Origin of the sequence: Prescottella subtropica (assembly GCF_005434945.1) — a bacterium.
Classification (GTDB): Bacteria; Actinomycetota; Actinomycetes; order Mycobacteriales; family Mycobacteriaceae; genus Prescottella; species Prescottella subtropica.
Genome location: NZ_SKCH01000011.1, coordinates 56,432 through 112,722, shown reverse-complemented (window position 1 = coordinate 112,722; position 56,291 = coordinate 56,432). Strand labels below are relative to the sequence as shown.

At 69.1% G+C, this 56,291-nt stretch carries 47 protein-coding genes, 2 tRNA genes and 3 pseudogenes (1 of these 52 cut by a window edge); 33 read left to right on the top strand and 19 right to left on the bottom strand.

Features of this window, described 5'->3' with window-relative positions; genetic code table 11:
- Window positions 1-379 (top strand): annotated as a pseudogene (locus tag E0497_RS20430) (HNH endonuclease signature motif containing protein); the annotation flags it as partial.
- 14 nt (window positions 380-393) lie between these two features.
- Here the strand turns inward: E0497_RS20430 and E0497_RS12260 are convergent.
- The 3 genes and pseudogenes from E0497_RS12260 to E0497_RS12250 form a co-directional block, all read right to left on the bottom strand.
- Window positions 394-735 carry a hypothetical protein gene (locus E0497_RS12260; protein ID WP_137725070.1) on the bottom strand — a complete coding sequence of 114 codons (342 nt, stop codon included), beginning with the start codon at window positions 733-735 and terminating at the stop codon, window positions 394-396.
- Window positions 736-869: 134 nt separating this feature from the next.
- Window positions 870-1,513 (bottom strand): annotated as a pseudogene (locus tag E0497_RS12255) (DUF4352 domain-containing protein).
- A 36-nt stretch (window positions 1,514-1,549) separates the two neighbouring features.
- On the bottom strand, window positions 1,550-1,999 hold the full coding sequence (locus E0497_RS12250) for a hypothetical protein (RefSeq protein WP_137725069.1): 450 nt from the start codon (window positions 1,997-1,999) through the stop codon (window positions 1,550-1,552).
- A gap of 175 nt (window positions 2,000-2,174) precedes the next feature.
- Between E0497_RS12250 and E0497_RS12245 the strand changes: the two genes are divergently transcribed.
- Window positions 2,175-5,363 (top strand): type I restriction endonuclease subunit R, encoded by a 3,189-nt coding sequence (locus E0497_RS12245; protein WP_479681067.1) that lies wholly within the window; start codon window positions 2,175-2,177, stop codon window positions 5,361-5,363.
- A gap of 18 nt (window positions 5,364-5,381) precedes the next feature.
- Here the strand turns inward: E0497_RS12245 and pth are convergent, their stop codons facing one another.
- From pth to E0497_RS12225, 4 genes are all read right to left on the bottom strand, one after another.
- Complete coding sequence (gene pth / locus E0497_RS12240) at window positions 5,382-5,960, bottom strand: aminoacyl-tRNA hydrolase (protein WP_137725067.1); 579 nt, start codon at window positions 5,958-5,960, stop codon at window positions 5,382-5,384.
- A gap of 96 nt (window positions 5,961-6,056) precedes the next feature.
- Window positions 6,057-6,638, bottom strand: a complete 582-nt coding sequence (locus E0497_RS12235; protein ID WP_137725066.1) for a 50S ribosomal protein L25/general stress protein Ctc — start codon at window positions 6,636-6,638, stop codon at window positions 6,057-6,059.
- A 225-nt stretch (window positions 6,639-6,863) separates the two neighbouring features.
- Window positions 6,864-8,339, bottom strand: a complete 1,476-nt coding sequence (locus tag E0497_RS12230; protein WP_137725065.1) for an FAD-dependent oxidoreductase — start codon at window positions 8,337-8,339, stop codon at window positions 6,864-6,866.
- 101 nt (window positions 8,340-8,440) lie between these two features.
- On the bottom strand, window positions 8,441-9,613 hold the full coding sequence (locus tag E0497_RS12225) for an aminotransferase class V-fold PLP-dependent enzyme (protein WP_137725064.1): 1,173 nt from the start codon (window positions 9,611-9,613) through the stop codon (window positions 8,441-8,443).
- Window positions 9,614-9,701: 88 nt separating this feature from the next.
- Between E0497_RS12225 and egtA the strand changes: the two genes are divergently transcribed.
- From egtA to egtD, 4 genes are read left to right on the top strand one after another with little or no spacing between them, the layout of a single operon-like run.
- Window positions 9,702-10,916: an ergothioneine biosynthesis glutamate--cysteine ligase EgtA gene (gene egtA, locus E0497_RS12220; protein ID WP_137725063.1), complete on the top strand. Its 1,215-nt coding sequence runs from the start codon at window positions 9,702-9,704 to the stop codon at window positions 10,914-10,916.
- Window positions 10,916-12,151 carry an ergothioneine biosynthesis protein EgtB gene (gene egtB / locus E0497_RS12215; RefSeq protein ID WP_137725062.1) on the top strand — a complete coding sequence of 412 codons (1,236 nt, stop codon included), beginning with the start codon at window positions 10,916-10,918 and terminating at the stop codon, window positions 12,149-12,151. Before egtA ends, egtB begins: the two co-directional genes overlap by 1 nt.
- Entirely contained in the window at window positions 12,152-12,886 is a 735-nt protein-coding gene (gene egtC / locus E0497_RS12210; protein ID WP_137725061.1) for an ergothioneine biosynthesis protein EgtC, read from the top strand.
- 10 nt (window positions 12,887-12,896) lie between these two features.
- Window positions 12,897-13,865, top strand: coding sequence for an L-histidine N(alpha)-methyltransferase (gene egtD / locus E0497_RS12205; RefSeq protein ID WP_137725060.1), 969 nt, complete (start codon window positions 12,897-12,899; stop codon window positions 13,863-13,865).
- 4 nt (window positions 13,866-13,869) lie between these two features.
- Here egtD and E0497_RS12200 read toward each other — a convergent pair whose 3' ends face one another.
- From E0497_RS12200 to E0497_RS12175, 6 genes and pseudogenes are all read right to left on the bottom strand, one after another.
- Window positions 13,870-14,358: a GNAT family N-acetyltransferase gene (locus E0497_RS12200; RefSeq protein ID WP_137725059.1), complete on the bottom strand. Its 489-nt coding sequence runs from the start codon at window positions 14,356-14,358 to the stop codon at window positions 13,870-13,872.
- 10 nt (window positions 14,359-14,368) lie between these two features.
- A complete protein-coding gene (locus tag E0497_RS12195; RefSeq protein WP_137725058.1) occupies window positions 14,369-15,049 on the bottom strand; it encodes a hypothetical protein in 681 nt (226 codons plus the stop codon).
- 172 nt (window positions 15,050-15,221) lie between these two features.
- Window positions 15,222-15,761, bottom strand: a pseudogene (locus E0497_RS12190) (DUF2461 domain-containing protein); the annotation flags it as partial.
- 60 nt (window positions 15,762-15,821) lie between these two features.
- Window positions 15,822-16,802 (bottom strand): ribose-phosphate diphosphokinase, encoded by a 981-nt coding sequence (locus E0497_RS12185; RefSeq protein WP_137725056.1) that lies wholly within the window; start codon window positions 16,800-16,802, stop codon window positions 15,822-15,824.
- Window positions 16,799-18,277, bottom strand: a complete 1,479-nt coding sequence (gene glmU, locus E0497_RS12180; RefSeq protein ID WP_137725055.1) for a bifunctional UDP-N-acetylglucosamine diphosphorylase/glucosamine-1-phosphate N-acetyltransferase GlmU — start codon at window positions 18,275-18,277, stop codon at window positions 16,799-16,801. Before glmU ends, E0497_RS12185 begins: the two co-directional genes overlap by 4 nt.
- A 170-nt stretch (window positions 18,278-18,447) precedes the next feature.
- A tRNA-Gln gene (locus tag E0497_RS12175) sits at window positions 18,448-18,518 on the bottom strand.
- A gap of 171 nt (window positions 18,519-18,689) precedes the next feature.
- On the opposite strand from E0497_RS12175, the gene E0497_RS12170 reads away from it, so the two are divergent.
- From E0497_RS12170 to E0497_RS12115, 12 genes are all read left to right on the top strand, one after another.
- Window positions 18,690-19,280, top strand: coding sequence for a TetR/AcrR family transcriptional regulator (locus tag E0497_RS12170; protein ID WP_137725054.1), 591 nt, complete (start codon window positions 18,690-18,692; stop codon window positions 19,278-19,280).
- Window positions 19,281-19,395: 115 nt separating this feature from the next.
- Window positions 19,396-20,028 (top strand): ScbR family autoregulator-binding transcription factor, encoded by a 633-nt coding sequence (locus E0497_RS12165; RefSeq protein WP_137725053.1) that lies wholly within the window; start codon window positions 19,396-19,398, stop codon window positions 20,026-20,028.
- A 157-nt stretch (window positions 20,029-20,185) separates the two neighbouring features.
- A complete protein-coding gene (locus E0497_RS12160) occupies window positions 20,186-21,325 on the top strand; it encodes an acyl-CoA dehydrogenase family protein (RefSeq protein WP_137725052.1) in 1,140 nt (379 codons plus the stop codon).
- Window positions 21,326-21,432: 107 nt separating this feature from the next.
- Window positions 21,433-25,071, top strand: coding sequence for a transcription-repair coupling factor (gene mfd, locus E0497_RS12155; RefSeq protein WP_241665848.1), 3,639 nt, complete (start codon window positions 21,433-21,435; stop codon window positions 25,069-25,071).
- Window positions 25,064-25,729, top strand: a complete 666-nt coding sequence (locus tag E0497_RS12150; protein WP_421958338.1) for a nucleoside triphosphate pyrophosphohydrolase — start codon at window positions 25,064-25,066, stop codon at window positions 25,727-25,729. Before mfd ends, E0497_RS12150 begins: the two co-directional genes overlap by 8 nt.
- A gap of 160 nt (window positions 25,730-25,889) precedes the next feature.
- Window positions 25,890-26,708, top strand: a complete 819-nt coding sequence (locus tag E0497_RS12145) for a glycosyltransferase family 2 protein (protein WP_137725050.1) — start codon at window positions 25,890-25,892, stop codon at window positions 26,706-26,708.
- A 314-nt stretch (window positions 26,709-27,022) separates the two neighbouring features.
- Complete coding sequence (locus E0497_RS12140; RefSeq protein WP_161987414.1) at window positions 27,023-27,946, top strand: glycosyltransferase; 924 nt, start codon at window positions 27,023-27,025, stop codon at window positions 27,944-27,946.
- A complete protein-coding gene (locus E0497_RS12135) occupies window positions 27,943-29,238 on the top strand; it encodes a lipopolysaccharide biosynthesis protein (RefSeq protein ID WP_137725048.1) in 1,296 nt (431 codons plus the stop codon). The genes E0497_RS12140 and E0497_RS12135 overlap by 4 nt, the downstream gene beginning before the upstream one ends.
- Window positions 29,228-30,847, top strand: coding sequence for a glycosyltransferase family 2 protein (locus E0497_RS12130; RefSeq protein ID WP_137725047.1), 1,620 nt, complete (start codon window positions 29,228-29,230; stop codon window positions 30,845-30,847). The genes E0497_RS12135 and E0497_RS12130 overlap by 11 nt, the downstream gene beginning before the upstream one ends.
- Window positions 30,844-32,592 (top strand): hypothetical protein, encoded by a 1,749-nt coding sequence (locus tag E0497_RS12125; protein WP_137725046.1) that lies wholly within the window; start codon window positions 30,844-30,846, stop codon window positions 32,590-32,592. The genes E0497_RS12130 and E0497_RS12125 overlap by 4 nt, the downstream gene beginning before the upstream one ends.
- Window positions 32,589-33,755, top strand: a complete 1,167-nt coding sequence (locus E0497_RS12120) for a glycosyltransferase family 4 protein (protein WP_161987413.1) — start codon at window positions 32,589-32,591, stop codon at window positions 33,753-33,755. The genes E0497_RS12125 and E0497_RS12120 overlap by 4 nt, the downstream gene beginning before the upstream one ends.
- 41 nt (window positions 33,756-33,796) lie before the next feature.
- Entirely contained in the window at window positions 33,797-35,059 is a 1,263-nt protein-coding gene (locus E0497_RS12115) for a hypothetical protein (RefSeq protein ID WP_137725044.1), read from the top strand.
- 35 nt (window positions 35,060-35,094) lie between these two features.
- Here the strand turns inward: E0497_RS12115 and E0497_RS12110 are convergent, their stop codons facing one another.
- The 4 genes from E0497_RS12110 to efeU form a co-directional block, all read right to left on the bottom strand.
- Window positions 35,095-35,970, bottom strand: coding sequence for a glycoside hydrolase family 16 protein (locus E0497_RS12110; RefSeq protein ID WP_137725043.1), 876 nt, complete (start codon window positions 35,968-35,970; stop codon window positions 35,095-35,097).
- A 171-nt stretch (window positions 35,971-36,141) separates the two neighbouring features.
- Window positions 36,142-37,413 (bottom strand): iron uptake transporter deferrochelatase/peroxidase subunit, encoded by a 1,272-nt coding sequence (gene efeB / locus E0497_RS12105; protein ID WP_137725042.1) that lies wholly within the window; start codon window positions 37,411-37,413, stop codon window positions 36,142-36,144.
- The gene (efeO, locus tag E0497_RS12100) at window positions 37,397-38,527 is read right to left on the bottom strand and encodes an iron uptake system protein EfeO (RefSeq protein WP_137725041.1); all 1,131 of its coding nucleotides are present in this window, start codon (window positions 38,525-38,527) and stop codon (window positions 37,397-37,399) included. Before efeO ends, efeB begins: the two co-directional genes overlap by 17 nt.
- A gap of 26 nt (window positions 38,528-38,553) precedes the next feature.
- Entirely contained in the window at window positions 38,554-39,435 is an 882-nt protein-coding gene (gene efeU, locus E0497_RS12095) for an iron uptake transporter permease EfeU (RefSeq protein WP_137725040.1), read from the bottom strand.
- 173 nt (window positions 39,436-39,608) lie between these two features.
- Between efeU and E0497_RS12090 the strand changes: the two genes are divergently transcribed.
- From E0497_RS12090 to E0497_RS12055, 8 genes are all read left to right on the top strand, one after another.
- Entirely contained in the window at window positions 39,609-40,433 is an 825-nt protein-coding gene (locus tag E0497_RS12090) for a lytic transglycosylase domain-containing protein (RefSeq protein ID WP_421958339.1), read from the top strand.
- 134 nt (window positions 40,434-40,567) lie between these two features.
- Complete coding sequence (eno, locus tag E0497_RS12085; protein ID WP_137725039.1) at window positions 40,568-41,863, top strand: phosphopyruvate hydratase; 1,296 nt, start codon at window positions 40,568-40,570, stop codon at window positions 41,861-41,863.
- Window positions 41,863-42,477, top strand: a complete 615-nt coding sequence (locus E0497_RS12080; RefSeq protein ID WP_137725038.1) for an FtsB family cell division protein — start codon at window positions 41,863-41,865, stop codon at window positions 42,475-42,477. The genes eno and E0497_RS12080 overlap by 1 nt, the downstream gene beginning before the upstream one ends.
- Entirely contained in the window at window positions 42,474-43,007 is a 534-nt protein-coding gene (locus tag E0497_RS12075; RefSeq protein WP_137725037.1) for a DUF501 domain-containing protein, read from the top strand. The genes E0497_RS12080 and E0497_RS12075 overlap by 4 nt, the downstream gene beginning before the upstream one ends.
- Window positions 43,004-43,972: a Ppx/GppA phosphatase family protein gene (locus E0497_RS12070; protein ID WP_277751684.1), complete on the top strand. Its 969-nt coding sequence runs from the start codon at window positions 43,004-43,006 to the stop codon at window positions 43,970-43,972. Before E0497_RS12075 ends, E0497_RS12070 begins: the two co-directional genes overlap by 4 nt.
- Before the next feature lie 36 nt (window positions 43,973-44,008).
- Window positions 44,009-44,085: transfer RNA gene (locus E0497_RS12065), tRNA-Leu, on the top strand.
- Between the two features lie 58 nt (window positions 44,086-44,143).
- Window positions 44,144-45,187, top strand: coding sequence for an alpha/beta fold hydrolase (locus tag E0497_RS12060; protein WP_137725077.1), 1,044 nt, complete (start codon window positions 44,144-44,146; stop codon window positions 45,185-45,187).
- A gap of 62 nt (window positions 45,188-45,249) precedes the next feature.
- Window positions 45,250-46,380, top strand: a complete 1,131-nt coding sequence (locus tag E0497_RS12055; protein WP_137725036.1) for a class I SAM-dependent methyltransferase — start codon at window positions 45,250-45,252, stop codon at window positions 46,378-46,380.
- Between the two features lie 3 nt (window positions 46,381-46,383).
- Here the strand turns inward: E0497_RS12055 and E0497_RS12050 are convergent, their stop codons facing one another.
- Window positions 46,384-46,692 (bottom strand): hypothetical protein, encoded by a 309-nt coding sequence (locus E0497_RS12050; protein ID WP_137725035.1) that lies wholly within the window; start codon window positions 46,690-46,692, stop codon window positions 46,384-46,386.
- Between the two features lie 203 nt (window positions 46,693-46,895).
- Between E0497_RS12050 and E0497_RS12045 the strand changes: the two genes are divergently transcribed.
- Window positions 46,896-47,732: a Bax inhibitor-1/YccA family protein gene (locus E0497_RS12045; protein ID WP_194150316.1), complete on the top strand. Its 837-nt coding sequence runs from the start codon at window positions 46,896-46,898 to the stop codon at window positions 47,730-47,732.
- 143 nt (window positions 47,733-47,875) lie between these two features.
- Entirely contained in the window at window positions 47,876-48,736 is an 861-nt protein-coding gene (locus E0497_RS12040; RefSeq protein ID WP_137725033.1) for a DUF559 domain-containing protein, read from the top strand.
- A gap of 70 nt (window positions 48,737-48,806) precedes the next feature.
- On the opposite strand, the gene E0497_RS12035 is transcribed toward E0497_RS12040, so the two are convergent.
- Window positions 48,807-50,024 (bottom strand): acetyl-CoA C-acetyltransferase, encoded by a 1,218-nt coding sequence (locus E0497_RS12035; RefSeq protein ID WP_137725032.1) that lies wholly within the window; start codon window positions 50,022-50,024, stop codon window positions 48,807-48,809.
- Window positions 50,025-50,303: 279 nt separating this feature from the next.
- Here E0497_RS12035 and E0497_RS12030 point away from each other — a divergent pair, with 279 nt between their 5' ends.
- From E0497_RS12030 to E0497_RS12010, 5 genes are all read left to right on the top strand, one after another.
- On the top strand, window positions 50,304-51,686 hold the full coding sequence (locus E0497_RS12030) for a cystathionine beta-synthase (protein ID WP_137725031.1): 1,383 nt from the start codon (window positions 50,304-50,306) through the stop codon (window positions 51,684-51,686).
- A gap of 178 nt (window positions 51,687-51,864) precedes the next feature.
- Entirely contained in the window at window positions 51,865-52,287 is a 423-nt protein-coding gene (locus E0497_RS12025; RefSeq protein ID WP_137725030.1) for a hypothetical protein, read from the top strand.
- A 37-nt stretch (window positions 52,288-52,324) separates the two neighbouring features.
- Window positions 52,325-53,467, top strand: coding sequence for a cystathionine gamma-synthase (locus tag E0497_RS12020; protein ID WP_137725029.1), 1,143 nt, complete (start codon window positions 52,325-52,327; stop codon window positions 53,465-53,467).
- A 161-nt stretch (window positions 53,468-53,628) separates the two neighbouring features.
- Window positions 53,629-54,981 (top strand): C40 family peptidase, encoded by a 1,353-nt coding sequence (locus E0497_RS12015; protein ID WP_137725028.1) that lies wholly within the window; start codon window positions 53,629-53,631, stop codon window positions 54,979-54,981.
- Between the two features lie 10 nt (window positions 54,982-54,991).
- Window positions 54,992-56,291, top strand: partial view of an SEC-C domain-containing protein gene (locus E0497_RS12010; protein ID WP_137725027.1) — the 5' portion only. It continues 572 nt past the right edge of the window; 1,300 of the gene's 1,872 nt are visible here — the first part of the coding sequence; it begins with the start codon at window positions 54,992-54,994; the stop codon falls past the right edge of the window.

Genomic DNA, 56,291 nt, shown 5'->3' with positions numbered 1-56,291 from the left:
CCTGTGCCGGAAACATCACCGTCTCAAAACCATCGGCTACTGGACCGTCACCCACACCGCCGGTGGCCGACTCGACTGGACCGACCCGGCCGGCCACACCACCACCACACATCCGGACGGCCCGTTCCATACCGACGACCTGTATGCCGGTGTCCCCGAACAGATGCGGGCCCGGCTCACCGACCCCCGCACCCTCACGACACTGCGGCCGTCCCCCGCCGAACTAGAACTCGACTACCTGATCGACCTGCTCACCACCCCACGACAACGCGCCGACTACCACCAGCGTCGCCGCCGCGGCCACTCACCGCGACACACCCGCGAACGGCAGGAAACGGTGCTCGTCGTCGACTTCCTCGACGACGAGCCACCGTTCTGACGGACCTCTCGGTGCTATGCGGCGCGGGAACTGCAACCGCACGTGCAGTCGTGCATGTGGGCGTTGCCCGTGTGCCTCCACTCCAGTGCCACCTCGGGGATACGATCTCCGATCGACAACGGTGCCGCAAGACCCCGGTCGATCGCTTCCTGCCACGCATCGCGATACTTCACGACGAACCGCCTGGACAGTCCCTTGATACCGAGATCCGCGAACTGCCGGACGGTCATACCGCCACGCGCTTCGTCGGTGTACACCCAGACGATCGCCGCCCGCTGCCAGTCCTCCACCACGGCAAGCACTCCGAGCGCATTACGCGGATGCGGGATCCGATCGGTGTTCGGTGCTGTCAACATGAAACCTCCCCGTTCATGGTGTCGTTCGATCCGGACTCCCCGGAACGATCGTGGTGGCCCCGTCGCCGGCACCACCGAAAACACCCCGGCGTCCGCGTGCACTCCCCAGCGCTCGCGGACGTCGGGGCGGTCCGTCACTGCAGGGCGACGGTGACGCCGCCGGAGAACACCGAGTCGTGCAGTTCGATCTCGGCGGGAACGGCGTCGGCGGGCATGTCGTAGACGACCTTCATGGTGACCTTGTTGCCAGGGTTGATGTCGTCCCACACGGCGACGTCGGAGTCGAGGGCGATCGCGGCCATCGTGTCGGGCGTGAACTTGCGGCCCTCGGCGTCGAACAGGTTCTGGTTGCCGGCGCTCAGGCCCTTCGGCTTGTCCGACGTGTTCTGCACCGTCATGGTGACGACCACGAACTGGCCCTGAGCCTTCTTCTCGAGAAACGGATTGTCGCCGACGGAGGCGAGCCCGGATTCGACGTCGGTGACGACGAACTCGAACTTGCCGTCCCGCACCGGGGTTCCCACACCCGGAGCAGCCGCCTTCGGTGCCGGAGCCGCTGCGGCCACAGGGGCACCGGCTGCAGCGGGGGCACCGGCTGCAGCGGGGCCCCCGCCGAGGGGGTGGTGTCCGTGTCCTTCTCCCCGCCACCGGAGACGGCGGCGATCACGATGACGGCGGCGAGCGCGCCGACGATCCACGGCCACTTCTTCGACTTCTTCTTCGGAGGCTGGGCCGGCGGAACGGGCTGGCTCGGGTAGGGCTGCTGAGGGGTGGTCATGGCGGAAACCTTTCGGATGGAAGGAGCCGGGAGCGATCAGCTGCCGATGGACAGCGACAGACCTTGCTCGGCTTCGGATTCGGTGTACGACAGGCCGCCGCGGTGGGCGATCTCGACCTCGTAGAACTTGTGGCCGCGGGGGACGTCGGTGATCGTGAAATCGAACGTGCAGGTGCGGCCGCTGCGGGTGCTGCCGGTCATACGACCTTTGGAGAGCAGCGTCTTCGACTCGTCCGACACCGTCACCGCGGCCGCCGGGGACAGGTCGTCGTAGCCCTTGGCGCCGGCACACGCGAACCCGGTCGGCAGGCCGAGGGTCGTGGTGCTGCCGGTGATGTCGAACGTGCCGGTGATCTCGAACATCTTCGGGGTGCTCGCGGCGTCGACCGCGACGACCACGCCGACACCGATGGCGACGACGGCGCCGGTGGCTGCCGCGCCGGCGCCCATGCCGAGCCAGAACTGATGGCGTCCGGTCGATTTCATGGGCGGGCTCCTGGTTCGTCGAAGTGGTGACCACATCCTGAAGACACCCGCCGAAAACAGCCAACAAAACCGTTGATAAACAGGGTTATCGAGCTGCCTGACCGAACAGATCAAGGTGCTTGCGTCTGCCCGGTACTGTTTGCCCTGTTGCGTTGGTGTGAGGGAGGGCATGGTCGTGATCGAGAGCCGAGGACTGACCGAGAACGATTGGGAGCAGATGGCTCTCGACGACCTCGGGGAACTCGGCTGGCGGCACGTGTCCGGCACCGAGATCGCCCCCGGCACGGGGGAGCGGGCGTCGTGGGACGAACTGCTCGTCACGCCGCGACTGCGGCAGGCGATCGCCCGATTCAACCCGGCGCTGCCCGACCCGGTCGTGGACCGAGCCGTCGCCGAGATCGCGACCGCACGCTCGACCGACGCGATCGCCGAGAACGAGGTGATCCACGGCTACCTCACCGACGGGATGCGCTCGGTGTCGTACATTGACGACGCCGGCCGGGAGATCACCCCCACCATCCGGCTGCTGTCCCCGGATCCGGACGAGAACGATTGGCTCGCCGTCGATCAGGTGACGATCGTCAAGGGCGACCACCGCCGCCGATTCGACCTCGTGCTCTACATGAACGGGATGCCGGTCTCCGTCGTCGAACTCAAGAAGGCCGGTGCCGAACACGCCGGACTCGTGCAGGCGCACGCACAGCTGCGCACCTACGTGCGGGAATTTCCGCTCGCGTTCCGGTTCGCCGTCTTCACCGTCATCTCCGACGGCATCACCGCCCGCTACGGGACCCCGTTCACACCGTTCAACCATTTCTCGCCGTGGAACGTCGACGACTACGGCGTGCCCGTGACCACCGAGAACCCGGACGGCGCAACCCCGTTGGGCACCGCACTGTACGGGCTGTTCAACCAGGAACGGTTCCTGCAACTGCTCCGCAACTACACCGCGTTCGACCACGACGAGAACGGCCTGCTCAAGCGGATCGCCAAACCGCACCAGTACTTTGCCGTCACCAAGGCGATCGGCAAGACGGTGCAGGCCGTCGGCACCAGCGGCAAGGCCGGCGTCGTGTGGCACACCCAGGGCTCGGGCAAGTCCATGGAGATGGAGCTGTACGCCAACCAGGTGATCCGGCATCCGCAGCTGGCCAACCCGACGGTCGTGGTCATCACCGACCGCACCGAACTCGACGGGCAGCTGTACGAGACGTTCCTGCGGTCGAGGCTGCTGCCCGAACGCCCCAAACAGATCCGTAAACGCGAAGAACTGCGACAGGAACTGTCCGGGCGCACCACCGGCGGCATCTACTTCACGACCCTGCAGAAGTTCGGGCGCACCACCGACGAACGCCGGTCCGGTGCCGGCCATCCGCTGCTCACCGAACGACGCAACATCGTCGTCATCGTCGACGAGGCGCACCGCAGCCACTACGACAACCTCGACGGGTACGCCCGGCACCTGCGGGATGCGCTCCCGTACGCGACGCTGATCGCCTTCACCGGCACCCCCGTCTCGGAGACCGACCGCGACACCCGCGCCGTGTTCGGCGACGACATCGACGTCTACGACCTCACCCGGGCGGTCGAGGACGGGGCCACCGTCCCGATCTACTTCGAGAGCCGGCTGGTGAAGGTGTCGTTCGCCGAGGACGTGTCGGAAGACGACGTGGACGCCTCCGCCGACGAGGTGACCTTCGGGCTCGACGACACCGAACGCGACCGCATCGAGAAGAGTGTCGCGGTCATCAACGCGGTCTACGGGGCACCGACCCGGCTGCGGAAGCTGGCCGCCGACCTCGTCGACCACTGGGAGGCGCGGCGGGCGGCGATGCGGCCGTTCGTCGGCTCCGACGAGAATCCGGCCGCGGCGGGCAAGGCGATGATCGTCGGCGCGACCCGGGAGATCTGCGCCGACCTGTACCGCGAGATCGTGACGCTGCGACCCGACTGGCATTCCGACGACCTGACCGCCGGCCGCATCAAGGTCGTCTACTCCGGCAGCCCCGCCGACGTGCCCCCCATCGTCGACCACGTGCGCCGCGACTCCGAGAACGCCGCGATCAAGAAGCGGCTCAAGGACATCGACGACGAACTCGAACTGGTCATCGTCAAGGACATGATGCTCACCGGGTTCGACGCGCCCCCGCTGCACACCATGTACCTCGACCGGCCGCTGCGGGGTGCGCTGCTCATGCAGGCCCTCGCCCGCGTCAACCGCACCTTCCGCGGCAAGCAGGACGGGCTCCTCGTCGCGTACGCGCCCGTCGCCGACAACCTCGCGAAGGCGCTCGCCGAGTACACCGAAACCGATCAGCGGCAGAAACCGATCGGCAAGGACATCGGTGACGCCGTCGACGCCGCCAAGAACCTCGGCCGCATCCTCGAGAACATCCTGCACGGCTTCGACTGGCGGGCCCAGCTGCGCAAGCCCGGTCCGCGAGCCTATTTCGACGCCGCGAACGCGACCGTCAACTTTCTGCGCGACCCCCGCAACCCCGAGAACCAGGTCGAGGAGGGACAGGAGACACTCGCCGCGCGCTACCGGAAGTTCGCGTCGCAACTGTCCCGAGTGTGGGCGATCTGCGGCAGCCACGACGGACTGCGAGAGTTCGCGCCGACCGCGATGTTCTTCGAAGAGGTCCGCGTCTACATGGCCAAGTGGGACGCCGAGGAACGCTACGCGCGCGGCCAGGCCGTCCCCGAGGACGTGCAGCGGGCGCTGCGCCAGCTGATGGCGGCGTCCGTCGAATCCGGGGAAGTCCTCGACATCTACGACGCGGCCGGCATGCCGAAACCGTCCCTGAAGGACATCAACGTCGATTTCATCCGACGGACCCAGGAAGCGAAGAACCCGAACCTGGCGATCGAGGCGCTACGGAAGCTGATCACCGACGAATCCCGCAACGCCGCGAAACACAACCTGATCCGGCAGCGGGCGTTCTCGGAGCGGTTGCAGGCGCTCATGGTGAAGTACACCAACAGCCAGCTCACCTCCGCCGAGGTGATCGCGGCACTCGTCGAGATGGCGAAAGAAGTTGCCGCCGAATCCGATCGGGGCAGTCGTTTCAGCCCGCCCCTCGACGAGAACGAACTCGCGTTCTACGACGCCGTCGCGCAGAACGAGTCGGCTGTCGAGGAACAGGGGGAGGGCAAGCTCGCCGACATCGCCCGCGACCTCGTCGCGGTGATGCGCCGGGACGCCTCCACCGACTGGACCGTCCGCGAGGACGTCAAGGCGCGGCTGCGGTCACAGATCAAACGACTGCTCACCCGGCACGGCTACCCGCCGGACCGGCAGCCCGCGGCCATCAAACTCGTCATCGAACAGATGGAGGTCATCGCCCCGGTCTTCGCGGCGTGAGCGGGGGAGGGTCGGCGCTCAGTGCAGCCGATTCTGTGCCGCTTCCAGCCCCAGCTGCAGGACGAGTTCGACGGCGTCGGCGGCTTCCTCGCAGACGAGGTCGAGTTCCTTGCGTTCGACGGTGCCGAACGGTTTGAGGACGTAGTCGGCGGGGTCCTGGCGGCCGGGGGGCCGGCCGATGCCGACACGGGTGCGCAGATAGTCCTTGGTGGTCAACGACTTCGAGATGGAACGCAGACCGTTGTGGCCGCCTTCACCGCCGCCCTGTTTCAGCCGGACGGTGCCGAAGTCGAGGTCGAGTTCGTCGTGGACGACGACGATGTTGTCGGGCGCCACGGAGAAGAAGCGGGCGAGTCCGGCGACGGCACCACCGGAGAGGTTCATGTAGGAGCGTGGCTTGGCGAGGATCACCTGCCGGCCGGCGATCCGGGTCTGCACGATGTCGGCGCCGCTGCGCTTGTGGGCGCTGAACTTGCCCGCTACGCGTCCGGCGAGGACGTCGGCGACCATGAAACCGATGTTGTGCCGGGTCTTCTCGTACTGGGGTCCCGGGTTGCCCAGTCCGACGACGATGGCGGTTCCGGTCTCGTCACTCACAGCTCGTGTGTTCCTTCCAAGGGTCGTGCATACGAGAGCGGCGCGCCGAACCCGGACGGGGTCGGCGCGCCGCTGTTCGCGTCAGTGCGAGACGACTCAGGCCTCGGCCTCGGCCTCGCCGGCCGGCTCGGCAGCCTGAGCGGCGACGACGTTCACGAGCAGCAGCTCGGCGTCGTCGGCCAGGGTCGCACCCTGGGGCAGCGCGACGGCGCCGGCCAGGAACTGGGTGCCGACCTCGGCGCCCTCGACCGAGATCTCGACGGACTCGGGGATGTGCAGGGCCTCGACCTCGAGCTTGATCGTGGTGGCACCTTCGGTGACCAGCGCGCCCGGAGCAGCGATACCGGTGACGATGATCGGAACCTCGACCGCGACCTTCTCGCCCTTCTTGACGATGAGCAGGTCGGAGTGCTCGATGTGGCGGCGGATCGGGTGGACGACGACCGACTTGGTCAGTGCCAGCTGCTCCGTGCCGTCGATGTCCAGGGTGATGACGGCGTTGGTGCCGTTCGCACGCAGGATCGCCGCGAAATCGCGGGACGGGAGGTTCAGGTGCTGCGGGTCGGTGCCGTGGCCGTACAGCACGGCGGGAACCTGACCGTCACGGCGGGCGCGACGGGCGGCACCCTTGCCGAACTCGGTGCGGACGGACGCTACGAGACGATTCTCGTCAGACATGAAAACGGCTCCTACAACTCGCGTGAGATATTCGTTGAACAGTCGTTCGTCGCGGCAGAGGCGGACAGACACGAGCGACCGGAGCGCAAGCTCTACGAAGCCGTGGCCGCGTCGATCACGGTGACTTCGCGGTGTGCGAAGCTCCCTCGCCGAGACAACTTGAACCACCTTACCGGACGACGCGGCCCCTGTCAGCTTCGGCCCCTGTCAGCTGGGGGGATACCGTCAGCTGCGGGCTGCGCTGATCCCGGCCCGTCGCCCGAAGAAGCTGCCGTCGCCGAGGGACGCGCCGGACACGTAGCCGCCGGCGGAGACGCCTGCGGTGCAGCGGCCGGCCGCGAACAGGCCGGGGATCGGCTCGCCGGAGACGTGCAGCACCTCCGAGTCGACGCTGGTCCGCAGGCCGCCGAGGGTGAAGCCGCCGGTCATGCCGCGCAGGTCGAGGGCGGCGACGGGGGAGCCGATCGGCGTGACCCATTCCGGCTTCTTGCCGAGCAGCGGATCGGAGCCGTTCGCGGCGTGCCGGTTGTACACCTCGACGGTGGCCTGCAGGGTGCCCTCGGGCAGCCCCATCTCCTCCTCGAGTTCCACGACGGTTTCGGCGACCCACTTCGGGGCGTGCCGCAACTGCGGTGTCGCGGTCTGTGTCGCCATGCCCTCCTCGTAGGAGGCCTCGTCGATGATCAGGAACGACTGGTTGTCGTTGCGTAGGAGCGTTGCCTGTCCGACATGGCCGGGGTAGGTGTCCTCGGGGATGTACCGCTGGCCGCGGCCGTTGACGAGGATGCCGCGCACGAACAGCTGCGGATCGCAGAAGAACGCGACCTCGGTGGCGTCCATGTGCGCGAGGTCGGCGCCGAGGGCCTGCGCCATCCGGATCGCGCGACCGTCGTGTTCCTCGATGGACGCGGCCGGGCGGCCCGCGATGCGCGGCGCGAACGACTCGACCATCTGCTCGTTGTAGGCGAAGCTGCCCGTCGCCAGCACCACACCCTTCCGGGCCCGGACGGTGACGTCCTTGCCGTACTGCTTGGCGGTGACACCGACGACGCGGCCGTCGACGTCGACGATCAGGGTCTGTACGCGCATGTCGTACGCGGTGCGGACACCGAGCGCGGTAGCGGTGTCGGTGAGGGGCTTCATCAGCATGTAGCCGCCGCCCTTCTCGCTGCTGCTGTGCTTGTCGTCCATCTGCGGGACGTGGCCGCGCGGGGCCGGGGTGGCGATCGCGTTGAACGGTGCCGCGTTCTCGCCGCCCGAGTACATGAGGCCGTCGTCGAACGGCGGCTCCCAGCCGGGCTCGCCCCAGAACGTCTGCTTGAACGGGACACCGCACTCGTCGGCGAGCCAGTGGTAGTGGTCGACGCTGCCCTCGCAGTAGGCGTCGATCTTCGCCTCGTCGGTGCCCGGACCGAGTGCGGCCTTCATGAATGCCTTCATGTTCTCGACGGTGTCGTCGAAGCCGCACGCCTTCTGCAGCGGCGTGCCGCCGCCCAGGTAGATGAACCCGCCCGCCATCGCCGCCGCGCCGCCCCAGCCGCCGGTGCGTTCGAGCACCAGGACGTCCGCGCCGGCCTGGGCGGAGCCCACGGCGGCCGACGCGCCGGCCACCCCGAATCCGGCGACGACGACGTCGGCCTCGTAGGTCCATTCGGTGATCTGATCTGCGGCAACGGGGGAAATGGGGGTGGCGGCGGCCATGTGCGCGGTCCTCTCCTGACTGAATCGAACAAACGTGTGACACAGATCATGGACGTGGATCGGTGAGGGGCGGCGCACAGTTCCCGGACAGCGGGAACGGTTCAGCGGATCCCGGCGACGGCGGCCAGGAACCGGTCGATGTCGTCGTCGGAGACGAAGTAGTGCGGTGACGCCCGCACGACGGCGTCGAGGCCGCGGGCGCTCATGTCGAGCAGGGTCGACGACCGTCCGCTGACGGTCACCGTGATCCGCTGCTGCGCAAGCCGATCCCGTACCCGCACCGATTCGACGCCGTCGACGGTGAAGGTGACGATGCCGGAGCGGTCGGTGCCGAGGTCGCGGACGGTGACACCGCCGACGGCGTCCAGTCCGCGGCGGAGCTTCCCGGCCCGGTCGGCGATCGCTGTTGCGGCAGCACCGATTCCGATGTCGAGCAGATAGTCGACGGCGGTGCCGAGGCCGAGCCGGGCGGCGACGTCGCACTCCCACAGTTCGAACCGGGTCGCGTCCGCGGCGGGACGGTACGTGCCGGGGCCGGTCCATTCGGCGCTGTGCAGGTCGAGCGACATCGGCTCGAGCCGCTCCACGAGTGCGTCACGGACGTACAGGAACCCGGTGCCGCGCGGGCCGCGCAACCATTTGCGGCCGGTCGCGGACAGGGCGTCTACACCGAGCGCGGCGGCGTCGACCGGCACCTGGCCGACGGACTGGCAGGCGTCGAGCACCACGAGCGCGCCGTACCGGTGGGCGAGGTCGACGACCTCACGGACCGGGTTCAGCAGGCCCCCGTTGGTGGGGGCGTGCACCAGCGACACCAGCCGGACCCGCTCGTCGAGCAGCGTGTCGAGGGCCGCGAGATCGATCCGCCCGTCCGGGGTGCTCGGCACCGCCTCGACGGTCGCGCCCGCGGCGCGGGCCACCCGCAGTGCGGTGATCGCGTTGCTCGCGTACTCCACCTGGGAGACGAGGATGCGGTCGCCCGGCGCGAGCGGCACTGCCCCGACGACGGTGTTCCAGGCGCGGGTCGCGCTGTCGACGAGGGCGATCTCGGCGGGCGTCGCACCGATCAACCGGGCGATCGACGCCCGCGCCGCCGCGAGGTCGTCGGCCCGTTCGGTGGCCGCGACGTACCCGCCGACCCGGGCCTCCCGGCGCAGGTGGCCGATCACGGTCTCCAGGACGGGCTGCGGGGGCAGCGACGAGCCGGCGCTGTCGAGGAACACCGTGTCGTGGCAGCCGGGGGTGTCCCGGCGCAGCTGCGCGAGATCGAGCATCGGACATTCCTCCTCACCGGTGGCGGCACTTCCGGGGGCGTCCTACTGTCGAGGAGAACACCCGGCCCACTCCCGAGGGGAGGATCGCATGGTTGTCGCAGCACCGTCCACCGGTCTCACCTCGCGACCGGCGGCCGAGTCCTACATCGGCGGGGTGTGTTTCGAGCTGGGACCCCCGCGGCTGATCGGTGCCGAGGTGGAATGGCTCACGGCGCGTGACGGTCCCGCGTCCGACCGGCCGGACCTCGACGCGATCGCCGCAGCTCTCGGCCCGCACGCCCCCCGCTCCCTCACTCCCGATTCCCCGGCCCGGCCCCTACCGTCGGGCAGTCTCGTCACCGTCGAACCCGGTGGTCAGATCGAACTGTCCAGTGCACCCCACTCCGGTGCCGAGGTGCTGTGCGACGCACTGGAATCGGACGAACGAATACTGCGGAATCTGCTCGCGACCCGCTCGATCACCATGGTTGCGGCTGCCGCCGATACGGGACGACGCGCCCGCCGGCTGCTCCGGTTGCCCCGCTACCGGGCCATGGAGGACCGTTTCGCGCGGATCGGTCCGTTCGGCAAGCTCATGATGTGCAACACCGCGGCGATCCAGGTCAGCGTCGACGCGGGACAGGACCGCGCCGCCGTCGCCCACCGGTGGGAACTGCTGCACGCGGTCGGCCCCGCACTGATCGCAGCGTTCGCGTGCTCGCCACGGCTGCAGGGGATTCCGTCCGGGAACTGGGTGTCGCAGCGGATGCGGACGTGGCTCGAACTGGACCCGTCGCGCACCGTGGGGCCGGGGGACGCGCCCGCCGACCCGATCGCCGACTATGCGCGCTGGGTGCTCGACGTGCCCCTGCTGTGCGTCCGGCGGGACGGGCCGTGCTGGGACGCGCCGCCCGGTGCGACGTTCGCCGACTGGATCGACGGCCGCCTCGACGACACGATCGGCCGCCGACCCACCCGCGCCGACCTCGACTACCACCTGACCACCGTGTTCCCTCCGGTGCGGGCGGTCGGGCATCTCGAGGTGCGCTACCTCGACACCCAACCCGGTGGCCGGTGGCGGCTGCCGATCGCGGCGCTCGCGGCGCTGCTGACGGCCCCGGACACCCTTGCCGTCGCTGCGCCCACCCGGGGCCGGTGGCGTGATGCCGCCCGGGACGGACTGCGGGACCGTGACCTGCGGGCCGCGGCCGTGGCGATGCTCGAACTCGCGGCCGACTGCACCGCGGAACCACGGTCGGCGGCGGGGTTGGCGTCCGAGGCGAGGCGGTGCCGGCGCGGCGCGTCGGCGGGGGAGGAGCGGTGATGGCCGGGATGCGGGAACAGTTGGAGACGGCGCTGGCGCGGGCCCGGCAGCGCAGCACCGTCCTCACGATCAGCGTCGACGACGACGATCTCGTCGCCCAGCACTCGCCGCTGATGAGTCCGCTCGTGTGGGATCTCGCGCACATCGGCAACCAGGAGGAGTTGTGGCTGGTGCGGGACGTCGGTGGCCGTGACCCGGTCCGCCGGGACATCGACGACGTGTACGACGCGTTCGCGCACGCCCGCGCGGACCGGCCCGCGCTGCCGATGCTGCGTCCCGACGAGGCCCGCCGCTACGTCGACGAGGTCCGGTCCCGGACGTGGGACATCCTGGACGCCAGCACGTTCCGGGGAAACCGATTGGTCGAGGACGGTTTCGCGTTCGCGATGATCGCGCAGCACGAGCAGCAGCACGACGAGACGATGCTCGCGACACACCAGTTGCGGCTGGGACACCCGGTACTGACGGCCGCACCCGTTCCGGCCACGACGATTCCGATACCGAACCGGGAAACCGTCGTTCCCGCAGGAGAATTCGACATGGGAACGTCCGACGACCCGTGGGCCCTCGACAACGAGCGGCCCGCGCACCGCGTGTCCGTCGACGCGTTCGCGATCGACACGGTCCCCGTGACCAACGGCGACTACGCGGCGTTCGTGGACGACACCGGTGCCGCGACACCGCAGTTCTGGATCGACGACGGCTGCGGCAACTGGTGGCGCCGCCGCTTCGGGATGCTCGAGCCGGTGCCGCCGGACGAACCGGTGCTGCACGTGTCCTGGTTCGAGGCGCAGGCCTACGCGCGGTGGGCCGGTAAACGGTTGCCCACCGAGGTCGAATGGGAGAAGGCGGCGCGCTGGGATCCGGTGACCGGCCGGTCCCGCCGCTACCCGTGGGGGGACGAACCCCCGGGCGCCGAGCACGCGAATCTCGGGCAGCAGCATCTCGGTCCCGCCCCGGTCGGCGCCTATCCGGCGGGGGCGTCGCCGCTGGGGGTGCAGCAGTTGATCGGCGACGTGTGGGAGTGGACGTCGACCCGGTTCACCGGCTATCCCGGCTTCGAGGCGTTCCCGTACCGCGAATACTCGGAGGTGTTCTTCGACGGCGACTACCGGGTGCTGCGCGGCGGCTCGTTCGGGACCGACCCGATCGCGTGCCGGGGCACCTTCCGCAACTGGGACCGTCCGTCCCGGCGGCAGATCTTCGCCGGTTTCCGCTGCGCGAGGAGCCTGTAGATGTGCCGACACCTGGGATACATCGGGCCGAGTCGGTCGGTGCGGGAGATCGTCACCGCAGGCGAGTTCTCGCTGCTACGCCAAGCGTGGGACCCGCGGGACATGCGCGGCGGCGGCAGCCTCAACGCCGACGGATTCGGTGCCGCCTGGTGGGGATCCGGTTCGACACTGTCGCGGTACCGAAGCGCCCAGCCGATCTGGTCGGATCCGGTCCTGCCGGAGATGCTGTCGAAGACCCGGTCGCACGCGATCGTCGCCGCGATCCGGTCGGCGACCGTCGGGATGCCCGTCGAACGCAGTGCGTGCGCCCCGTTCGTGTCGGGGCACTGGGCGTTCAGCCTCAACGGCCGGGTCGCCGGGTGGCCGGAGACGATGGCCGAACCGGCGGGCACCCTGCCGGCGGTGGACCTGCTCGGTCTCGAGGCGCCCACCGATGCGGCGTTCGTGTGGTTGCTGGTGCGGGACGCGCTGCGGGAGAACAACCCGGAGGTGGCGTTGATGCAGGTGATCGCGCTCGTCGACCGGGCCGCGCCCGGATCCCGGCTCAACATGCTCCTCGGTGACGGCCGGCAGTTGTGGGCCACCACGTGGGACCACTCGCTGTCCGCGCTCGTCGACGACGACCGGGCCGTCGTCAGTTCCGAACCCTACGACCGCAACCACGAATGGAAACCGATCCCCGACGGGCATCTCGTCACGGCACGGCCGGGACATCTCATCTCGACACCGCTGTGAAGGAGGCCCGGTGAGCGCACCGACCCTGGAGATCCACATCACCCCCGAAGAATTGGCCGAGGCGCTGCGGGACGACGTGACACGCGGGCTGACGGCGTCCCCGAAGTGGCTGCCGCCCAAATGGTTCTACGACGCCCGCGGCAGCGAACTGTTCGACCGCATCACCCGGCTGCCCGAGTACTACCCGACGCGGACCGAGCGGTCGCTGCTCGAGCGGCATGCGGGGGAGATCGCCGCGGTCACCGCGCCGCGGACACTCGTCGAACTCGGATCCGGTTCGTCGGAGAAGACGCGGCTGCTGCTGCGGGCGATGACGGAACACGGGACGCTCGAACGGTACGTCCCGCAGGACGTGTCCGAGACGGCGCTGCGGGAGGCCGCCCGCCGGATCGCCGACGAGTTCCCGGACCTCACCGTGCACGGGGTGGTCGGCGACTTCACCGCGTCCCTGCACCATCTGCCGCGCGGGGGCCGGCGCACGATCGCGTTCCTCGGCGGCACCCTCGGCAACCTGGTGCCCGGGGATCGCCGCGAGTTCCTGTCGGGGATCGCCGGCGTCCTCGATCCGGGGGACCACCTGCTGCTCGGGGTGGGGCTGGTGACGGATCCGGCGGTGCTGGTCCCGGCGTACGACGACGCGGCCGGGGTCACCGCCGAGTTCGACCGCAACGTGCTGTCGGTGTTGAACAAACAATTGGGTGCGGACTTCGACCCGGACCGATTCCGGCACATCGCGGTGTGGGATCCGGCCACCGAATGGATCGAGATGCGGCTCGAGGCGGACGACGAGATGACCGTCCACATCGCGGATCTGGGGCTCGAGGTGCCGTTCGCCGCCGGGGAGCAGTTGCGCACCGAGATCTCCGCGAAGTTCCGGATTCCCGGACTCCGCAGCGAGTTGCGGGCAGTGGGATTCGACGAGGTCCGTAACTGGACCGACCCCGACGAACGGTTCGCGCTGGTGTGCGCCCGCCGCTGACCGGTCAGAGCATCAACTGCAGGTAGGTCATGTCGAGCCAGCGGTCGAACTTGCGGCCGACCTCCGACATGCGGGCCACCGTCTCGAACCCGAACCGCTCGTGCAGGGTGATCGAGCCGGTGTTCGACGATTCGACGCTCGCGACCATCACGTGCAGCCCGGCGGCGCGGGCCCGGTCGATCAGCGCCGCCATCAGGGCGGTGGCGACACCGCGCCGGTGATGGTCGACGTGCACGTACACCGAGTTCTCGACGGTGTACCGGTAGGCGCTGCGGGCCCGCCACACCCCGTACGACGCGTATCCGACGACACGACCGTCGACGTCCGCGACGAGGACCGGGAAGCCCGCGGCGCGACGGTCGTCGAACCAGCGGCGCCGATCCCCGAGGTCGGCCGGACTCTCGTCCCAGATCGCCGTCGACGTGGCGATCGCCTCGTTGTGGATCTCGAGGATCCCGGGGAGATCGCCTTCGACGGCGTCGCGGACGAGCATGCGGTGTCTCTCAGGCGCCCGCGCTGCGGCGGGCCTTCTCCAGCGCCGCGAGGGTACGCAGAACGGTCGCCTTCTGGCCGTTGAGGTCGTTCAGACGCGCCCGCGCGGCCAGACCCTGGGAGGCCTCGGCGAGCTGGATCTGCGCGTCGACCTTGGTGAGCTGGTCGAGCAGGCCGGTCACCCGCTCCTCGAGCGCCGCGACGTCGAGCTTCTTCGCCGGTGCGACGGCCGCGGTCGGGGTCGGAGCCGGCGCCGACGACGTGGTGCGCGGCCGGGCCGGCGCCTTGCGGGCCGGGGCGGACTCCGCCTCGATCGCCGTCACGATACGAGCAGCCTTGGGGCGCAACGACTTGCGGACCAGCGCCGGGTCCGGCGGCTCGGCCAGACGGATCTGGTTCAGGGCCGCGCGGGCGTCACGGGCGGACACCCGCCACTCGCGCTCTTCCTCGTCGTCGGACTGCAACGTGCCGCCGATCGGGCGCAGACCGTACATGCCCATGAACTTGCGGGCCTCGTCGATGACCGTCTCGTGCTCGCGGCACGTGCCGCACCGCGGCTCGTTGCGCAACGTTTCGATCGCATCATCGCTTCCGCACCACACACACGACCCGGGGGTCCATCGGCGAGCCGATTGAGTGTTCGAAAAACGGGGGGTGGTGGCGGGGCTTTCCACGGTTTGCGCGTCGATCACGACGAGCCACATTAGGGCAAGCGTTCGGCCGCGGCTACATCGAGGTCCGATTTTCTCGCCGGTCGTGACCAAACTCATGGTCGGGCCGAGACCTGAACGTGAGTAAGCGGGCAAAGTCTTGTGCCACACGCGTTCTCCGTGTCCGGCCCGGATCGCAGCGCGCGGCCGGGTGTTACACGAACACGCCCGCGAACCAGTCGACGAGCGGACGCATCGCCCGCCACCCGTCCCGGACACGGTCGGCCGCCTCGTCTGAATCGAGCCAGTCCGGGCATCCGAGATGCGCACCCGCCGTCAACGTCCGGTGCCGCAGCAGATCCAGCCGAGGATGCGCGGGATCCGCGCCCCGCGGACGGGTACGCAGCCGATCCCCGCCGATGTCGTAGCCGGCCTTCCCGAGTGTGCGGACGACGCGCTGCAGGGCACGCCCGCGGCGGTCGTCGTCGTCGACGGCGGCGCGGTAGCGCACGAGCTGCTCGGGGGTGTGTGAATAGTAGCCGCCGGCCACGAACAGTCCGGACGCGTCGATCTGCACATAGAAGCCCACCCCGGGGCACGCCTCGACGAACCCGCCCTGATGGGTCTTGTCCTTCGAGAAACGGACATCACGGTACGGCCGGAACACCTTGCCGGAACCGAACTCCGGCTCGAGCTCGTCGAGCAGCGCCACCATCGGTGCGCGGACGTCAGCGTCGTAGACGGGCTTGTGGGCTACGCTTGTGCGCCTTTTCGGTAGCTGGAGCTACCAAAAAGGCGCACAAGCGCGGAGCGCCTAGGCGATGCCGTTGAACAGCGAGGTCACCGAGCCGTTCTCGAAGACTTCCTGGATGGTGCGGGCCAGCAGCGGCGCGATCGACAGGACGGTGAGCGTCGGGAAACGCTTCTCCTCGGGGATCGGCAGCGTGTTGGTCGCGATGACCTCCTTGGCGCCGCAGTTCGCGAGCCGCTCGGCGGCCGGGTCGGAGAACACGCCGTGCGTGGTGGCGATGATGACGTCACCGGCACCGGCGTTCTTGAGGACCTCGACGGCGCCGGCGATGGTGCCGCCGGTGTCGATCATGTCGTCGATCAGGACGCAGGTGCGGCCCGAGACGTCACCGACGACACGGTTCGACTTGACCTGGTTGGGGACCAGCGGGTCGCGGGTCTTGTGGACGAACGCGAGCGGCGCGCCGTCGAGGGCGTCGGCCCACTTCTCGGCGACCTTGACGCGGCCCGCGTCGGGGGAGACGACACAGATGTTCTCGGTGCCGTAGTTGTCGCGCACGTAGTCGGCCAGCTGGCCCTGCGCGTGCATGTGGTCGACGGGGCCGTCGAAGAAGCCCTGGATCTGGTCGGTGTGCAGGTCGACCGTGATGATGCGGTCGGCGCCGGCGGTCTTGAGCAGATCGGCGATGAGGCGGGCGGAGATGGGCTCGCGGCCGCGGTGCTTCTTGTCCTGACGCGCGTACGGGTAGAACGGCAGGATCGCGGTGATCCGCTTGGCCGAGCCGCGCTTGAGGGCGTCGATCATGATGAGCTGCTCGACGAGCCACTGGTTCAGCGGTGCCGGGAAGCTCTGCAGCACGAAGGCGTCGCTGCCGCGCACCGACTCCTCGAAGCGGACGAAGATCTCGCCGTTCGCGAAGTCACGCGCCGTCTGCGGCGTGATCTTGATGTCGAGTTCCTTGGCGACCTGCTCCGCCAACTCGGGGTGTGCGCGGCCCGAGAAGAGCATCAGGTTCTTCTGCACGTCGCTGGATATCGCGCTCACTGGTCTTCGCCATCCTTTTGTTCTTGCCGATCGGTTTCTTGCGGTACTGCTCGCTGTGCTGCCTCGGCAGCGGGAGTGCCGGGACGATTGCGCTGCACCCAGCCCTCGATGTTGCGCTGCTTGCCGCCGGAGACGGCGAGCGCCCCCGCCGGCACGTCGTCGCGCAGCACGGTGCCGGCGCCCGTGTAGGCGCCGTCACCGACCCGGACCGGGGCGACGAACATGGTGTCGGACCCGGTACGCACATGGGATCCGACGACGGTGCGGCTCTTGCTGACGCCGTCGTAGTTGACGAACACGCTCGACGCTCCGATGTTGCTGTGCTCGCCGATCGTCGCGTCCCCGACGTACGTCAGGTGCGGGACCTTCGAGTGTGCACCGATATCGGCGTTCTTGGTCTCGACGAACGCGCCGAGCTTGCCGGACGCGCCGAGCACGGTACCCGGTCGAAGGTACGTGAACGGGCCGACGGTGACACCGGCGCCGAGCACCGCGTCGTCGCCGTGCACGCGGATCACCGACGCGCCCGCGCCGACGGTGACGTTCGTGAGGGTGGAGTCGGGGCCGATCACGGCGTCCTCGCCGACCGCGGTGGTGCCGCGCAACTGCACACCCGGACGCAGTGTGACGTCCCGGTCGAGGGTGACGTCGACATCGATCCACGTGCTCGACGGGTCCTCGACGGTGACCCCGGCCCGCATGTGGCGGTCGAGGATCCGGCGGTTGAGTTCGCCGGCGAGTGCGGCCAGCTGGACGCGGTCGTTGGCGCCCGCCAGTAGAACGTTGTCCGAGATGTGCTGTGCTCGAACGATTTTCCCGGACCGACGCGCGATCGCGACGACATCGGTGAGGTACAGCTCGCCCTGCGCGTTGTCGGAGCTCAGCGACGTGAGCGCGTCGCGGAGGGTGGCTGCGTCGAACGCGTACACCCCGGAGTTGACCTCGGTGATCGCGCGCTGCGCCTCGGTGGCGTCGGCCTGCTCGACGATCGCGGCGACCTCGCCGTCGGTGGTCCTCAGGATCCGGCCGTAGCCCGTCGGGTCCGGGGCCGTCGAGGTGAGCACGGTCACCGCAGCGGCGGGGGCCGACGTGTGGGTGTCGATCAGGGTGCGCAGCGTGCCGGCGTCGAGCAGTGGGACGTCGGCCGCGGTCACCAGCACGGTGCCATCGAAGTCGTCGGGCAGACCCGTCAACCCGCAGCCGACGGCGTGACCGGTGCCGTTCTGCTCCTCTTGGACGGCGGTGGCGACCGAGCGGCCCAGCGCCTTCGCGACGTCGTCGACCGCGGCACCGACCGCATCCCGGTCGTGTCCGATGACGGTGACCAGTTCGGTGGGATCGATCGCGGCAGCCGCGTGCAGTGCGTGGGAGAGCATCGAACGCCCCGCGAGGGTGTGCAGCACCTTCGGGGTCTTCGACCGCATTCGCGTCCCGGCACCGGCGGCAAGGACGATGACAGCGGTCTGCTGTGGCATGAAGCTCCCTCGAAGTCGATCTACGGTGAGCCGCTCTCGCGGCCGGAGTCGTCGCGCGTTCCGGGAAAGAATATCGCGAGGGGATACTGTCACGGCAACGCGGCCGAGACCAGCGACGTCGGGCATCCGTGCGGGGAATCACAACCGGGACGACGAGTCGGAAAAAGGTGCTCCGCCGCCAGGACTCGAACCTGAACTATCTGAACCAAAATCAGAGGTGCTGCCATTACACTACGGCGGATCGCCGCGCCGGCGTGGATACCGTCGGCGGCGCGGCACCGATCCTCGCATGCCGACGCGCCGCACGTCGAACTGCTCGAACATTTTCGTCGCGGCGTGTCGGAAAGGACGGTCGGCTGCAGTGTCGCGACCAGCACGGGACAACGGGAGCGAACGCGCACCGCGCACCCGGATGACGGGAACCCAACGCCGGGAACAGCTGATCGAGATCGGCCGGACCCTGTTCGCCGAACGCGGCTACGAGGCCGCGTCGATAGAGGAGATCGCGGCCCGAGCCCAGGTGTCCAAGCCCGTCGTCTACGAACACTTCGGCGGCAAGGAAGGCCTCTACGCAGTCGTCGTCGACCGGGAGATGTCGAAGCTCCTCGAGATGATCACGTCGTCGCTGACCCAGAACCGGTCCCGCATCCGCGTCGAACGGGTCGCACTCGCACTGCTCACCTATGTCGAGGAACGCTCCGACGGCTTCCGGATCCTGGTGCGGGACTCGCCGGTGTCGGCGCCGGAAGGCACCTACTCGAGCCTGCTCAACGAGGCGGTCCGGCAGGTCGGCCACCTCCTCGGCGGCGACTTCGCGCGCCGCGGCTTCGACCCCGACCTCGCCCCGCTGTACGCGCAGGCCCTCGTCGGCATGGTCGCCACCACCGCCACGTGGTGGCTCGACGAGCGGACCCCGTCGAAGGAGGTCGTGGCCGCGCACCTGGTCAATCTGTGCTGGAACGGGCTGACGAATCTCGAGGCGGACCCCGAACTCGGCGGGTAGTCGCCGCCGGAGGCGGCCGGGCACGATACGAAACCTGCGATGTTACGATCCCGCAGTCGTTCACCTGACCAAGTCTGTTTGCTGGTGTCGGCGCCGGATACGGAGGGGCACACGCATGGCAAGGCAGGAGCGGGCCGAGGCGACCCGCGACTCCGTAATCCGGGGAGCCGCACACGTGTTCGTCCGTCACGGGTACGCACTCGCAAGTCTCAGCGAGGTCATCGTAGAGGCGAAGGTGACCAAGGGCGCCCTGTACTTCCATTTCGCGTCCAAGGAAGAACTCGCGCGTTCCGTCATCGACACGGGCGCGGCACGACTCGACGCCGCGATGCTCCCGTGGTACGACAGCCGCACCCCGGCACTCGAGGCGCTGATCGGCCTGTCCGGGGTCGTCGCCGACGCAGTGTCCGCAGATGTTCTGGTGTCGGCCATGTTCCGGTTGTCGAACGAGATCGGTGACTATCGGGGGGCGGACACCGCGGTTTTCGACCTGTGGCTGCGGCGACACGTCGAGTTGATCCGGAGGTCCGCGGAGGAGGGAGATCTGCGTCCCGACGCGGACCCGGACAGCGTCGGGCGACTGTTGCTCGAACTGCTCAGCGGTGTCCGGTTGCTCGCCGACGCAACGCGGGACCTCGACAGGCTCGGTGCGCGACTCGGCGCAGTGTGGCACACGATTCTCCCCGTCGTCGTCCCGGACGCCAAGGTCGAGTACTTTCGGCAGTTCGTGTCCCGACGACTCGTCTGATCCACCCCGAAGTTCATCCTTTCTCCGGTTGTGGCCGAGTGTGCGCGCTCATAAGCTCATCGGTTGGAGTCCTGCGGTTTCGTCCGGATTCCGGAGCTGCTTCAGGTCTGCCGGGGGGCGCGGTCGCAGCTGTCGTAAGTATTGGCTCGTTCAGCCGATGCTCGCCGTCTCCGAGCGGCGGCGGCGTCGGCATGGGGGGATTCGCATGCTGCATTGTGATGGAGGTAGGCGATCGCTGCTCGATCGTGTCGAGTCGGTCGGGGCGACTGTCGCCGGTCGCTGGGCCGAGGATGTCGACGGTGAGGGACGGTTTCCCGTGGAAGCCGTCGACGCGTTGTGTCACCGGCGTGTTCTCGGTGCCGTCGTGCCGACAGAGTCGGGCGGTGAGGGGGCGAGCCTGATCGACGCGTGCGAAATCGTCCGCATTCTCGGCCGGTACTGTGCGTCGACGGCAATGGTCCTCGCCGTTCACCAGGCGATGGTGGTGACGATCGCCCGACACGGACACCGGAAGTATGTCGATCGTGCGCTGTACGACATCGCCGACGATCAACTGCTCGTCACGGGATGCTTGCATGCGCCTATGCGCGATGCTGAGGACGAGGACGAGGACGAGAAAACGGTGGCCGCCCGCGGGACGATGCTGTTCGGTGACGAGGCGGATCTGGTCGTGGCGCGCATCGCCCCACCGCGCGGTGCGGTGGAACGAGAGTCCGACCGCCTTGTCATGGTGCGCCGAGGCGACATCGCGTTGTGTCGCGAGGATCGCGGGGACGGCGTCGGGCTGCGAGGCCTGGGCTGGGACACGTATTCGATGGAGACGACGCCGGATTCCGGTGACGGGTTCGATCCCGTCGCCGCCGAGACGCTCGCGCGGGTACTCGAACTGATGGCACGTGCGGTACGGGTGGGGATCACCGACACTGTGATCGACACAGTGAGGCGATACCTCGGTCGTCGGGGCGGAAGCGACCTCTCGGGGTCGACACAACTCTCGGAGATCGTGGTCACCCGCGATGCTGTGTGGAACGACATTTCTTGCAGGGCTGCAGAATTGGATGGGTACCCGACGCCCGGCGCCGTCGGCTGCGCAGGAACATCCGCCGCGCTGTCGCTCGAGGGTGCGGTGCTGTCCGCGATGGGGATCTGCGGACTCGCCGGATACCGCGAGACCGGTGGGTTTGCTTTGGGGCGTCAGATGCGTGATGTGGCGGGGTCATCGGAGATGGTTCTGGCTGCGGTCGGCGTGGGTCGCGCGGATGTCGCCGGACGTGTCGCCGCAGTCACGCCCCGCTGACTTTCGTCGTGCATAGAATCGACTAGGTTGGCGCGGGTCCCTCTCGGCTGCTCGCCCTGCCCGGGCTGTTCGCCTGCAACTCGTCGTCACTGCTCAGGAGTGCGCCCTTGACTTCCCCGTCACCCGCCGTCGACCACCCGCTCGCTGGATTGGTGGGGACGGCGCTCGGCGACAGCGCGTTCACCGAGATCACCGGCGCGGTCGGCCGGGCCGTCCTCGACATCGTCGCCCCCAACGCCGCCCGGCCGTTCATCGCGGCCGCGCTGGCGGGGGAGACGCAGTTGCTGGTCGTCACCGCGACCGGCCGTGAGGCCGACGACCTCACCACCGAACTGCGCGAGGTGATCGGTGACGCGGTCGTGCAGTTCCCGTCGTGGGAGACGCTGCCGCACGAGCGGCTGTCACCGAGTGCGGACACCGTCGGACGCCGGCTGCACGTGCTGCGCCGTCTCGCGTGCCCCGACGACACAGCCGTCTACGGTCCGCCGCTGCAGGTGATCGTCACGACCGTCCGGTCCCTCGTGCAACCGATGGCGCCGGGGCTCGGGGAGATCGAGCCGATCGTGTTCCGGGTCGGCGCCGAATACGAGTTCGACGGGCTGATCGAACGATTGGTCGAACTGGCCTACACGCGGGTCGACATGGTCGGTGGACGCGGCGAGTTCGCGGTCCGCGGCGGCATCCTCGACGTGTTCCCACCCACCGCCGATCATCCGGTCCGCGTGGAGTTCTGGGGTGACGAGATCACCGAGCTGCGCGCGTTCTCCGTCGCCGACCAGCGGTCGCTGCCCGAGGTCGAGGTCGGCACCGTCGTCGCGCCGCCGTGCCGCGAACTGCTGCTCACCGCGCCGGTCCGGGACCGGGCCGCGCAACTGGCCGCCGAGAACCCCGCCGACGCCGCCCTGGTGGAGATGCTCGACAAGCTGTCCGCGGGGATCCCGGTCGAGGGCATGGAGGCGCTGCTGCCGCTGCTCCAGCCGGGCGAGCTGCAACTGCTCACCGAGGCGCTGCCGCGGCAGACCCACGTCCTGCTGTGCGATCCGGAGAAGATCCGCACCCGCGCCACCGACCTCGTGCGCACCGGGCAGGAGTTCCTGGAGGCGTCGTGGACCGCCGCATCGATCGGCGGCGCCGCCCCGATCGACACGTCGGTGCTCGGCGGCGGCATCGACCTCGGGGCGTCCGCGTACCGGTCGCTGCGGCAGGTGCGCGAGAACGCGGAGGCGCAGGGCCGGCCGTGGTGGACCGTCAGCCCGCTCGCGTCCGGCCGCGACGACGAACTGGTGCTGCCGGTACAGCACGCCCCCGAGGTCCGCGGCTCCGACGAACTGCTGTCCATGCTGTACGTCAACCTGCGGGCACACGTCACCACCGGCGGTCGCGCGGTCGTCGTCGTCGCCGGTTCGGGCACGGCGCAGCGCGTTCTCGAGCGACTACGCGACGCCGACGTCCCGGCCGCCGAACTCGAACCCGGCGCCGAACCGGCCCGCGGTCTGGTCGGGGTGCTGCGCGGGTCGCTGCACGAGGGGATCGTCCTACCCGGCGGGGACGGGGTGCCCGGTCTGGTGGTCGTCACCGAGGCCGATCTCACCGGAAACCGGGTCGCCGCAGCCGGCGACGGCAAGAAGATGCCGGCCAAGCGTCGCAACCAGGTCGACCCGCTGGCGCTCACCGCCGGCGACATGGTCGTCCACGACCAGCACGGCATCGGCCGGTTCGTCGAGATGGTCGAACGCACCGTCGGCGGGGCGCGCCGCGAATACCTCGTCATCGAGTACGCGTCGAGCAAACGCGGCCAGCCGGGGGACCGGCTGTTCGTGCCGATGGAGTCGCTCGACCAGCTGTCCCGGTACGTCGGCGGCGAGCTGCCCGCCCTGTCGAAGCTCGGCGGCTCCGACTGGCAGAACACGAAACGCAAGGCCCGCAAGGCCGTTCGGGAGATCGCCGGTGAGCTGGTGCAGCTGTACGCGGCCCGGCAGGCGGCGCCCGGGCACGCGTTCGCCCCGGACACCCCGTGGCAGAAGGAGATGGAGGACGCGTTCGCGTTCACCGAGACCCACGACCAGCTGACCGTCATCGACGAGGTCAAGGCCGACATGGAGAAGCCGGTCCCGATGGACCGCGTCGTGATCGGTGACGTCGGCTACGGCAAGACCGAGGTCGCCGTCCGCGCCGCGTTCAAGGCCGTGCAGGACGGCAAGCAGGTCGCGGTACTCGTCCCGACCACCCTGCTCGCGCAGCAGCACCTGCAGACGTTCGCCGAGCGGATGGCGAACTTCCCGGTCAAGGTCCGCGGGCTGTCCCGGTTCACCGACACGGGCGAGTCGAAGGAGATCGTCGCGCAGCTCGCGGACGGCGAGATCGACATCGTCGTCGGCACCCACCGGCTGCTGCAGACCGGGGTCCGCTGGAAGGACCTGGGGCTGGTCATCGTCGACGAGGAACAGCGGTTCGGCGTCGAACACAAGGAACACATCAAGGCGCTGCGCACCCACGTCGACGTGCTGACCATGTCGGCCACCCCGATCCCGCGCACCCTCGAGATGAGCATGGCCGGCATCCGGGAGATGTCGACGATCCTCACCCCGCCCGAGGAGCGGCATCCGATCCTCACCTACGTCGGCGGATATGCCGACAAGCAGGTGGCCGCCGCGATCCGCCGCGAACTGCTGCGTGACGGCCAGGTCTTCTACGTCCACAACCGGGTGTCCTCGATCGACAAGGCCGCCAAGCGGATCCGTGATCTCGTACCGGAGGCCCGCGTCGTCGTCGCACACGGCCAGATGAACGAGGACACCCTCGAGAAGACCGTGCAGGGATTCTGGGAACGCGAGTTCGACGTCCTGGTGTGCACCACGATCATCGAGACCGGCCTCGACATCTCCAACGCCAACACCCTGATCGTGGAGCGGGCCGACTCGCTCGGGCTCTCCCAGCTGCACCAGCTGCGCGGCCGTGTCGGACGCAGCCGCGAACGCGGCTACGCGTACTTCCTGTATCCGCCGGAGAAGCCGCTCACCGAGACCGCGTACGACCGGCTCGCCACCATCTCGCAGCACTCCGACCTCGGCGCCGGCATGGCCGTCGCCATGAAGGACCTCGAGATCCGCGGCGCCGGAAACGTGTTGGGCGCCGAACAGTCCGGTCACGTCGCCGGTGTCGGCTTCGACCTGTACGTGCGGCTCGTCGGCGAGGCCGTCGAGGCGTACCGGGCGATCGCCGACGGACGGGAGGTCACCACCGACGAGGCGCCGAAGGAGATCCGCGTCGATCTGCCGGTGGACGCGCACATCCCACCCGACTACGTCACCAGCGACCGGCTGCGGCTCGAGGGCTACCGCAAGCTCGCGGCCGCGATGGACGGTGCCGCGATCGCCGCGGTGATCGAGGAACTCGTCGACCGCTACGGCCCGCTGCCCGAGGAGGTGCGCCGGCTGGTGTCGGTCGCCACGCTGCGGCTGTTGTGCCGTGAGTACGGGATCGAGGAGGTGGCGGTCGTCGGTACCCAGCTCAAGATTTCCCCGATGCAGCTGCCGGACTCGAAGCAGTTGCGGCTGGGGCGGATCTACCCGAGCGCCCAGTACCGGGCCACCACCGGCCTGGTGCAGATGCCGCTGCCGCGGGCCGGGTCGGGCGGTATCGGCGCGGACCGGTTGCGGGACGTCGAACTGCTGCAGTACATCGCCGACTTCCTGCTCGCGATGGACGGCAAGGCCGCCGGCTCGGTGGACGTGCGCTGTGTCTGACGCCGGGGGAGAGGCGCTGGGCGAGGCCGCGGAGGTCATGGACCGGCTGTGGCGGGCCGGCGGCTGGGAGACCACCCAGACGCACGAGAGCCTGGCGCGCTACCTCGTGGAGGAGACCTACGAGGTGCTCGATGCCATCGCATCCGGAAACTCCGACGATCTTCGGGAGGAACTCGGAGACCTGCTGCTGCAGGTGCTGTTCCATTCGCGGATCGCCGCCGCTGACGGACAGTTCTCTGTCGACGACGTCGCCGGTGATCTCGTCGCGAAACTTGTGCACCGCAGCCCGCACCTGTCCGTCGATACACCGGGGCCGGTCGACGTCGCCGAGCAGGAGCGGGCATGGGAGGAACGCAAGGCCGAGGAGAAGAAGCGGGCATCGTGTCTCGACGGGGTGGCGTCGAGTCAACCGGCCGGCCCGCGTGCTGCGAAGGTGCTCGACCGAGTCAGAAAGGCCGGTGTGCCACCGGATTTCGTTCCCGTGGAGTTGGCGGCGGCGATGGCCTCCGTGCAGCGGGCTGAGGCCGCTCTGCGCACTGCGACCGACGACTTCGTGGCCACTGTCCGGGACGTAGAGTTTCGTGCGCGGGCGGACGGACGAATCGAGTTGTCGGCCGAGGACTGGGGGCGCTACTGGCCCCGACCGTGCGGTAACTGAGAGTTGGATCACAAGCCGATCCGATGGTGCCGAAAACGGGGAACAGGTATGTTTTTTGCCTGGAAGGAAACTTTTCGACTGGTTTCTGGGGTGGCGGCAGGGTCGGGGCGGGCCTCGTTGATCGACATTCGATATCCGGAAAATTTTTTGAGGGGGACCGATGACCGTGTTCGTGCGTGACATGGACAACCTCGACGACGGCCTCGAGGGTGGGGGGCCGGAGGAGGGGCATGGCGCGGATGCGCCGCGCAGGCCGACGGTGAGCGTGGTCGTGCCCGCTCTGAACGAGGCCGAGAATCTGCCGCACGTCGCGGCGCGGATGCCCGACGGGATCGACGAGATCGTCTTCGTCGACGGTCACTCCGTGGACGACACCGTCGCGGTGGCGAAGATGCTGTGGCCGCAGGCTGTGATGGTTCGGCAGACGCGCCGTGGCAAGGGAAACGCACTCGCGTGCGGATTTGCGGTAGCAACCTGCGACATCGTCGTGATGATCGATGCGGACGGATCTACCGATCCCGCCGAAATCCCGCGTTTCGTGGAGGCTCTGGTCGACGGAGCCGATTTCGCGAAGGGCAGTCGCTTCGTTGCCGGCGGCGGTAGCTCCGACATCACGGTCGTCCGGCGGGTCGGGAACAAAGTGCTGAACGCGATCGTCAACCTCAAGTTCGGTGCGTCGTTCACCGATCTCTGCTACGGCTACAACGCCTTCTGGCGTCGTCACGTCGCGGTCATGGACCTTCCCTCCATCGACTCGGCCGAGGCTCGGTGGGGGGACGGGTTCGAGATCGAGACACTCATCAACGTTCGGGTCGCCAATGCGGGACTCGGCATCACCGAGGTCGCGAGTTTCGAACGCGACCGTATCCACGGTGTCAGCAATCTGAATACGGTACGAGACGGATTCCGGGTGTTGCGGACCATCAGGAGCGAGCGACGTCGGCCACGGGTCGGCGCCGGTGCTGCCGCACAGGTGTGACGGATGCGGTATGACTAGGAGCCATGGAGGCTTCGCCCGAGGTGGGATCCGACGACCTGTGCCGTTGCGGCCACGTCCGGTCGGCGCACGAGCATTTCCGGTCGGGTTCCGACTGTGGTGTGTGTACGGATGGCGCGTGTGTGCGCTTCCGGGTTGCGCGGCATGGCTTGCTCCGCGGGTGGTGGCGCCGCCTTCTCCTGCGCTCCTGACGAACCGGATCGCACACCCGTGCGCCCGAGTATGCGCAAAACATACCGTAAGTATGTTTTGTTTCGATAAACATGTCGAGGATGTGGATCGTGCTGGGGGTGCCAGTGGGTGAGGTAACGGTCGTCATCGCGTGCTATTCGGAGGATCGGTGGGACTCGATCCGGGGGGCCGTGCGGTCGGTGCAGGCGCAGCAGTGCCCTCCCGTCGACATCGTCGTCGTGGTCGACCACAATCGTGTCCTCGCCGAACGGATACGCCGTGAGATCCCGGAGGTGATCGCGGTGTCCTACGACAACGGTCCTCGTGGTGCGTCCGGTGCCCGGAACGCCGGCGTGGAACGTGTGAGTACGCCGATCACGGCGTTCCTCGACGACGACGAGGCGGCCTGCCCGGACTGGCTCGAACACCTCGTGGCGCCGTTCGCTGATCCGGCCGTGGTCGGCACCGGGGGGCGCTATCGGGCGAACTGGGTCGCAGCGAAGCCCGGATGGTTTCCCGACGAGTTCGGGTGGGTGGTCGGTGACGCCTTCCTCGGGCTGCCGACCGAACAGGCCCGCGTGCGCAACGTGTGGAGCGGCAACATGGCGGTGCGCACGGCAGCGTTCCGGGCAGTCGGCGGCTTCCGCGTCGAGTTCGGAAAGCAAGGCGAGACCTCGCAACCGGAGGACACGGACCTGTGCATCAGGATGGCCGAGACCGATCCGGGCAGCCACTGGATCTACGTTCCGGATGCTGTCATCGACCACACGATCCCACCCGACCGTGGGCGGTTCGGCTACTTCCTGCGCCGCTGCTACCTCGAAGGCAAGGGCAAGGTCGAACTCGGCCGTGACGGACACCGCGGCGACCGCCTCGGCGACGAACGTAACTACGTCGCAACGGTGCTCACTCGGGGAATGCGGCGCTATCTGGTCGGACCGCATGCGTCGGCGGCCAAGGCCGCAGCAGTCCTCGCCGGAATCGGTTCCGCGGGAACGGGAGCGTTCGCCGCCTCGGTACGCCTCGGAACCAGGGGCGGTCCACAGTGACGGAGAAACTCGCGCGGCGCCCCCGCGGAGGTTCCAAACTGTACGTCGACGCCGCCTCGATGGCGTCGGCTCAGGTGCTCAACGCGGCCCTGGGCATGGCCTTCTGGGCGGTCGCGGCGCTTCTCCTGTCGCCTGCCGAACTCGGCGTCATGACCGCCCTTCTCGCGCTGGTGACCGCCCCGGCACAGGTCATCGGCACCGGAATCGGTGACGCCTACAGCGCCGTGATGCCGGCCGCAGGTTCTGCGCTATCCGCCGTGTACCGCTCCGGGCAGCGGATCTTCCTCGGTGTCGCGCTGCCCGTGGGGGTCCTCGCCGGTGTCGCCGGCATCACGATGCTTCCCGACGTTCGCCTGCACTGGAGCGTCGGAGCGCTCGTGCTCGTCGGTGTGGTGGTGTGGGGGCTGTTCGTTCTGCAGAACAGCACACTCGCAAGCCTGGGGCGGGCCGGCACCCTGCCCCTGGCCAACGGCCTGGCCAGCGCCGGGCGGATCGTCGTACTCGTCGCACTCGCCGCGTGGGCGAACTGGCAACCGATCGTCGTCGCGACGATCGTGTCCGGTGCCGTCGCCGTCGCTGTCCTGCACCGGATCATCGGCAAGACGGTGGTATCCGAATCGGAGGGGGTGCGGGCCGGCCGCTGGACGGCCCCGGAGGCCGTGCGCGAACTCACGCGCCTGTGCACACAGACCATCCCCGCCCAGACTCTGAGTATCGGTGTCCTTCTTCTGCTTCCGTTCCTGGTCACCGTGTATGCGGGACCCGCGCAGGGGGCCGTGTTCGCGCTGTCGATGAGTATCGTGCAGGCCCTCGAGTTCGTCGGGTCGTCGATGGGAACCTCGCTGGTCGTTCATGCGTCGAGAACGCCGGCGGAGAGTTCGTCGATGGCGCTCGTGCTGTTCGTGCGGGTCGCCGTGCTCGTCGCCGCCGGAGGAGTGGCCCTCTCCCTGGCCGCCCCGTTCGTATTCGGGATCCTCGATCCCGAATACCTCGGGGCAGGAGCGCAACTCGTCGTGATCCTGCTGTCGGTGGCGTCGTTGATCCGTACCGTGTTCGTCGTCTGGGCGGCACTCCAGCGGTCTCGACGCGACATCGCACCGCTGCTCCGCGCCAACGCGCTCTTCGCGGTGGTCCTCATGATCGCACTGGCGCCCCTGACCCTCTATTGGGGTGCGATCGGTGCTGCCTGTGCGCTCGTCGTAGCCCAAGCCGTGGCCAGTACGGCTGCGGTTCGTTCCGTCGCACGTCGTCGCGACGACATCAGGAAGCAGGTGTTCCGCCATGAAGTTTGAGGCAGCGACGACGAGTGGCGCCTCCACGCTGCGGCCGGTCATGGAACCCACCGGTGGCGCGGAGGCTGCCCGGGCATGGCCGGACGCAGTGTGGATCGGTCAACTCGACCTCGAGGACCTGCCGGATACCGGAGTCGTCCGCCTGGCCGGTGGTGTCGGCTACTCCCGTGCCCGGATCCTCGTCTGGTCGGTGGACCGGCCGGTGGCCTTCGTCGAGGCCGACGTACACGACGGGTACGTGTCGGTCGACGACGTCCGGGCGGGTCTCGGTGAACTGCCGCCGGTGACGGAGACCGATTCCGCAGCACGGCCGGTCTCGATCGTGATCTGCACGATGAATCGCCCGGACCACCTGCGGGAGGTTCTCGGTTCACTCCGATATCTCGACTATCCGGAATACGAAGTGATCGTCGTCGACAACGATCCGTCGTCGGGTCTGACCCCTCCGGTAGTCGCGGAGTTCGACGGGATGCGGATCGTCGACGCCCCCGAACGGGGACTGTCGAAGGCCCGCAACGTCGGCCTCGGCGCCGCCACCCACGATCTGGTCGCGTTCACCGACGACGACGTCGTCATCGACCACCGCTGGTTGCACCGACTCAACGAGGGGTTCGACGCGTCGACCGATGTCGTGCTGGTGAGCGGACTCGTACCCACCGGTGAACTGTCGACTCCGGCGCAGGCCTACTTCGACCGCCGGGTCAGTTGGTCGAAGAACCTCGGACGCGCCACCTACTCGATGGCGACACCGCCCGCCGAGGACCCGCTGTTCCCCTTCCAGGTCGGACGCTTCGGTACCGGAGCAAATTTTGCGGTCCGTCGCCGCGAGATCGTCGAACTCGGCGGATTCGACGAAGGACTCGGCGTGGGATCGCCTGCGGGTGGTGGCGAGGACATCGAGATGTTCGTCCGGGTGCTGCTGGCGGGCCGGAGCCTGGTCGTCGAACCCGCCGCGGTGGTGTGGCATCGGCATCGCGTCGACAGCACCGGCCTCGCGAAGCAGATCCGCGACTACGGGATCGGGCTGGGCGCATGGTTGACGATGCTGGCGGTACGGCCCCGGACCGCATCGATGTTGGCTCGCCGGGCGGTCCGCGGGATCACCCACTTCTCGTCCGTCTCGGTCCCGGGAGCCGACCGAGACGATCTCGGGCCGGATCTGGCGGCACTGCCGCGGACGGAGCGGCGTGCGGTTCTCGGCGGTCCACTCGCTCTCGCACGGTCACGCTGGGCCGGGAACCGAGCGCGACCGTTGACTCCCGGTACCGGGCTCGAGCCGCTCGTCGGAATCGCCTTGGCCGCATCGTCGTTCGGGTTCGTGGCCGCACTGCTCGGCCCGGGAGGCGTCGCCGTCGGTGTCGCGCTCGCGGTGTTCGTCCTGACCGGGCCCGGCGCCGCGATCCTGTCGTTCACGCCGAACCTACCGCGATACATGCTGGCGGCGACCGTCCCGACGGTCGGTCTCGCGGTGGTCGCCGTGTCGACGGTTCTGTCGGTGTCGACCGGCAACTATCGGCCGGTCCGCGACCTGCTGCTGCTGTGCGTGGCGACGGCCGGTCTCGCGACTGTCCGGGCCGTCGTGGTGCGGATGCGGGGACGGCGCAGGTGACCAGCATCGACGTACGAGCGGCCGCGGACGAGCGCGTGCCCGCCGCCACCTCGCCGACTCCGGTGCGGCATGCCCGGCGGAATGCGCTGACACCGTGGCTCCTCCCACTGGCTGCGGTGCTCTGCTGGGCGCTGAGTGCCGGATCCCTCGCGGACGCGCCGCCGTCGGACCTCGGGTTGCTGTTCGCGGCGTCGCCCCTGTTCGCGGTCGCGATCGTGCTCGCCGTCCTCGGGTTCGCGTTCGCTGTGCACCGTGACGACACACCTGCTGCGGTGGTATCGATCCTGGCTGTCACGCTCGCCCAGCGGACCGCGACGCTGATCGGTACCGACGTCCCGATGTACACGTGGACGTACAAGCATCTCGGCGTCACCGAGTTGATCCAGCAGGAACACGCGTCGGCTCGGGGCCTGGACATCTACAACGGGTGGCCGGGGTTGTTCGCTGCGACGGCGTGGGTATCGGAGTTGACCGGTATCTCCGCGACCACCGTCGCGCACTGGTCGACGATCCTCGTGCACCTGGCGATGGTCGGCTTGTTCTACTGCACGGCGCGTGCGTGGCGACTCGACCCGGCCGCCGCGCTCACGGCGACGATGCTGTTCGAGGTGCTCAACTGGGTGGCACAGGACTACTTCGCGCCGCAGGCCCTGGCGCTGGTGCTGACACTTGCCTTCCTCACGCTGGTCGGTGCCGCTCGGGAACACCCGGTCGCGGTCGCCCCGACGCTGGTGCTGTTCGCGGGCATCGTCGTCACCCACCAGTTGACGCCCTACTGGTTGCTGCTGGTCCTCGGCGCGCTGACCGTGTTCCGACTCGTGCGGCCGTGGTGGCTGGTGTGCGTCTGTGCGGCCATGGCACTGGCGTTCCTCGCCTACAACTGGGACAGCGCCGGCGATTTCGCCACGTTCTCGTTCGATCTGGCGGAGAACTCGAAATCCAACCTGTCCGGTGCCGACCTGAATCCCGCGAGCGGTCAGGTGGTCACGAGCACCGTCATGCGGATACTCACGGCAACGGTGCTCGGCGCGAGCGTCCTCTCGGTGATCTGGCTCCGACGCAAGCGCTACCCCGTCCTTCCGCTCGCGATTCTCGCGTTCGCGCCGTTGGCGATCCTCGGTGGGCAGGGGTACGGCGGCGAGGCCATCTTCCGGATCTTCCTGTACTGCCTCGTCGGGTGCTGTCTGCTGCTCGCGATCCCGACGACTCGGCTGTTGCGGTCCTCGGGACTCGGCGCGTGTATCGGCGCGGTGGTGCTGGTCGCGGTGACGACGGCGTCGGCGCAGGCGTACCTGGGCGCCTGGTTCGCGTACCTCGTGAAACCGTCCTATGTGGCAGCCGCGTCCGACCTGCTCGCGCACGGCACCGTGCCGGCGGTACTGCGGTTGCCGTCACCGGCCTGGCCCGACCGTCCGACGAGCGACTACGTGAGATTCGCTCGCGCCGACCCGAAATTCGATACGTGGCCGTTCGACGTGACCGACCTGCACGGCATCAGCTTCGACAACGATGCCGACTATGCGGCGTTCGAGTCCGCTTTCGTGGACCGGCAGCGGGTCACCTACTTCGCGATGTCGGATCAGATGGTCTTCTACAACCGGTACTTCGGGCTGCTCCCGGCGGAGGCCCTGCCGAATCTGGAGACGCGCATTCGCGCCGACCCGGAATGGCTGGTCGTCGACGAAGGCGACGACTACGTCGTGTTCGAACATCGCCCGACCGTCGTGAACGGAGCCACCCGATGACTGTTGCAGGTCGGCAGCGGATCCTGACGTCGACGCTGGGCGCCGAGGTGACGGGGATCGAGCACAGTCTCATCCGGGTTGCGCCCCGACTCCGGGACCGTGGAGCCGACATGGTCCTCGCGGCGCCCGCCGGTGGTGGACTGGAAAAGCGGTGGACGGCACTGGGACTCGAGTTCATCGCTCTTCCCGGTGTCGAACGGTCCGGATTTCGGGATGCGGACGGGAACGCGAGTTCGCCCCGTACTCTGGCTCGCCAGCTTCGGCTCGGTGCCGAGTGGATTCGTGCCATGCTGCCCCACGCCCGCACTGCCGACATTGTCCACTCGAATTCGGTTCTGTCGCATATCGATTGTGTCGTCCTGGGGCGAATGGCCCGGACTCCCGTGGTCCTCGAACTGCACGATGTCCTCGATCCCGGGATAGGTCGGACGGTCCTGAGTGCCGCCGTGCGAGGTGCCACCGAGACGATCGCGGTGAGTGAGGTGGCCAAAGCGCAGTTGTCGCAGGCCGCTCGACGCTCGGCGCGCGTGCTGACCCAGGCCGTCGATACGGACGTCTTCACGCCGGGGCCGGCCTCCCCGGAAGTGCGATCCCTCCTGAGCACGTCGCCGAATTCTCCGCTCGTCGCCGCGGTCGGCCGCATCGATCCGGCGAAGGGACTCCACCATCTCCTCGACGCGGTCGCACATGCACGAGCGCTCGGCGTCGACATGCACCTGGCGATCGTCGGCGCCCCGGGCACCGACAGCGGACGCTACCTCGACATGTTGCGTCGGCGAGCCGCGGAGACCCTGCCCGGAGCACACCGATTCGTCGGCCTCCGGGACGATGTCGTCGCGGTCCTGCGTTCCATCGACGTGCTGTCGGCGCCCTCGGTGTGCGAGCCGTTCGGTCTGGGCGTGGCCGAGAGCCTGGCCTGCGGGACACCCGTCGTGGTCAGCCCTGCCGGCGGCTTCCTGGACTACATCCGGGACGGGCACAACGGCGTGATGTGTGATCCGTCGGACCGCATCGGGTATGCCGAAGCGCTCGTCGACGCGTGCGAGAACACGGCCCTGCGGACACGACTGAGTACGGCGGGCGTCTCGACGGTTCGTGCCAGACACAGTGCCGACTGTCGGGCGGATGCGCTGGCGGACCTGTATCGGGAGGTTGCACGATGATTGCCGATCATCTCGGGCAGTTCACACCTCGGGATGCCTGAATGGGCACGTACCGTGTGACCGAACTCGATCGGCTGCGTGCCGCCGACCGGTCCGTGACCGTCGCCGGCCCGGTCGACATCGGTTCGGTGGACGACCTGCGGGCGGCGCTCGTGCAGTTCGCCGGGGTGGGGCCGCAGACGAGGGCCGGACTCGTGGCATCCGGAACGAGCACCGAGTGGGTGTACGACCCTGACGCGGTGGCCGGCGCGGTCGACGAGCTACCGGCGACCCCACCCGACGAGATCGGTGGTCTCGCGGCGCGTCTGCGCACCCGGGACCTCGGAGCGGCCTCGATACGGATGACGCTGTCCGGTACCTATGTCGCACTCGATTGCTCGCACGGTATCGCGGACGGCCGAGTCCAGGCGGCGATGCTGGGTATCGTCACGCGTGCCGCGCAGGTCGGTGAGGTGCCGGACGCGTGGTCTCGACCGGAGGATCGGTTCCTCGTCGCGAGGGCGGTCGCCCGCACCTTCGGATCGGATCCGCGACGGGTGGCGAGTCTGTGTCGAGACCGTCGGACGGCACGTCACCGGGCTGCGGGGGTGGACGGCGCAGTCGACCTGGAGGCACCCCCGTGGCAGCCGTCGTCGGCCTCCCGCTACTCGCGGCAGGGCCCGGACGTCATCCGTGCGCTCCGCCGGTGGCGCGATACGTCCGCGCAGGGGGCGTCGATGCGTGCCGTCACCTTGACCGCGTTCGCGGAGGCGGTGCGCCAGGTCGGGATTCCGACTGCCCCGCGGGTCCACATCCTCGTCGACGCTCGACGATTCCTGTCCCGGGACGTCGTGTGCAACGGCAACTTCGCTGTGGGACTGGATATTCCGGAGACGTGCAGTCCGGTCGAGGCCACCGTCGAGATCGTGCGGGCGATGCGGACGGGCCGGCCACTCGCGACGTTGGGTGCCGTCTCCGTGAAGTCGATGCTGGCGCGGCGTCGTCCGCCTGTCCGGCCCCCTTCCGGACCCGACCTGCGCGGGTGCCCGACACCGGCTCGGATCGCCTACTCCGACATCGGTCGGGTTCCCGAAACAGGCGGGGTGTCGTGGTCCGCGGTCGCCACCGAACGACACTGTGCAGTGTTCACCGATCCGTCCGGGCCGGACGGGATCACCTTCGTCGGCGTCGAGATCGACGGAACCCGCCATCTCTCGGTGTCGTTCCACGACAATGTATTCGATGCGGATTCGGTGCAACGTGCACTGGACCTGGTGGCCGTCGACCCTGTAGCCCTGCTCGAATCCGCGATGCCGGTGCGGTAGCGTCGGGGACCGTCGGATTCAGGACTGTCGATGATTCAGGACTGCTGATACAGCCGGATCCAGTCGACGAGCATCGTGGCCGGGAACCTCGTGGTCTCGTCGACCGGACCGGGCCAGTCCCCGCCGACGGCCAGATTGAGGATGACGTAGGACGGAGCGTCGAACACCCAGTGTTCGTTCCCGCGGAGGTCCGCGCGATCCAACTCGAACATCGGACGTCCGTCGATGAACGTCTGGATGTGGCCCGGGGTGCGCAGGATGCCGTAGGTGTGGAAGTCCGCCGTCAGGTCGACCCCGCCTGTGTCACCGCCGACGCTGCGCTTCCACGGTGCGGAGTCGACGCTGGATACGGACGTGGATGTGGACGTGGGGCCGTGCACCCCGGAGTTGAACGTCCGCCCGTCGTTGATGGATTCGATGACGTCGATCTCTCCGGAAGCGGGCCACCCCACCGTGTCGATGTTGCTGCCGAGCAGCCAGAACGCAGGATGCATCCCCTGCCCACCGGCGAGCTTGATCCGCGCTTCCATGTACCCGTACGTGAAGTCGTGTTTTCCCCGGGTCACCAGCCGTGCCGAGGTGATCGTGTCACCGTGGTGTCGGGCCTCCACCACCAGGTTGCCGGCGCCGTCCAGGCGCGAATTCTCCCGTGCGTCGGTGTAGACCTGCTTCTCGTTGTTGCCCCAACCGCCTTTCAAGTCGTAGCCCCAGACGACGGGATCGGGTGCGGTGTTCACCGGACCGTCGAACTCGTCATCGAGGACGAGGGAGTACCCGGGCGGCGCGGCGTTCACCGGTGGGGCGGTCGGGGACAGGACGGCGGTGCAGAGAGTGGCTGCGGACACGACCGTCGCGGCGCGACCGAGCCGTGTTGCCGTGATGCGGTGACGTCCGACCGGGAGGAGGCGCATGACAGGACCGTATGGGAGATCGGTGTCACGCCCTTCCCGAAGTACACAGCATTGTCGATTCCGTTACAGGCGAACATCATTCCGCAACAGAGTCGTTGTGGGACGTGCTGTCGCGAAATGATGTTCGCGGCACTCGCTCGCCGCGCCCCACCCATATCGGCACGTCCGGGATCAGTCGAACAGCGTCGACCCCCAGTAGCCGCTGTCCCCGACTCCCGGTGGGACCGCGAACACGGCGGACCCGACGTGCTGGATGTATTCGTTGAGGGCGTCGTTGCGGGCCAGGTTCTGCTGCATCGGCACGAACTGCTGCTGCGGGTCGCGGCAGTAGGCGATGAAGAACAGTCCGGCGTCGAGGTGCCCGAAACCGTCGGTGCCGTCGGTGAAGTTGTAGCCGCGGCGCAGGATCTGGATGCCACCCAACTCCTCCGCCGACGCCAGTCGGACGTGGGCGTCCTTGTCGATGACGGGTTTGCCGCCGGCGCCCTTCGCGTCGAGTTGCAGGTCGTCGAACTCGTCCTTGCGGCCGAGCGGCGCGCCGCTGCCCTTGGCGCGTCCGAACACCCGCTCCTGCTCGTGCAGGGTGGTGCGGTCCCACGGTTCGATGAGCATGCGGATGCGTCGGGCCACCAGGTAGGAGCCGCCCGCGAGCCACGCCTGCTCGTCGGCGCCGTCCACCCACACGTGCTCGTCGAGGGCGGCCGGATCCTCGGCCTTGATGTTGCGGGTGCCGTCCTTGAACCCGAACAGGTTCCGGGGCGTCGACTGTGATGTCGACGTCGACGACGTGCGCCCGAACCCGAGTTGCGACCAGCGCACCGCCACCACCCCGAACCCGACCCGGGCCAGGTTGCGGACGGCGTGCACGGCCACCTGCGGGTCGTCGGCGCACGCCTGGATCGCGAGGTCGCCGCCGGAGCGGGCCGGGTCGAGGGCGTCGCCGGTGAACTTCGGCAGATCCGCCAGCGCGGCCGGACGCCTGCCGGCGAGACCGAACCGGTCCCTGCCGTCCTTGACGAACAGCGACGGACCGAACCCGATCGTCAGCGTCAGCTTCGACGCCGTCAGGTCGAGCGCCTCACCGGTGTCGGACGGCGGGTGGTACTCGCCGGCGCCGGTCGCGCCGTTCTCGGTGGCCTCGTCGCCGGCGGTCATCCGCTCGGCCATCGCCGTCCACGTCTGCAGCAGCGCGACCAGTTCGTCCCGCGACTCGGTGATCACGTCGAACGCCACGAAGTGCATGCGATCCTGCGCGGGGGTGACGATCCCGGCCTGGTGGACGCCGTGGAACTCGACGGTGTGCGACGGCGTCTCGGCCGGTGCGGTCGCCCGGCCGACGACGGCACCGGTCCCGGCGAGGACGGCACCCGCCCCGACGGCACCGAACAGGCGCCGCCGCGAGATCTGATTCTTGTCCTGCTGCGTCTTATCCTGCGATGACACCCTGGACCTGGCTCACCTCGGCGGACAGTGCGTCGATCTTCTGCGACAGGACCTGCCGCTGCGGTTCGGTGACGGTGTCGTACGCGACGAAGCCGTCACCGGCGCGGAACGTGGCGAGTTCGGCGTCGAGGTCGGCGAACCGCTGGTCGATCCGCGCCGCGAGTTCCGGGTTGCGGTCGTCGAGGATCGGGCGGACCGCCGCGATCGCAGCCTGCGAGCCGTCGACGTTGGCCTGGAAGTCGTACAGGTCGGTGTGCGAGAAGATGTCCTCCTCGCCGGTGATCTTGGTGCGGGCGATCTCGTCGAGCAGAGTCTGCGCGCCGCCCGCCACCTGGATCGGGTCGACGTCGAAGTCGGGGGAGTCGACGCCGTCGGCCAGTTCCTGCAGGTCGGCGAGGAGCCGGTCGGCGATCGCATTCGTGTCGGGTTGCAGCCCCGTCACCCACAGGTCCTTCTCGAGCCGGTGGAAACCGGTCCAGTTCCAGCCCGGCTCGACGTCCACCTCGCGCAGGTCGACCCGCGGATCGAGGTCGTCGGGGAAGCTCTCGGCGACCGGCTCGATGCGCTCGTAGTAGGTGCGGGTCAGTGGGTACTGCGCCTTCGCGGCCGCCACGTCACCCGCCTTGATCGCGGCCACGAACGTCGCGGCCGTCTCCTGCAGGGCCGTGAGCTGACTGTCGATGTACCGCTTGTAGCCGGCCGCGGCGTCGGCCAGGCGGCCGTCCTGGTCGGTGGCGGCCACCGAATCGCCGGTCACCGTGAACGCGGTGCGGATGCCGTCGCCGACCATGCCCGGCTTGCACGCGGTGTGGTACGTCCCGGCCTCGGCGAGATTGACGATGAGCTGCCGCGTCAGACCCGGCCCGACGTTCTCGACCTCACCCATCACCCGATCGCCCGCGCCGTACACGTAGAACTCGGTGACCTTCGAGCCGTTGTTGGTGATCGCGAACGTCGTGTTGCCGGTCCCGGCGGACGTCGCGGACACGTCGCACGTGGTGTCGGTGGCGGTCACCGTGACGGTGCCGTCGCCGGACGCGGACTTGGACGTGCACGCCGCGAGAGCGAGGGGAGCGATCGCCAGCAGGGCGAGCGCGGAGGTGGTACGACGCACGGGAAGAGCCTTTCGGAAGAGATTCGCTAGGAAGCGGTGACGAGCTGTGCCGCAGCCGGTTTCGGTGCAACCGGCCGCAGGAACAGCGGCATCACGATCACCAGGTAGGCGACCCAGACGACCGCCTGCAGGACGGTCGGATCGGGGCGGAAGTTGAAGATGCCCTGCAGGACGGTGCCGTACCAGCTGGAGGTGTCGAACACCGACGACGCGTCGAACGCGAGGGTCGATCCGCCCGGCAGCCAGCCGGCGATCTGCAGGGCCCGCACGCCGTAGGCGAGGATCCCGGCCGCGACCACGACGAGGAACGCACCGGTCCAGCGGAAGAAGCGGGCGAAGTCGATCCGGACGGCACCGATGTACAGCAGCACCGTCAGGACGGCGGCGACGGCGATGCCGAGCAGCAGTCCGACCAGCGGCCACATGCTGCCCGCGGTGTTCTCGGCGTACCCGACCAGCAGCAGCGCGGTCTCGACGCCCTCGCGGCCGACCGCGAAGAACGCCAGCAATGCCACCGCACCGGGACCGACGGACAGGGCCCGGTCCATACCGGCCCGCAGGTGCCCGGAGATGGACGCCGCCGCGGTGCGCATCCACAGCACCATCGCGGTGACGATGCAGACCGCCACGAGCGACGCCAGGCCGCTGATCAGTTCGGCCGCCACACCGGTGACGGTCGACGTGCCGAAGTGGACGACCGCGAAGATCGCGGCGACCATGACGACGGCCGTACCGACCCCCACCCACACCCATTTCAGGGCGTCGCGGCGACCGGACTTGACGAGGAACGCGACGAGGATCATCACGACGATGCCGGTCTCGAGGCCCTCCCGGACCCCGATGAGTCCGCTGCCGAACAACTGTGTCGCGATGGAGGGCGCGCTGGCGCCGGCGGCGAGGACGGTCATGTCGTGCACTCCTGGATCGAGTCGGAACAGAAGTGAACGTAGCATCACCTAACTAGTCACGAAAAGCGCCCCCACCTGGTCTTTTATGACCGTAATGTTCTGTTGGTCGCATTTCCGTCGAGCGTCGCAACCGCGCGGTCCGGATGATGGACGCCGTGACCAGACGTATCGCGATCGCACCCGAGCCGCCGCGGGGCTACCCGGGGCCACCGGCCGGGTTCCCGCAGCAACCCCCACGCCGGCCCCGCCGACGACTGCGGACACTGTTCGCAGCGGCGTCCGCGCTCGCGGTGGGAGTCGGGGTGATCGTGATCTCGGCGGGCCTCGACGATGTCGGTCCGCACAGCCCCCGCATCGAGATCCCCGACGGCATCCCGCCCGGCCCCGGCGAGCCCTTGCCGCCGATCGATGTCGACGCCCCCGGCCGCACCGCGAACCAGTTACGGGACTGGGCGGCACCGCTGTCCGACGAACTCGGGATCTCCCCGACCGCGCTCGAGGCGTACGGCTACGCGGCCGCCGTCATGGCCCGGTCGAGCCCCGGTTGCGGCATCGGATGGACGACACTCGCCGGGATCGCCGCCGTCGAGAGCAGGCACGGCACCTACCGGGGCGCTCGGGTGGGCGACGACGGATCGGTGCGCCCCGCCATCCGCGGCATCCCCCTCGACGGCTCGCCCGGCGTCGCCGAGATCCCCGACACCGACGGCGGCGCCATGGACGGCGACGCCACCCACGACCGGGCGATGGGCCCGCTGCAGTTCATCCCCGAAACCTGGGCGCGGTGGGGCGTCGACGCCAACGGGGACGGCGTCGTCGACCCCGACAACATCGACGACGCGGCCCTCACCGCGGCCCGCTACCTGTGCGCTCGCGGCGGCGACCTCACCACCGAGGACGGCTGGCGCACCGCACTGATGGCCTACAACCTGTCCGGCGAATACCTCATGGACGTGCGCGATCGGGCCGCCGCCTACTCGGTGGGGGTCCGTCGATGACCGTGCCGGTGACCGGCGTCGTGCGCGTCCCGCGACGGGAGTCGGTTACTGCCGTTAGGCTCGGACCTGGCACTATTCATGCGGCGGCACAGGCCGTTTTCACCTGCACGTAAGACAATCAAGGAGAAGCATTCGTGGCCATCATTGAGCAGGTCGGAGCTCGCGAAATCCTCGACTCCCGTGGCAACCCCACGGTGGAGGTCGAGGTTCTGCTCGAGGACGGCAGCTTCGCCCGCGCAGCCGTTCCGTCGGGAGCCTCCACCGGTGAGCACGAGGCCGTCGAACTGCGTGACGGTGGCGACCGCTACCTGGGCAAGGGCGTCCAGAAGGCCGTCGAGTCCGTGCTCGGCGAGATCGCGCCGGCCATCATCGGCCTGGACGCCACCGAGCAGCGCACCGTCGACCAGGCCCTCCTCGATGCCGACGGCACCCCGGACAAGTCGCGTCTCGGTGCGAACGCCCTCCTCGGTGCGTCGCTCGCCGTGGCCCGCGCCGGCGCCGAGGCGTCCGGCCTGGACCTGTTCCGCTACGTCGGCGGCCCCAACGCGCACGTGCTGCCCGTCCCGATGATGAACATCATCAACGGTGGCGCCCACGCCGACAGTGGCGTCGACGTCCAGGAGTTCATGATCGCGCCGATCGGTGCGTCCACCTTCAAGGAGTCCCTGCGCTGGGGTGCCGAGGTGTACCACTCGCTCAAGGCCGTCCTCAAGGCCAAGGGCCTGTCCACCGGACTCGGCGACGAGGGCGGCTTCGCGCCCAACCTGGCCGGTACCAAGGAGGCGCTGGACCTGATCGCGGAGGCCGTCGCCAAGACCGGCCTGAAGCTGGGCACCGACATCGCGCTGGCACTCGACGTCGCGGCCACCGAGTTCTACACCGACGGCACCGGCTACAAGTTCGAGGGCAAGATCCGCACCGCTGACGAGATGAGCGCGTTCTACGCCGAGCTGCTCGCCGCGTACCCGCTGGTCTCGATCGAGGATCCGCTGGACGAGGACGACTGGACCGGCTGGGTCTCGCTCACCGAGCAGATCGGCAACAAGATCCAGCTCGTCGGCGACGACCTGTTCGTCACCAACCCGGAGCGCCTCGAAGAGGGCATCGCCAAGGGCGCCGCGAACGCACTGCTGGTCAAGGTCAACCAGATCGGCACGCTCACCGAGACCCTCGACGCCGTCGACCTCGCGCACCGCAGCGGCTACAAGACCATGATGAGCCACCGCTCCGGCGAGACCGAGGACACCACGATCGCCGACCTGGCCGTCGCGGTCGGCAGCGGCCAGATCAAGACCGGTGCCCCGGCCCGCTCCGAGCGTGTCGCCAAGTACAACCAGCTGCTGCGCATCGAGGAACTCCTCGGTGACGCTGCCCGCTACGCAGGCGACCTGGCCTTCCCGCGCTTCGTGTTCGACGGTGCCGCCAACTGATGAGTCAGCGCGGTAGGTCGCGGTCCGGTCGCCCCACCCCCGGTGGGCGGCCGGACCGCGGCGGTGCCGGATCGGATCCGGGGTCTCGTCGACCCCGCCGGGTCCGATCCGGCCCACCTACCGACCCCGCCGCCGACGCGGCGACCGACGCGACCACCCCGTCCCGTGCCCGCTCCGTGCGGCGCACGGGACGGGGGGCGTCGCGGACCGGAACGGAACGCACGTTCCTCGGCCTGTCCACGGTGCAGGCCGTCGTGCTCGGAGTGGTGCTCTGCGCGCTGGCGCTGACTCTCGCGGTGCCGCTGCGCACCTATCTCGCGCAGCGCTCCGAGGCCGACCGGCTCGCTGCCGAACAGGTGGAACTCGAGAGGCATCTCGAAGAACTCCAGTGGCAGCAGGAGCAGATCGAAGATCCGAAGTGGATCGAATCCCAGGCCCGGGAACGTCTCGGCCTGGTCCGGCCGGGGGAGACCCCGTACAAGGTCCAGTTGCCCGGCGACTGGACGCCGCCGGAACCGGACGTGCCGGAAGCCCCGCCGTCCACCGGCGCCTGGCACAGCGACCTGTGGCAGCGCCTCGTCGAACAACCAGAACCAGGAGTACCCACCGGGTGAGCGAATCGTCCGTCCCCCAGGAAGACCTCGATGCCGTGGAGGCCCAGCTGGGTCGTGTCCCGCGCGGCGTGCTCGCGATCGCGTACCGCTGCCCGGACGGCCGGCCCGGCGTCGTCAAGACCGCGCCCCGGCTACCCGACGGCACCCCGTTCCCCACCCTGTACTACCTCACCGATCCCCGGCTGACCGCCGAGGCGAGCCGCCTCGAGTCGGCCGGTGTGATGCGGGAGATGACCGAACGTCTCGGCGCCGACACCGAACTCGCGGCCGCGTACCTGCGGGCGCACGAGTCGTACCTGAGTGAGCGCAACGAGATCGATTCCCTCGGAACGGATTTCACGGGCGGCGGCATGCCGGACCGGGTCAAGTGCCTGCACGTGCTGATCGCGCACTCCCTCGCCAAGGGGCCGGGCGTCAACCCGCTCGGCGACGAAGCCGTCTCGCTGGCCGCGCAGGGCACCCTGCGGGGCACTGCGATTCCCGCCGACTGGCCCGAATACACCGGACCGTTCACGGACGACGAGGCGTGACCGTGGCCGTCGCCCGGGTCGCCGCGATCGACTGCGGTACCAACTCGATCCGGCTGCTCGTCTCCGACGTCGACGCAGCCGGCCGGCTCACCGACGTGACCCGGCTGATGCGGATCGTGCGGCTCGGGCAGGGCGTCGACGCCACCGGCGCGTTCGCCCCCGAAGCGATCGCACGCACCCGGGTGGCGCTCGAGGAGTACGCGGGCATCATCCGCGACACCGGCGCCACCGCCGTCCGGATGGTCGCCACCTCCGCCACCCGCGACGCGTCGAACCGCGACGACTTCTTCGCGATGACCCGCGACGTGCTCGGCGCAGTGATCCCGGGCGCGCAGGCCGAGGTCATCACCGGTGACGAGGAGGCGCGCCTGTCGTTCGCCGGGGCCGTCGGGGAACTCGACCCGTCCGAGGGTCCGTTCGTGGTCGTCGACCTCGGCGGCGGCTCCACCGAGGTCGTCCTCGGCGGCACCGACGGTGTGCACACCGCGCACTCCACCGACGTCGGCTGCGTGCGCGTCACCGAACGCTGCCTCCACGACGATCCGCCCACCGCCGAGCAGCTGGCCGCCGCCCGCGCATTCGCATCCGAGCGGCTCGCCGACGCCTTCGAGCGGGTGCCCGTCGAGCAGGCCCGCACCTGGGTCGGGGTCGCCGGCACCATGACGACGCTGTCCGCGATCGCCCAGGACCTGCCCGAGTACGACGCCGACCGCGTCCACCTGTCCCGCCTCGGTCTCGACCAGGTCCACGCCGTCGCCCAGCGTCTCGTCACCATGACCCACGACGACCGTGCCGCACTCGGCCCCATGCACCCGGGCCGCGTCGACGTCATCGGCGGCGGCGCCGTCGTCACAACCGTCCTCGCCGACGAACTCGCCCGCCGCGCCGGAATCCGCGAACTCGTCGTCAGTGAACACGACATCCTCGACGGCATCGCCATGTCCGTCCCAGTCGACAGGTCGTGAAATAGCTCACTGTTTTCTGTGCCTACACTGTGGCGGGCCCCCATAGCCCAATTGGCAGAGGCAGCGGACTTAAAATCCGCCGAGTGTCGGTTCGAGTCCGACTGGGGGCACCACTTCTGACTCGCGAGTAAGATAACCCCATCGGTGTCGAACGAGTCTGGGGGAGTGGTCGTGCAGCAGTCGGATCTGGTGGAGCGGGCGACGGTGTCTCTGCGCAATGCGTGGGGACTCACGTTCGGTGGCGGTGTCGAGGCGGTGTCCCCGACGCCGGCGACGGTGATCCATCGGGAACTGCACCGGGACCTGTACCGCTACGGCACGGGCACCGGCGGGCGCCCGGTGCTGCTGGTGCCGCCGCTCGCGGTGTCGATTCGCTGCTACGACCTGCGGCCCGGCCAGAGTCTCGCGGCGCACCTGGTGGAGGCCGGCCGCACCCCGTACGTCGTCGACTACGGCGACATGGGGTACGCGGACCGGCACCTCGGGTTCGAGGAATGGGTCGACGACATCGTGCCCGGCGCGATCCGGCGGGTCAGCGAACTGCACGACGGCGCCGACGTCGACGTGATCGGCTGGAGCCTCGGCGGCACCCTGTCGCTGCTGACAGCGTCCGCGCACCCGGACCTGCCGATCGCGTCGATCACGGCCCTCGGCACCCCCGTCGACTACTCGAAGATCCCCACGATGGCGCTCGCCCGCACCGTCGGACGGGTCACCGGGCACCGCCCGGTCACCGAACTCACCCGGCTCATGGGCGGCCTGCCGGCACCGCTCGTGCAGCTCGCCTACCGGGCCACCGCGCCGCAACGCGAACTGCTCAAGCCGTGGTTCGTCGCGAACAACCTGCACGACACCGAAACCCTCGCCCGGATGGAGGCCATCGACCGGTTCATGGCCGAGATGCCCGGCTACCCGGCCCGCCTCTTCTATCAGATGGCCGAAGAACTGGTCCTCGGCAACGGGCTGCACGAGGGACGGATCACGCTGGGTGGCAACACGATCAAACTCGCCGAACTGAACGTCCCCGTTCTCGCCATCGGCGGCAGCGGCGACGTCATCGCCACCGCCGACTCGGTCGGCGCGATCGTCGACGTCCTCACCGGCGCCCCGTCGGTGCGATTCGAGACGACCCCCGGCAGCCACCTCGGACTACTCGCCGGCCCCGCCGCCCGCGACACCACGTGGCGGCACATCGACGACTTCCTGGGTGTCTGAACACGGGCGCGCCCGCGTGGCCGATTGACGTCGGGGGCGTCCGGTCGGGGACACTGGTCGGCATGCCTGCCGTCGAAGACCTGTTCAGCCGGATGCGGCGCCACCCCGACGTGGAGGCGCCCAACCTGTTCGCCGTCGACGCGGCCGACCGCCTGATCCTCGACGAGGCCGCCACCGCACTGACCGGCGCCCCGGACGGGACACTGGCGGTGATCGGCGACCACTACGGTGCGCTCACCCTCGGATCCGCAGTCCGATTCGGCGCGAACGGTATTCGGGTGCACCAAGATTCGCTCACCGGGGAACGCGCTCTCGCGAACAACGCCGACACCGTCGGGCTGTCCGGGACGTACCGGTCGTTGCCGCTCGGCGCGGACCTGCTCGTCGGGGCGCGCGTCGTGCTCCTGCAACTGCCGCGCAGCCTCGACGACCTCGACGAGATCGCCGACGCCGTCACCCGCCACGCCGACCCCGACGTCGTCGTCTACGCCGGCGGACGCAACAAACACATCACCCCCGCCATGAACGAGGTCCTGCGGCGCTCGCTGACGAACGTCCGCGCCACCCTCGGCCGGCAGAAATCCCGGGTCCTCGTCGCCGACACACCCCGTGACCTGCCCGTGGACTTCCGGTTCCCGATCACCGAACATCTCGACGAACTCGGCCTGGACGTCGTCGCGCACGGCGCCGTGTTCGCCGGACCGAAGCTCGACATCGGCACCCGGTTCCTGCTCGACTTCCTGCCCCGCATGCGTGACGCCGACACCGCCGTCGACCTCGGCTGCGGCACCGGCATCCTCGCGGTGCGTCTCGCACAGACCCAGTCGGACGTCGTCGTGACCGCCGTCGACCAGTCCGCGGCCGCCGTCGCGTCCGCCGCGGCAACGGCCCGGGCGAACGGGGTGGGGGGCCGGGTGCGGGCGGTGCGGGACGACGCCGCGGCCTCGCTGCCCGACGCCAGCGTCGACCTCATCCTGTGCAACCCGCCGTTCCACGTCGGCGCCGCCGTCCACACCGGGGGCGCCGGCAAGATGTTCGACGCCGCCGGCAGGATCCTGCGTCCCGGCGGGGAACTGTGGACGGTCTACAACTCGCACCTCGGCTACCGGCGGGCACTGACCCGCGCCGTCGGCCCCACCGACGTGATCGGCCGCAACACCAAGTTCACCGTCACCCGGTCGACACGGGTGTAGCAACTACCGGGCGGGACCGCCCCCGGCCGCGTCACCGTCGATCTGACCGCGATGCCGTCCGAGATCCTCGACGATGACGCCGTTCACGATCTCCGCATCGTGGACCAGGCCGTCGTCGTGGCGTCCGTACGGGTTCTCGGGGATGTCCGGTTCCTCCTCGGCGAGCCGCTCGTCGAGGGTCTCGTCGATGTCGGCGTCCCGCCAGGTGTCGGGTGCGTCCACGACGTCGTCGCCGTCCGAGTTCCGCACCTCGTCGGAATCGAGACTCTCGCTGACGTCGAGAGTGTCGTCCGGTCGCTCGTCGATACCCATGACTTCATTGTCGGCCGCGACGCGAATTCCCGCTGGATTCGGGCACTACCGGATACCGTGAGGTCGGATCGTCGTATAGCGGTTCGGGTGGACTGCCCGGTAGAGTCCGAATTGTCCATCTGGGTTGCGGGATGCGGGAACTTTCCGCTCCGGGCGGGACGTTTCACAGACAAGACACACGACCACGAGAAGGGATGTACACCGTGCGCACCACCAGCAATCCGGTGTTCAAGAACCTGCCCAAGCAGGAGGGCGGCTACGCCACATTCGGATCTGCGCAGGCCGGTGCCGCGCAGATGTCACAGAACTTCGGCCAGCAGTACCAGGCTCCCGAGCAGTACCAGACGCCGTCGCGGGCCATGACCATCGACGATGTCGTCACCAAGACCGCGATCACGCTCGGCGTGCTCACCATCTCGGCGATCGTCTCCTACTTCCTGGTCGACGGAAACCCGAACCTCGCCGCACCGCTCGTCATCGGCGGCGGCCTCGTCGGCTTCATCCTGGTGATGGTCGCGTCGTTCGGCCGCAAGATGGACAACCCGGCGATCGTCCTCGCCTACGCGGTGTGCGAGGGGCTGTTCCTCGGCGCGCTGTCGTTCATGTTCACCGGTGTCGAGTTCGGCGGTGCCGGCGGCGCCGCGCTGATCGGCCAGGCCGTCCTCGGCACGTTCGGTGTGTTCTTCGGCATGCTCGTCGTCTACAAGACCGGCGCCATCCGCGTCACCCCGCGCCTGACCCGCATGATCATCGGCGGCCTCATCGGTGTCGTGGTCCTGGTCCTCGGCAACATGGTCGCCAGCTTCTTCACCCCCGGCGGCTTCGGCCTGCGGGACGGCGGCACCGTCGCGATCATCTTCAGCCTCGTGTGCATCGGCCTCGCCGCGTTCAGCTTCCTGCTGGACTTCGACGCCGCCGACGAGCTGATCCGCGCCCAGGCCCCCGAGAAGGCCGCGTGGGGCGTCGCCCTCGGTCTGACCGTCACCCTGGTGTGGCTGTACGTCGAGATCCTGCGTCTGCTGAGCTACTTCCGCGACTAGTTCCGGAGGGCCTGACGAACGGGCGGTTTTCCGACGGGCCACTCGGCCGATCGTCGGAAAACCGCCCGTTCGGCGTTGTCCGCCTGTGGATAACTCGGGTCGGGAGCACCGTAGGGCAGTGCTGCGTGGGCGATGCTTCCCGTATGGGGGAATACGACGAACCGTTTCTGCGGTCGGCGGTCCGGGGACGCCTGACCGACCATCAGCTTCATCACGACTTCGTCCGGATCTATCGGGGCGTCTACCTGCGCAAGAGGGTGGAGCTCACACCGGTGCTGCGTGCCCGCGCGGCGGCACTGTTCGCCGGCCCGGACGCGATCCTGACCGGATTCTCGGCCGCCGCGCTGTACCGCACCAAGTGGATCGATGCGAGTGAGCCCGCGGAGGTGATCCGGTCCGGGCACTGGCGGGCGCCGCGGGGAATGATCGCCCACAACTGCCGGATCGAACCGGACGAGTTCCGGCTCGTACACGGGATCCGGGTGTCCACACCGGCCCGTGCGGCGTTCGATCTCGGACGGCGGCTCCCGCGGATCCCGGCGATCGTGGCGATCGACGCGCTCTGTAACGCCACCGGACTGAAACCGGCGGACGTGCTGCTGCTGGCCGACCGCTATGCCGGCATGCGCGGTGTCGCTCGTCTGCGCGCGATCCTCGACGACGTGGACGGTGGGGCCGAGTCCCCGCCGGAAACACATACCCGGCTCGTCCTCGTGGATGCGGGCCTGCCGCGGCCGTCCACGCAGGTGCGGATCCCCAACGCGTCCGGTCGGGTCTTCGCGCGCTCCGACATGGGCTGGTGGCAGTGGCGCGTCCTGGTCGAGTACGACGGCGCCGACCACTGGAACCGGGCGCAGCGGGCGCGGGACATCGAGCGGCTCGCGCAACTCGACAAGCTCGGGTGGACGGTGGTGCGCGTCGGGGCGGAGTTGCTGTACGACCGACCGGGTGACCTCGTCGAACGCGTCCGCGAGTTCCTGCAGGACGCGGGAGCCCCCGTCTGACGACGAACGGGCGGTTTTCCGGCGGGCCACTCGGCCGATCGTCGGAAAACCGCCCGTTCGGCGGACGTGACTAGCTCAGGCGCTCGATGACCATGGCCATGCCCTGGCCGCCGCCGACGCACATGGTCTCGACACCGAACTGCTTGTCCTGCGTCTGCAGGTTGTTGATCAGCGTCGCGGTGATGCGGGCGCCGGTCATGCCGAACGGGTGGCCGAGGGCGATGGCGCCACCGGAGATGTTGATCTTGTCCTCGTCGAGGTCCAGGGCGCGGGCCGAGCCCAGCACCTGCACCGCGAACGCCTCGTTGATCTCGTACAGGTCGATGTCCGAGGTGGACATGTTCGCGTAGCCGAGGGCCTTCTTGACGGCCTCGATCGGGCCCAGGCCCATGATCTCGGGGGACAGGCCGGTGGCGGCGGTCGCGACGACGCGCGCCAGCGGGGTCAGGCCGAGGGCCTTCGCCTTGGTGTCGCTCATGATGACGAGCGCGGCCGCACCGTCGTTGAGCGGGCAGGCGTTGCCGGCGGTGACGGTGCCGTCGGGGCGGAAGATCGCCTTGAGGCCGCTGACCTTCTCGTAGGTGGTGCCGGCGCGCGGGCCGTCGTCGGTGCTGACGACGGTGCCGTCGGCCAGCGTGACCGGGGAGATCTCGCGCTCGAAGAAGCCGGCGTTGATGGCTGCCTCGGCACGGTTCTGCGAACGGACGCCCCAGTGGTCCTGGTCCTCGCGGGAGATGCCGGTCAGCGACGCGACGTTCTCGGCGGTGTGGCCCATGCCCAGGTAGATGTCGGGCAGCAGGCCCGCATCGCGCGGGTCGGTCCACGGGATGCCGCCCTCGGCGAGCTTCGCGCTGCGCGCCTGCGCCTCGTCGTAGCGGGCGTTCTTGGTGTCCGGCCAGCCGTCGGCGGTGCCGGTCTTGAAGCTGGAGACGGACTCGACGCCGGCCGAGATGTAGACGTCGCCCTCACCGGCGCGGATCGCGTGCATCGCCATGCGGGTGGTCTGCAGCGACGACGAGCAGTAGCGGTGCACGGTGACGCCGGGCATGAAGTCGTAGCCGAGGGTGGTGGCGACGACCTTCGCGATGTTGAAGCCGGACTGGCCGGCGGGCTGACCGCAGCCCATCATCAGGTCGTCGACCTCGGTGGGGTCGAGCTCGGGCACCTTCGCCAGTGCGGCGGCAACCATCTGCGCGGCCAGATCGTCCGGGCGGATGCTCGCCAGCGAACCCTTGTATGCGCGGCCGATCGGCGAACGGGCGGCTGAGACGATAACTGCCTCGGGCATGGAAACTCCTTCTCGGGTTGGTCTCTTCGACCATGAACTTACGTTGCCGCCGCCACATCTCCACCTCGCTGTCTGCTGTTGCACCCGAGACTGCGTGACGCGAGCCGGTCACACCACCGGTGAACCTTTACGACCTGCGGAAACGGGGACGTTTCTGGAACGTGTTCCGCAGAAGGTGTGCGTGAACACCGGTCTCGCTGAGTGAGAGAACATCCCGTGGCGAGTACGAGTTGCACCGTCCGGCACCCGTGTCCGAATCGGATCTGGAAACATGGGGCCATGCGTATCGCAGATCACGTCGTCGACCTCATCGGCAACACGCCACTCGTCAAACTGTCCTCCGTGGTCGGTGCGGAGTCCGGGTTGGTGGCAGCCAAGGTCGAGTACCTCAATCCCGGTGGCAGCTCCAAGGACCGCATCGCGGTCAAGATGATCGACGCCGCCGAGGCGTCCGGCGAGCTGAAGCCGGGCGGCACCATCGTCGAACCCACGTCCGGCAACACCGGTGTCGGGCTGGCGCTGGTCGCGCAGAAGCGCGGCTACAAGTGCGTGTTCGTCTGCCCCGACAAGGTCAGCGAGGACAAGCGGAACGTGCTGCGCGCGTACGGCGCCGAGGTGGTCGTGTGCCCCACCGCGGTCGCGCCCGAGCATCCGGACAGCTACTACAACGTCTCCGACCGTCTGGTGCAGGAGATTCCCGGCGCCTGGAAGCCCAACCAGTACGCCAACCCGGGCGGCCCGGACAGCCACTACGAGACGACCGGCCCCGAGATCTGGCGGGACACCGACGGCAAGGTGACGCACTTCGTCGCAGGCGTCGGCACGGGCGGCACCATCACCGGCACCGGCCGCTACCTCAAGGAGATCTCCGGCGGCAAGGTCAAGGTCATCGGCGCCGACCCGGAGGGCTCGGTGTACTCGGGCGGCACCGGGCGCCCCTACCTCGTCGAGGGGGTCGGCGAGGACTTCTGGCCCACCGCCTACGACCCGTCGGTGCCCGACGAGATCATCGCCGTCTCGGACGCCGACTCGTTCGAGATGACCCGCCGCCTCGCGCGCGAGGAGGGCCTGCTGGTCGGCGGTTCGTGCGGCATGGCCGTCGTCGCCGCGCTCGAGGTCGCCCAGCGCGATCCCGGCGCAGTGGTCGTCGTGCTGCTGCCCGACGGCGGACGCGGCTACCTGTCGAAGATCTTCAACGACGAGTGGATGGCGTCGTACGGCTTCCTGCGCACCCCGCTCACCGGGGACGCCGTCGAACATTCCGTCGGCGACGTGCTGCGCGGCAAGTCCGGTGAACTGCCCGACCTCGTGCACACGCATCCCGGGGAGACACTGCGCGACGCCATCGAGATCCTCCGCGAATACGGTGTCTCGCAGATGCCGGTCGTCGGCGCCGAACCGCCCGTCATGGCCGGTGAGGTTGCGGGCAGCGTGTCCGAACGGGACCTGCTCAGTGCGGTGTTCGAGGGGCGGGCCGGGCTGGCCGATCCGGTCGAGAAGCACATGAGTGCGCCGTTCCCGCTGATCGGCGCGCACGAGCCGGTGGCCGCGGCCACCAAGGCGCTCGGCGACACCGACGCGCTCATGGTCGTCGACGACGGCAAGCCGGTCGGCGTGATCACCCGCCACGACCTGCTCGGATTCCTCAGCGCCGGAGCCTGACAGGGCACCCTACCCGCCGGTAAGTACACTCTCGCCCATGCAATGGGGGAGAGCTGTGGGGGCTGCCGTATGTCTGGCGGCAGTGATGGTCACGGGATCGGCATGTGCGAACACGGTGACGGGGACACCGCGGGCGCAGGACGCTGCGACGAGCAGCGCTGCGCCCGCGGATCGTCCGGTGTCGGGAGGCGCACCGGCATGCGCGGACGTCGAATCGGCCGTCACCGGGGTGCTGCCGGACTATCGGCTGGACCGGGACCCGGCCCTGTCCGACCTCGGTGGCATGACGATGTGCTTCTTCACGAAGAGCGGCGGCACCCTGGCGGACGGGTTCTCGATGTCGCTGACCCGGTCGCGGCAGACCGCCGAACAGATCACCCGGACCCGCGACTATCTGGAGTCGTCGAAGCCCGGGCAGGTCGTCGACTCGCCGGCCGCGGCACACTTGAACGGGTACATCTCCGAACCGCTCGGCGACGGAAACCTGGCGCTCACGACACCCGCGGTGCAGGTGGCGTTCATCGCGACCGGCGGGGCGGGACCGACAAGGCAGCAGATCGTCGACACCCTGGTGGCGATCGGAACGGTGCTCGCGCACTGAACTGACCGGGTGTGAGCCCGGTCGCTAGGCTGTCGCCATGAGTGAGCAGGGATTCTCCACCAAGGCAATTCACGCCGGCTACGAACCGGATCCGCAGACCGGCGCGGTCAACGTGCCGATCTACGCGAGCTCGACGTTCGCGCAGGACGGCGTCGGCGGCATGCGCAACGGGTTCGAGTACGCGCGCACCGGCAACCCGACGCGGCGTCCCCTCGAAGCCAATCTCGCGGCCATCGAGTCGGGCACGTTCGGTCGGGCGTTCGGGTCGGGCATGGCGGCCACCGACTGCGCGCTGCGGTCGATGCTGCGGCCCGGCGACCACCTGGTGATCCCCAACGACGCCTACGGCGGCACGTTCCGGCTCATCGACAAGGTGTTCACGCAGTGGGGCATCGAGTACACGCCGGCCGCGATCGCCGACGTCGATGCCGTCCGCGCCGCGATCCGCCCGAACACCAAACTGGTGTGGGTGGAGACGCCGACGAACCCGCTGCTCAACATCGGTGACATCGCCGCGGTCGCCGAGGTGGCGCACACCGCCGGCGCGAAGCTGATCGTGGACAACACGTTCGCGTCGCCGTACCTGCAGCAGCCGCTCACCCTGGGTGCCGACATCGTGCTGCACTCCACCACCAAGTACATCGGCGGGCACTCCGACGTCGTCGGTGGCGCGCTGGTGACGAACGACGAGGAACTCGATACCGCGTTCGCGTTCCTGCAGAACGGTGCGGGCGCGGTGCCCGGCCCGTTCGACGCGTTCCTCACGATGCGGGGCATCAAGACGCTGGCGCTGCGCATGGAACGGCACTGCGACAACGCCGAGAAGATCGTCGACCTGCTCAGCGGACACGCCGCGGTCGAGCAGGTGATCTACCCGGGCCTCGACTCCCATCCGGGACATGCGGTGGCCGAGAAGCAGATGCGCCGCTTCGGCGGCATGGTGTCGGTGCGGTTGAAGGGCGGCAAGCAGGCCGCCCTCGACTTCTGTGCCCGCACACAGATCTTCACGCTCGCCGAATCCCTCGGCGGCGTCGAATCACTCATCGAGCACCCGGGTGCCATGACGCACGCGTCGACCGCCGGTTCCGTCCTCGAGGTGCCGGACAACCTGGTGCGCATGTCCGTGGGCATCGAGGATGCCGCCGACCTGCTCGCCGACGTCGAGCAGGCCCTCGGCTGACCCACGCCCTCCCGCGTTTCGCGCACTTGTCGTCGCCCCGAATGAACATTCTCCGACGACAAGTGCGCGAAACGCTGAGCATTTCCTGAATACCGCCCGCGACAGTCGGATTGCCCGTTACCGTGAGTTCCCGGAACAAGATCGACCCCCAGGAGCGGTGTATGTCATGGGAGCCCGCAGCCGTCATCGTGGCTGCTACTGCAGCAGTCGGTGTCGTCTTTCCCTCGGTCGCGCACGCGTCACCCGAACCGGCTCCCGAGCCCCCGCAGTTACCGGCCGTCGAGCCGGCCGCGCCCCAACTGATCGAACCGGTGAGCAGCATCGTCGCGCTGCTGCCGCCGGAGATGCGGGACCGGGCGGCCACCGATCTGGTGCGGGCCATTCCGATTCTCGCGGCGCCCGCGGCGCCGACTGCGGAAGCAGCGCCGGACGCGGCACCGGCCGCCGCTGCGGAGACGCCCGCCGAACCGGCGCCGGCGGCACCGGCTGTACCTCCGACGGTGCTGTCGGCGCCGCCGCCGGTCTACGCGCCGACGATCGATCTGCCGGTCGTCGGTTCGGTGCAGTTGCCGTCGCTGCCGGCGATCCTGCCGGCGAGTGTGCCCGGCGGTCAGGTCGGGGCGATCGCGGTGTTCGCGCCGTGGCTGCGCAAGGCCGGTGAGATCTGCGGTGGTGTCACGGCGCCGACGCTGGCGGCCCTGTTCTCGGTGGAGAACGACTTCCGGTACGGGCCGACGGCACCGGTGTCGCTGTCCGGCGGCAGGGGTCCGGCGAAGTTCACGCCCAGCGAGTGGGCCAAGTACGGCAAGGACGCCGACGGGGACGGCAACGCCGACATCCTCGGGGTCGCCGATTCGGTGATGGCGGCCGGGCACATGCTGTGCGACAACTACGCCCAGATGGAGACGTGGAAGCAGGAGGGTGTCGTCCAGGGGGACACGCTCGATCTCGCGCTCGCCGCGTTCAACGCCGGTACCCGCGCGGTCCGCAAGGCCGGGGGTGTCCCGTCCGGTGCGGAGGACGCCGCCGAGCAGACCGGGCCGTACGTGCAGAAGATCCGGGCCGGTGAGGCCCAGTTCGAGCAGGCGCTGTCGCCGTTCGCGAACTTCAACCTCGACATCGCGCTGCCCACCACCGGCATCGGAGGTGCCGCAGTGCAGTTGGCGATGCGGTTCCTCGGCCTGCCGTACGTGTGGGGTGGCGGCAACATCAGCGGCCCCACGATGGGCGGTTTCGACTGCTCGGGTCTGACGTCGGCGGCGGTCTTCGCGGCCAGCGGCGGCAAGACGGTCCTGCCGCGCACGTCGGAGACACAGTGGCACGTCGGAACCGAGATCCCGATGGCGGCCGCGCAACCCGGCGACCTGGTGTTCGGCAATTGGCAGGCCGGTGGCCCCGGCCACGTCGGTATCTACATGGGCAACGGCCTGATGGTGCACGCCCCGCAGACCGGGGACGTCGTCAAGGTCGGGCCGGTGTTCGCGGACATGAAGGCGCGACGGGTCCTGGCCTAGGATCACCAGGGTGAACGAGACGTCCGATTCCCGTGACCTGCCCGCCGCCGCACTCGACGTCCTGCGTGCGTCCGGTCCGTTGACCGCCGAGGACTGGGCGGAGCGACTCGCCGACGCCGGTCTGGGTGCGGTGGCCGAGATGACCGAGCTCGTCGAGATGCTCGACCATCCGCTCGGGGCGTTCCTGTCCGATGGCCGGCACGCCGCGCTCGACACGCTGCTGGAGGGACGGGTGTTCACGCATCGGCTCGCCGCCGCCGAGGTCGCGTCGGGGCTGCTGTACGCGGAACCGGATCTGGCGCCGCTGGTCATGCTGGTGATGGCCGACGACGACGGTCCGGTGGAGGCCCTGTTCGCCGACTACGACGCCGACGAGCTCGAGGACCTCGGCCTTGCCGACGAGGACTTCCCGGACGGATCCGGTCTGCTGTTCGGAGGCGAAGCGCTGGAAGGCTTCTCGGCCGGCGACCTGGTCGCGGTGACGGTGGGTGACGGGGGCGTGCTCACCCTGTCGCGGGTCGACGGTGAGGTCGCGTCGACGGATCTGACGGCGGCGTTGGACCGTATCGTCGGCGCCGACAACACCGACAACCTGGAAACCGTTGTGTGGCAACTGCTTGCGGACGACCCGGGGCTGTGCGCTGCGCCGACACTGCCGTTGGGTGAGCTGATCGAGGCCGCCGGCTACGACCGGGCCGGTGACTACATCGCGTCCCACGGGTTCGATTTCGACGCCCACCATCTCGGCGAGCACATCGCGATGGTGGCGCGCGAACACGATCTGCACCGCGACGAGGTGGACGCGGTGGTGGCGTTCGTGCAGTTCGTCGCCGCCGCACACGACGACGAACTCGGGCTCGCGGCCGCGCGGGACCGTGCCGGCGAACTTGCGGGCCCACTTGCGGGACTGGAGGATCCAGCGGCGGCAGCGGCGGCGCTGGACGTCGTCAACGCGGTGGAGGGCGACTATACCCCGGCGCTGTACACGGCGGCGCTCGCCGTCGCCGACCGCGGTCCGCGGCGGGCGCGGGCGTCCGGGCACTGGCTGGCCGGCATGGCCGCCGACACGCTCGGCGACGTCCTCGAGGCGGAGAAGCAGTTCTCCGAGGCCGCCGCGATGGACGAGGCGTGGATGCCGGCACTGTTCGAGCTGGCGCACATCGCGTCGGATCGCGGTGACGCGCAGCGCGGCCTGTCGCTGCTCAGCCGTATCGACGGCGGTGAGACCGAACGTCTGCACGAGGTGCTCACCCGGTTCGCGCCCGCCGAGCATCCGGAACTGGGCCGCAACGACAAGTGCTGGTGCGGGT

What these genes read in the sequence shown, in the direction of transcription:
- E0497_RS12260 (WP_137725070.1), bottom strand. Translation starts at nt 735, where the DNA reads ATGTTGACAGCACCGAACACCGATCGGATCCCGCATCCGCGTAATGCG.
- E0497_RS12250 (WP_137725069.1), bottom strand. Translation starts at nt 1,999, where the DNA reads ATGAAATCGACCGGACGCCATCAGTTCTGGCTCGGCATGGGCGCCGGC.
- E0497_RS12235 (WP_137725066.1), bottom strand. Translation starts at nt 6,638, where the DNA reads ATGTCTGACGAGAATCGTCTCGTAGCGTCCGTCCGCACCGAGTTCGGC.
- E0497_RS12230 (WP_137725065.1), bottom strand. Translation starts at nt 8,339, where the DNA reads ATGGCCGCCGCCACCCCCATTTCCCCCGTTGCCGCAGATCAGATCACC.
- E0497_RS12225 (WP_137725064.1), bottom strand. Translation starts at nt 9,613, where the DNA reads ATGCTCGATCTCGCGCAGCTGCGCCGGGACACCCCCGGCTGCCACGAC.
- egtA (WP_137725063.1), top strand. Translation starts at nt 9,702, where the DNA reads ATGGTTGTCGCAGCACCGTCCACCGGTCTCACCTCGCGACCGGCGGCC.
- egtB (WP_137725062.1), top strand. Translation starts at nt 10,916, where the DNA reads ATGGCCGGGATGCGGGAACAGTTGGAGACGGCGCTGGCGCGGGCCCGG.
- egtC (WP_137725061.1), top strand. Translation starts at nt 12,152, where the DNA reads ATGTGCCGACACCTGGGATACATCGGGCCGAGTCGGTCGGTGCGGGAG.
- E0497_RS12200 (WP_137725059.1), bottom strand. Translation starts at nt 14,358, where the DNA reads ATGCTCGTCCGCGACGCCGTCGAAGGCGATCTCCCCGGGATCCTCGAG.
- glmU (WP_137725055.1), bottom strand. Translation starts at nt 18,277, where the DNA reads ATGCCACAGCAGACCGCTGTCATCGTCCTTGCCGCCGGTGCCGGGACG.
- E0497_RS12170 (WP_137725054.1), top strand. Translation starts at nt 18,690, where the DNA reads ATGACGGGAACCCAACGCCGGGAACAGCTGATCGAGATCGGCCGGACC.
- E0497_RS12165 (WP_137725053.1), top strand. Translation starts at nt 19,396, where the DNA reads ATGGCAAGGCAGGAGCGGGCCGAGGCGACCCGCGACTCCGTAATCCGG.
- E0497_RS12160 (WP_137725052.1), top strand. Translation starts at nt 20,186, where the DNA reads ATGCTCGCCGTCTCCGAGCGGCGGCGGCGTCGGCATGGGGGGATTCGC.
- E0497_RS12145 (WP_137725050.1), top strand. Translation starts at nt 25,890, where the DNA reads ATGACCGTGTTCGTGCGTGACATGGACAACCTCGACGACGGCCTCGAG.
- E0497_RS12130 (WP_137725047.1), top strand. Translation starts at nt 29,228, where the DNA reads ATGAAGTTTGAGGCAGCGACGACGAGTGGCGCCTCCACGCTGCGGCCG.
- E0497_RS12120 (WP_161987413.1), top strand. Translation starts at nt 32,589, where the DNA reads ATGACTGTTGCAGGTCGGCAGCGGATCCTGACGTCGACGCTGGGCGCC.
- E0497_RS12115 (WP_137725044.1), top strand. Translation starts at nt 33,797, where the DNA reads ATGGGCACGTACCGTGTGACCGAACTCGATCGGCTGCGTGCCGCCGAC.
- E0497_RS12110 (WP_137725043.1), bottom strand. Translation starts at nt 35,970, where the DNA reads ATGCGCCTCCTCCCGGTCGGACGTCACCGCATCACGGCAACACGGCTC.
- efeU (WP_137725040.1), bottom strand. Translation starts at nt 39,435, where the DNA reads ATGACCGTCCTCGCCGCCGGCGCCAGCGCGCCCTCCATCGCGACACAG.
- E0497_RS12080 (WP_137725038.1), top strand. Translation starts at nt 41,863, where the DNA reads ATGAGTCAGCGCGGTAGGTCGCGGTCCGGTCGCCCCACCCCCGGTGGG.
- E0497_RS12055 (WP_137725036.1), top strand. Translation starts at nt 45,250, where the DNA reads ATGCCTGCCGTCGAAGACCTGTTCAGCCGGATGCGGCGCCACCCCGAC.
- E0497_RS12050 (WP_137725035.1), bottom strand. Translation starts at nt 46,692, where the DNA reads ATGGGTATCGACGAGCGACCGGACGACACTCTCGACGTCAGCGAGAGT.
- E0497_RS12040 (WP_137725033.1), top strand. Translation starts at nt 47,876, where the DNA reads ATGGGGGAATACGACGAACCGTTTCTGCGGTCGGCGGTCCGGGGACGC.
- E0497_RS12035 (WP_137725032.1), bottom strand. Translation starts at nt 50,024, where the DNA reads ATGCCCGAGGCAGTTATCGTCTCAGCCGCCCGTTCGCCGATCGGCCGC.
- E0497_RS12030 (WP_137725031.1), top strand. Translation starts at nt 50,304, where the DNA reads ATGCGTATCGCAGATCACGTCGTCGACCTCATCGGCAACACGCCACTC.
- E0497_RS12020 (WP_137725029.1), top strand. Translation starts at nt 52,325, where the DNA reads ATGAGTGAGCAGGGATTCTCCACCAAGGCAATTCACGCCGGCTACGAA.
- E0497_RS12015 (WP_137725028.1), top strand. Translation starts at nt 53,629, where the DNA reads ATGTCATGGGAGCCCGCAGCCGTCATCGTGGCTGCTACTGCAGCAGTC.